The 57,671-nt window shown below is 57.4% G+C and carries 49 protein-coding genes and 1 pseudogene (1 of these 50 running past the window's edge); 16 read left to right on the top strand and 34 right to left on the bottom strand.

Annotated elements, in window-relative coordinates:
• On the bottom strand, positions 1-2,875 hold the 5' portion of the coding sequence (gene putA / locus O2N63_RS14615; protein WP_271055024.1) for a bifunctional proline dehydrogenase/L-glutamate gamma-semialdehyde dehydrogenase PutA. Its footprint begins 599 nt before the window's first position; 2,875 of the gene's 3,474 nt are visible here — the first part of the coding sequence; it begins with the start codon at positions 2,873-2,875; the stop codon falls past the left edge of the window.
• Positions 2,876-2,992: 117 nt separating this feature from the next.
• Between putA and O2N63_RS14610 the strand changes: the two genes are divergently transcribed.
• Entirely contained in the window at positions 2,993-3,466 is a 474-nt protein-coding gene (locus tag O2N63_RS14610) for an Lrp/AsnC family transcriptional regulator (RefSeq protein WP_271055023.1), read from the top strand.
• A gap of 9 nt (positions 3,467-3,475) precedes the next feature.
• On the opposite strand, the gene pdxR is transcribed toward O2N63_RS14610, so the two are convergent.
• Entirely contained in the window at positions 3,476-4,960 is a 1,485-nt protein-coding gene (gene pdxR / locus O2N63_RS14605; protein WP_271055022.1) for a MocR-like pyridoxine biosynthesis transcription factor PdxR, read from the bottom strand.
• A 150-nt stretch (positions 4,961-5,110) separates the two neighbouring features.
• On the opposite strand from pdxR, the gene O2N63_RS14600 reads away from it, so the two are divergent.
• Complete coding sequence (locus O2N63_RS14600; RefSeq protein WP_271055021.1) at positions 5,111-6,454, top strand: uroporphyrinogen decarboxylase family protein; 1,344 nt, start codon at positions 5,111-5,113, stop codon at positions 6,452-6,454.
• 112 nt (positions 6,455-6,566) lie between these two features.
• Here O2N63_RS14600 and O2N63_RS14595 read toward each other — a convergent pair whose 3' ends face one another.
• The 5 genes from O2N63_RS14595 to O2N63_RS14575 all read right to left on the bottom strand — a co-directional run bounded on the left by O2N63_RS14595 (position 6,567) and on the right by O2N63_RS14575 (position 11,021).
• On the bottom strand, positions 6,567-7,055 hold the full coding sequence (locus O2N63_RS14595) for a SixA phosphatase family protein (RefSeq protein ID WP_271055020.1): 489 nt from the start codon (positions 7,053-7,055) through the stop codon (positions 6,567-6,569).
• Positions 7,056-7,201: 146 nt separating this feature from the next.
• On the bottom strand, positions 7,202-8,122 hold the full coding sequence (locus O2N63_RS14590; RefSeq protein ID WP_271055019.1) for a LysR family transcriptional regulator: 921 nt from the start codon (positions 8,120-8,122) through the stop codon (positions 7,202-7,204).
• Positions 8,123-8,178: 56 nt separating this feature from the next.
• The gene (locus O2N63_RS14585) at positions 8,179-9,582 is read right to left on the bottom strand and encodes a Glu/Leu/Phe/Val family dehydrogenase (protein ID WP_271055018.1); all 1,404 of its coding nucleotides are present in this window, start codon (positions 9,580-9,582) and stop codon (positions 8,179-8,181) included.
• A gap of 223 nt (positions 9,583-9,805) precedes the next feature.
• Entirely contained in the window at positions 9,806-10,237 is a 432-nt protein-coding gene (locus tag O2N63_RS14580) for a hypothetical protein (protein WP_271055017.1), read from the bottom strand.
• 262 nt (positions 10,238-10,499) lie between these two features.
• Complete coding sequence (locus tag O2N63_RS14575; RefSeq protein ID WP_271055016.1) at positions 10,500-11,021, bottom strand: CBS domain-containing protein; 522 nt, start codon at positions 11,019-11,021, stop codon at positions 10,500-10,502.
• Between the two features lie 96 nt (positions 11,022-11,117).
• Here O2N63_RS14575 and O2N63_RS14570 point away from each other — a divergent pair, with 96 nt between their 5' ends.
• Positions 11,118-11,303 (top strand): hypothetical protein, encoded by a 186-nt coding sequence (locus tag O2N63_RS14570; protein ID WP_271055015.1) that lies wholly within the window; start codon positions 11,118-11,120, stop codon positions 11,301-11,303.
• A gap of 139 nt (positions 11,304-11,442) precedes the next feature.
• Here the strand turns inward: O2N63_RS14570 and nqrM are convergent, their stop codons facing one another.
• Complete coding sequence (gene nqrM, locus O2N63_RS14565; RefSeq protein ID WP_271055014.1) at positions 11,443-11,679, bottom strand: (Na+)-NQR maturation NqrM; 237 nt, start codon at positions 11,677-11,679, stop codon at positions 11,443-11,445.
• 21 nt (positions 11,680-11,700) lie between these two features.
• Entirely contained in the window at positions 11,701-12,738 is a 1,038-nt protein-coding gene (locus O2N63_RS14560; protein WP_271055013.1) for an FAD:protein FMN transferase, read from the bottom strand.
• 181 nt (positions 12,739-12,919) lie between these two features.
• Here O2N63_RS14560 and O2N63_RS14555 point away from each other — a divergent pair, with 181 nt between their 5' ends.
• Genes O2N63_RS14555 through nqrF form a run of 6 tightly spaced genes read left to right on the top strand, consistent with a single transcriptional unit; the run spans position 12,920 to position 18,763 of the window.
• The gene (locus O2N63_RS14555; protein WP_271055084.1) at positions 12,920-14,263 is read left to right on the top strand and encodes a Na(+)-translocating NADH-quinone reductase subunit A; all 1,344 of its coding nucleotides are present in this window, start codon (positions 12,920-12,922) and stop codon (positions 14,261-14,263) included.
• A 3-nt stretch (positions 14,264-14,266) separates the two neighbouring features.
• The gene (locus tag O2N63_RS14550) at positions 14,267-15,466 is read left to right on the top strand and encodes an NADH:ubiquinone reductase (Na(+)-transporting) subunit B (protein WP_271055012.1); all 1,200 of its coding nucleotides are present in this window, start codon (positions 14,267-14,269) and stop codon (positions 15,464-15,466) included.
• Positions 15,459-16,265, top strand: a complete 807-nt coding sequence (locus tag O2N63_RS14545) for a Na(+)-translocating NADH-quinone reductase subunit C (RefSeq protein WP_271055011.1) — start codon at positions 15,459-15,461, stop codon at positions 16,263-16,265. Before O2N63_RS14550 ends, O2N63_RS14545 begins: the two co-directional genes overlap by 8 nt.
• Positions 16,265-16,918 (top strand): NADH:ubiquinone reductase (Na(+)-transporting) subunit D, encoded by a 654-nt coding sequence (locus tag O2N63_RS14540; protein ID WP_271055010.1) that lies wholly within the window; start codon positions 16,265-16,267, stop codon positions 16,916-16,918. Before O2N63_RS14545 ends, O2N63_RS14540 begins: the two co-directional genes overlap by 1 nt.
• Positions 16,918-17,526, top strand: a complete 609-nt coding sequence (gene nqrE, locus O2N63_RS14535; RefSeq protein WP_271055009.1) for an NADH:ubiquinone reductase (Na(+)-transporting) subunit E — start codon at positions 16,918-16,920, stop codon at positions 17,524-17,526. The genes O2N63_RS14540 and nqrE overlap by 1 nt, the downstream gene beginning before the upstream one ends.
• A 13-nt stretch (positions 17,527-17,539) precedes the next feature.
• Positions 17,540-18,763: an NADH:ubiquinone reductase (Na(+)-transporting) subunit F gene (nqrF, locus tag O2N63_RS14530; RefSeq protein ID WP_271055008.1), complete on the top strand. Its 1,224-nt coding sequence runs from the start codon at positions 17,540-17,542 to the stop codon at positions 18,761-18,763.
• A 71-nt stretch (positions 18,764-18,834) separates the two neighbouring features.
• Here the strand turns inward: nqrF and O2N63_RS14525 are convergent, their stop codons facing one another.
• Genes O2N63_RS14525 through O2N63_RS14510 form a run of 4 tightly spaced genes read right to left on the bottom strand, consistent with a single transcriptional unit; the run spans position 18,835 to position 21,959 of the window.
• Positions 18,835-19,455: a class I SAM-dependent methyltransferase gene (locus O2N63_RS14525; RefSeq protein ID WP_271055007.1), complete on the bottom strand. Its 621-nt coding sequence runs from the start codon at positions 19,453-19,455 to the stop codon at positions 18,835-18,837.
• Positions 19,456-19,483: 28 nt separating this feature from the next.
• Positions 19,484-20,233, bottom strand: a complete 750-nt coding sequence (gene pssA / locus O2N63_RS14520) for a CDP-diacylglycerol--serine O-phosphatidyltransferase (protein WP_271055006.1) — start codon at positions 20,231-20,233, stop codon at positions 19,484-19,486.
• On the bottom strand, positions 20,230-20,973 hold the full coding sequence (locus tag O2N63_RS14515; RefSeq protein ID WP_271055083.1) for a phosphatidylserine decarboxylase: 744 nt from the start codon (positions 20,971-20,973) through the stop codon (positions 20,230-20,232). The genes pssA and O2N63_RS14515 overlap by 4 nt, the downstream gene beginning before the upstream one ends.
• Positions 20,974-21,026: 53 nt before the next feature.
• A complete protein-coding gene (locus tag O2N63_RS14510; protein WP_271055005.1) occupies positions 21,027-21,959 on the bottom strand; it encodes a hydrogen peroxide-inducible genes activator in 933 nt (310 codons plus the stop codon).
• A gap of 123 nt (positions 21,960-22,082) precedes the next feature.
• Here O2N63_RS14510 and katG point away from each other — a divergent pair, with 123 nt between their 5' ends.
• Positions 22,083-24,275 (top strand): catalase/peroxidase HPI, encoded by a 2,193-nt coding sequence (katG, locus tag O2N63_RS14505; protein WP_271055004.1) that lies wholly within the window; start codon positions 22,083-22,085, stop codon positions 24,273-24,275.
• An 85-nt stretch (positions 24,276-24,360) separates the two neighbouring features.
• On the opposite strand, the gene O2N63_RS14500 is transcribed toward katG, so the two are convergent.
• The 3 genes from O2N63_RS14500 to O2N63_RS14490 form a co-directional block, all read right to left on the bottom strand.
• A complete protein-coding gene (locus O2N63_RS14500) occupies positions 24,361-28,134 on the bottom strand; it encodes a translocation/assembly module TamB domain-containing protein (RefSeq protein WP_271055003.1) in 3,774 nt (1,257 codons plus the stop codon).
• 8 nt (positions 28,135-28,142) lie between these two features.
• Positions 28,143-29,882, bottom strand: coding sequence for an autotransporter assembly complex protein TamA (locus tag O2N63_RS14495; protein ID WP_271055002.1), 1,740 nt, complete (start codon positions 29,880-29,882; stop codon positions 28,143-28,145).
• A 192-nt stretch (positions 29,883-30,074) separates the two neighbouring features.
• A complete protein-coding gene (locus O2N63_RS14490; protein WP_271055001.1) occupies positions 30,075-30,524 on the bottom strand; it encodes a PACE efflux transporter in 450 nt (149 codons plus the stop codon).
• A gap of 98 nt (positions 30,525-30,622) precedes the next feature.
• On the opposite strand from O2N63_RS14490, the gene O2N63_RS14485 reads away from it, so the two are divergent.
• Entirely contained in the window at positions 30,623-31,498 is an 876-nt protein-coding gene (locus tag O2N63_RS14485; protein ID WP_271055000.1) for a LysR family transcriptional regulator, read from the top strand.
• Positions 31,499-31,525: 27 nt separating this feature from the next.
• Here the strand turns inward: O2N63_RS14485 and O2N63_RS14480 are convergent, their stop codons facing one another.
• Both O2N63_RS14480 and rocF read right to left on the bottom strand, forming a co-directional pair.
• Positions 31,526-32,569 carry an ornithine cyclodeaminase gene (locus O2N63_RS14480; RefSeq protein WP_271054999.1) on the bottom strand — a complete coding sequence of 348 codons (1,044 nt, stop codon included), beginning with the start codon at positions 32,567-32,569 and terminating at the stop codon, positions 31,526-31,528.
• An 11-nt stretch (positions 32,570-32,580) separates the two neighbouring features.
• The gene (gene rocF, locus O2N63_RS14475; RefSeq protein WP_271054998.1) at positions 32,581-33,501 is read right to left on the bottom strand and encodes an arginase; all 921 of its coding nucleotides are present in this window, start codon (positions 33,499-33,501) and stop codon (positions 32,581-32,583) included.
• An 86-nt stretch (positions 33,502-33,587) separates the two neighbouring features.
• Between rocF and O2N63_RS14470 the strand changes: the two genes are divergently transcribed.
• Both O2N63_RS14470 and O2N63_RS14465 read left to right on the top strand, forming a co-directional pair.
• Positions 33,588-34,013, top strand: coding sequence for an Lrp/AsnC family transcriptional regulator (locus O2N63_RS14470; protein ID WP_271054997.1), 426 nt, complete (start codon positions 33,588-33,590; stop codon positions 34,011-34,013).
• A 77-nt stretch (positions 34,014-34,090) separates the two neighbouring features.
• Positions 34,091-36,430: a Tex family protein gene (locus O2N63_RS14465; RefSeq protein WP_271054996.1), complete on the top strand. Its 2,340-nt coding sequence runs from the start codon at positions 34,091-34,093 to the stop codon at positions 36,428-36,430.
• A 34-nt stretch (positions 36,431-36,464) separates the two neighbouring features.
• Here the strand turns inward: O2N63_RS14465 and arsB are convergent, their stop codons facing one another.
• Genes arsB through O2N63_RS14445 form a run of 4 tightly spaced genes read right to left on the bottom strand, consistent with a single transcriptional unit; the run spans position 36,465 to position 40,544 of the window.
• Positions 36,465-37,475 carry an ACR3 family arsenite efflux transporter gene (gene arsB, locus O2N63_RS14460; protein WP_271054995.1) on the bottom strand — a complete coding sequence of 337 codons (1,011 nt, stop codon included), beginning with the start codon at positions 37,473-37,475 and terminating at the stop codon, positions 36,465-36,467.
• On the bottom strand, positions 37,462-38,709 hold the full coding sequence (arsJ, locus tag O2N63_RS14455; RefSeq protein ID WP_271055082.1) for an organoarsenical effux MFS transporter ArsJ: 1,248 nt from the start codon (positions 38,707-38,709) through the stop codon (positions 37,462-37,464). Before arsJ ends, arsB begins: the two co-directional genes overlap by 14 nt.
• A 26-nt stretch (positions 38,710-38,735) precedes the next feature.
• On the bottom strand, positions 38,736-39,734 hold the full coding sequence (locus tag O2N63_RS14450) for an ArsJ-associated glyceraldehyde-3-phosphate dehydrogenase (RefSeq protein WP_271054994.1): 999 nt from the start codon (positions 39,732-39,734) through the stop codon (positions 38,736-38,738).
• Positions 39,735-40,544 carry an arsenate reductase/protein-tyrosine-phosphatase family protein gene (locus O2N63_RS14445; RefSeq protein WP_271054993.1) on the bottom strand — a complete coding sequence of 270 codons (810 nt, stop codon included), beginning with the start codon at positions 40,542-40,544 and terminating at the stop codon, positions 39,735-39,737. It lies immediately after the preceding gene.
• Between the two features lie 245 nt (positions 40,545-40,789).
• Here O2N63_RS14445 and O2N63_RS14440 point away from each other — a divergent pair, with 245 nt between their 5' ends.
• On the top strand, positions 40,790-41,239 hold the full coding sequence (locus tag O2N63_RS14440) for a GNAT family N-acetyltransferase (RefSeq protein ID WP_271054992.1): 450 nt from the start codon (positions 40,790-40,792) through the stop codon (positions 41,237-41,239).
• A gap of 134 nt (positions 41,240-41,373) precedes the next feature.
• On the opposite strand, the gene O2N63_RS14435 is transcribed toward O2N63_RS14440, so the two are convergent.
• The 9 genes and pseudogenes from O2N63_RS14435 to O2N63_RS14395 form a co-directional block, all read right to left on the bottom strand.
• Positions 41,374-42,642, bottom strand: coding sequence for an ABC transporter permease (locus O2N63_RS14435; protein WP_271054991.1), 1,269 nt, complete (start codon positions 42,640-42,642; stop codon positions 41,374-41,376).
• On the bottom strand, positions 42,639-43,559 hold the full coding sequence (locus O2N63_RS14430; protein ID WP_271054990.1) for an ABC transporter permease: 921 nt from the start codon (positions 43,557-43,559) through the stop codon (positions 42,639-42,641). The genes O2N63_RS14435 and O2N63_RS14430 overlap by 4 nt, the downstream gene beginning before the upstream one ends.
• An 11-nt stretch (positions 43,560-43,570) precedes the next feature.
• On the bottom strand, positions 43,571-44,683 hold the full coding sequence (locus O2N63_RS14425; RefSeq protein WP_271054989.1) for an ABC transporter ATP-binding protein: 1,113 nt from the start codon (positions 44,681-44,683) through the stop codon (positions 43,571-43,573).
• A 122-nt stretch (positions 44,684-44,805) separates the two neighbouring features.
• Positions 44,806-45,939: an ABC transporter substrate-binding protein gene (locus O2N63_RS14420; protein WP_271054988.1), complete on the bottom strand. Its 1,134-nt coding sequence runs from the start codon at positions 45,937-45,939 to the stop codon at positions 44,806-44,808.
• Positions 45,940-46,242: 303 nt separating this feature from the next.
• Positions 46,243-47,388 carry an iron-containing alcohol dehydrogenase gene (locus O2N63_RS14415; RefSeq protein WP_271054987.1) on the bottom strand — a complete coding sequence of 382 codons (1,146 nt, stop codon included), beginning with the start codon at positions 47,386-47,388 and terminating at the stop codon, positions 46,243-46,245.
• A pseudogene (locus O2N63_RS14410) lies at positions 47,385-47,696 on the bottom strand (aldehyde dehydrogenase family protein); the annotation flags it as partial. The gene O2N63_RS14415 and the pseudogene O2N63_RS14410, both read right to left, overlap by 4 nt.
• 47 nt (positions 47,697-47,743) lie before the next feature.
• Positions 47,744-49,426, bottom strand: coding sequence for a Na/Pi cotransporter family protein (locus O2N63_RS14405; protein WP_271054986.1), 1,683 nt, complete (start codon positions 49,424-49,426; stop codon positions 47,744-47,746).
• Positions 49,426-50,199 (bottom strand): inositol monophosphatase family protein, encoded by a 774-nt coding sequence (locus O2N63_RS14400; protein WP_271054985.1) that lies wholly within the window; start codon positions 50,197-50,199, stop codon positions 49,426-49,428. The genes O2N63_RS14405 and O2N63_RS14400 overlap by 1 nt, the downstream gene beginning before the upstream one ends.
• Positions 50,192-51,001: a DeoR/GlpR family DNA-binding transcription regulator gene (locus O2N63_RS14395; protein ID WP_333780738.1), complete on the bottom strand. Its 810-nt coding sequence runs from the start codon at positions 50,999-51,001 to the stop codon at positions 50,192-50,194. The genes O2N63_RS14400 and O2N63_RS14395 overlap by 8 nt, the downstream gene beginning before the upstream one ends.
• Positions 51,002-51,179: 178 nt before the next feature.
• On the opposite strand from O2N63_RS14395, the gene O2N63_RS14390 reads away from it, so the two are divergent.
• Positions 51,180-52,718, top strand: a complete 1,539-nt coding sequence (locus O2N63_RS14390; protein ID WP_271054984.1) for a sulfatase-like hydrolase/transferase — start codon at positions 51,180-51,182, stop codon at positions 52,716-52,718.
• A 105-nt stretch (positions 52,719-52,823) separates the two neighbouring features.
• On the top strand, positions 52,824-53,837 hold the full coding sequence (locus O2N63_RS14385) for a 2-hydroxyacid dehydrogenase (protein WP_271054983.1): 1,014 nt from the start codon (positions 52,824-52,826) through the stop codon (positions 53,835-53,837).
• A gap of 5 nt (positions 53,838-53,842) precedes the next feature.
• Here O2N63_RS14385 and O2N63_RS14380 read toward each other — a convergent pair whose 3' ends face one another.
• Genes O2N63_RS14380 through pbfA form a run of 3 tightly spaced genes read right to left on the bottom strand, consistent with a single transcriptional unit; the run spans position 53,843 to position 57,554 of the window.
• Entirely contained in the window at positions 53,843-55,354 is a 1,512-nt protein-coding gene (locus tag O2N63_RS14380; RefSeq protein WP_271054982.1) for an FAD-dependent oxidoreductase, read from the bottom strand.
• Positions 55,355-55,365: 11 nt separating this feature from the next.
• On the bottom strand, positions 55,366-56,205 hold the full coding sequence (locus O2N63_RS14375) for a DMT family transporter (RefSeq protein ID WP_271054981.1): 840 nt from the start codon (positions 56,203-56,205) through the stop codon (positions 55,366-55,368).
• Positions 56,202-57,554, bottom strand: a complete 1,353-nt coding sequence (gene pbfA, locus O2N63_RS14370) for a (R)-1-hydroxy-2-aminoethylphosphonate ammonia-lyase (RefSeq protein ID WP_271054980.1) — start codon at positions 57,552-57,554, stop codon at positions 56,202-56,204. Before pbfA ends, O2N63_RS14375 begins: the two co-directional genes overlap by 4 nt.
• Between the last annotated feature and the right edge of the window lie 117 nt (positions 57,555-57,671).

The raw sequence follows: 57,671 nt of genomic DNA, 5'->3' as shown, positions 1-57,671 counted from the left end.
AGCCCACAATGGCGCCGATCTGGTTGCGATTGATATACATGTTGCCGACAGAGAGCTGCGAGGTGACCTGTTCGATCCGGTCATCGATACGCGAATGCATTCCGAAGGTCAGTCCAAATCCGGTGGCGTTGATGGCGGCCACTACGTCGTCGAGTTCAGTCGATTTAAAGGTGGCGACATGCATGACCGGGCCGAAAACCTCTTTCTCAAGATCTGCGATGCCATCCACTGACAGAACGGTGGGGGCGATGAAGGTGCCGCCCTCAGGCGTGGCGAGTTCCTTCAGCAGGCGGCCTTCGGCACGCGCAGCTTTGATATAGTCGCCGATTTCTTTGTGGGCGCCAGCGTTGATTACCGGGCCGGTGTCGGTGGTCAGGCTCCAAGGATTGCCGACCACCAGTTCGTCCATTGCGCCATAAAGCATGGTAAGGAAGGTATCGGCCACGTCCTCTTGAACATAGAGCATGCGCAGCGCGGAACAGCGTTGGCCAGCGGATTGGAAGGAGGAGGCGACGATGTCCTTGATGGCCTGCTCGGGCAGGGCGGTACTGTCGACGATCATCGCGTTCAGCCCGCCGGTTTCCGCGATCAGCGGTGCGCCGGGCGCAATCTCTTCGCTCATGGCCCGGTTGATGGTCTGGGCGGTGGCGGTGGAGCCGGTGAAACAGACGCCTTTGATGCGCGGATCCGAGGTGATCTTGGCGCCGACAATCGAACCGCGACCGGGCAGGAGTTGCAGGGCGGTGGCGGGCACGCCGGCTTCAAGCATCAGCCGCACGCCGATCGACGCGGTGATTGCGGTGGGTTCAGCGGGTTTCGCCACCACGCCGTTGCCCGCCGCCAGGGCCGCCGCAATCTGGCCGGAGAAAATGGCCAGCGGGAAGTTCCACGGCGAGATACAGGCCATGATGCCACGGGCGGGCTGTTTCTGCTCTAAACCACGGGCGGCATAGTAGCGCAGGAAATCCACTGCCTCTCGCAGCTCGGCAATGGCGTCCATCGGGGTCTTTCCCGCCTCGCGGGTGAGGGCGGCGAAAATCTCGCCGAAATGTTCCTCGTACAGGTCAGCGGCGCGGTTCAGCGCTTCGGCGCGGGTGGCCGCATCGGCTTGCCATGGGCGGGCCGCCGAAAGCGCGGTTTCCACGTCATTTGCCGAGACTTGTGTCACATGGCCTACTTCGTCCGAATGGTCAGCGGGGTTGATCACCGCATGGCCTTCGTCGCCTTCGATGTCCCCGGCGATCATCGGGCCGACCTTCCAGTGATGGGCCTTGAACGGGCTGCGGGCGGCGTGGATCTCGGCAAGGTCATCTGCGTCATGCAGATCCCAGCCCTTCGAATTCACACGTTCCGCCCCATACAGGTCCGCCGGGCGTTTCACAGCCGCGTTGATGCCGCCATTGCCATAGGCCTCAAACGGGTCGGCGGCGACGATCTCGGCGGGGACGTTTTCATCTACGATCTGGTTCACGAAAGACGAGTTCGCACCGTTTTCGAGCAGGCGACGCACGAGGTATGCGAGCAGGTCACGGTGTGCGCCAACGGGGGCATAGATCCTGCAGCGCGTGCCGTTCTGTTTCAGCACGATGTCGTGCAGGCTTTCGCCCATCCCATGCAGGCGCTGAAATTCAAACGCGGTTTTGTCATCCGCCAATTCCAGAATGGCCGCCACGGTGTGTGCGTTATGGGTGGCAAATTGCGGATAGATCCGGTCGGTCTTTTCCAAAAGCTTGCGGGCGTTGCAGATATAGGAAATATCGGTCGCCACCTTGCGGGTATAAACTGGGAAGCCATTGAGCCCCTCGACCTGCGCGCGCTTTACTTCGGTGTCCCAATAGGCGCCTTTCACAAGGCGGACCATGATCTTACGGTCAAGCTCTTCAGCCAGCGTATAAAGCCAGTCGATCACCTGTGCGGCGCGTTTGCCATAGGCCTGCACCACCACGCCGAATCCGTCCCAACCGGCCAGCGACGGGTCGCGCAGCACGGCTTCGATTACATCCATCGAGATTTCCAGCCGGTCGGCCTCTTCCGCATCAATGTTGAAACCCATGCCGGCGGCTTTGGCCTGTTGGGCAAGCTTCAGCGTCACCGGCACCAGTTCCGCCATCACGCGGTCGCGTTGGCCGACTTCGTAGCGCGGGTGCAAGGCGGACAGTTTGATTGAGATGCCGGGATTTTCGCGAATGTCATGCGAGCGGCATTCGCCCGCCAGATTGGCAATCGCCTCGGAATAGGCGGTCAGAAAGCCCGCGGCATCCTCGGCTGTCAGCGCAGCTTCCCCCAGCATGTCATAGGAATAGGTATAGCCCTTTTCCTCCATGCCTTTCCCGCGTTTCACGGCCTCTTCGATGGTCTGGCCCAGCACAAATTGCGCGCCCATTTCCTTCATCGCGCGCCCGACGGCGACGCGGATCACCGGCTCGCCCAGACGTTTCACGGCACCTTTCAGCGTGGCAATCACCCCTTCGCCTTCCTGCAGCACCTTGCCTGTCAGCATCAGCGCCCAGGTTGAAGCGTTCACCAGCGACGAGGAGGATTGGCCGAGGTGCTGCCCCCAAGATGAGGGCGCGATCTTGTCTTCGATCAGCGCGTCAATCGTGTCGGCATCCGGCACACGCAAAAGCGCTTCGGCCAGACACATCAGTGCCACACCTTCGCTGGTCGACAGGCCGTATTCGGCCAGGAACACTTCCATCAGGCCGGGGTCGCTGTGACCACGGATATCCTCGACCAGCCGCGTCGCGGAATTGCGGGCCACGGCGCGTTCGGATGCGGTAAAGGGGTGGGCGGCGGTCAGGTCGTTCAGGACCTCACGTTCGTCACGCAGGTGGTTAAGGCGCAGGGTGGTGCGGATGTCGGTCAGGCTGGGCATGAATTCCTCCCGGAAAAGTCGATTTTCCCAAGGATATGCGAAAATGAAAAGTCAGGTTGACTTATTGATCTAGATATTAGGGCATGATGCCCTATTATCAAAGAAAATACACTCTGGATGGATCGCGATATGGCTGAAATCGGGCAACTGGACCGGTATGACCGGGAAATCATGAAGATTCTCAGCGGCGACGGGCGCTTGCCAGTCACCGAACTGGCAATCCGCGTGGGCCTGTCAAAGACCCCCTGTCAGGTGCGGCTGAAACGCCTGATTGCGGAGGGGTACATTCAGGGGTTCAAGGCGATGCTGGACCCGGAAAAGCTCGGGCTTGATCAGGTGGTGTTTGTCGAGGTCGAGCTAACCGACACGACCGAGGCGGCGCTCACGGATTTCAACGCTGCGGTGCAGGCGGTGCCGGAGATCGAGCAATGCCACATGATCGCGGGTGCATTTGATTACCTGTTGAAACTGCGCACTCGCGACATGCACAGCTATCGCGAGGTGCTGGGCCGGGTGATTTCGGCGCTGCCCCATGTGGGAAGCACCTCGACCCATGTGTCGATGCAATCGGTCAAGGATGATGCGTTCTGAGATCGGGCGTCAGCGGGGCAGGGTGCGGAGCACCTCTCCCACGCGTCTGACCAATCGCGATATGTCGGCCTCGTCCACGCCGGAAAAGCCGAGAACCAGCGCCTGTCGTGCAAAGGGCGTTTGGCAGTAGACCGAGAGGGGCAGGCTGTCGATGCCCGCCTCAAGAAGGGCGCGATGGGCGATCTCATCATCAACACCGTCCCGCAGCCAGGCCACCAGATGCATCCCCGCGTCAGTTGTTTCGGGCGTCAGCACATCAGGGCAATGGGTGGCGAGGGCTTGCATCAACACATCCCGGCGCGCGCGATAGAGTTTGCGCATCTTGCGGATATGTTCCACGAACCGCCCGTCTTTCATGAAACGCGCCATGGCCTCTTCGACCACGGTGGAAGAGTTCTGCCCCAGCAGGTTCCGGGCTTGCGCAAAGCTATCGGCCAAGGCCGTAGGCACCACCACATAGCCCAGACGCATCGCGGCAAACATCGATTTTGAAAATGTCCCAGTATAAAGGACCCGTTCCGCTCCATCGAGGGCGGCCAGCGCGGGCAGGGGGCGGCCACGAAAACGAAACTCGCTGTCATAATCATCTTCGATGATCCAGGCACTGGCATCCTGGGCGTGGTTCAACAGGGCAAGCCGTCGTCCCAGGCTCATCGTTGTGCCAAGGGGCTGTTGATGGGAAGGGGTGGTGAAAATCAGGGAAGGTCTCGGTTGGGTGCGGATCGCGTGATCCAGATCCAACCCTTCGTCGTCAATCGGCACAGGGGCGACATTTGCCCCCATGAACTGCATCACATCGCGGCCCGCAACGTGACCGGGATCTTCGTACCAGACGGTGTCACCCCGTTCAAGCAAGACAAAGGCGATCAGGACAAAAGCCTGTTGTGCGCCAGAGGTGATGATGATCCGGTCCGCCTCGACTTTCATTCCGCGGGCGTCCCGAAGGTGGCGGGCAATTTCGTGGCGCAGGGCAAGACTGCCCTTGAACTCGCCGTAACTCATGCCGTGCCGGTCTTCCTGAGTGATCGCCTCGGACAGATATTTGCCCCAGAGCTTTGCCGGAAAGTGATCCAGCGCCGGGACGCCGGGGCGAAACGGGTCGATCTTGCCATAACGGGCGGCAGCTTTGGTGCCGGTCAGGGCGCGGGCGCGATCTGAAATCTCAACGTCTGCTGTGCGGCTTTGATGTTTTGGAGTGCGAATACGCGGAAAGGCCTCAGTATCGAGCCCATCTGCCACAAAAGTGCCTGACCCGGTGCGGGCCGTGGCATAACCTTCGGCGATGATCTGATCATAGACATTGGTGACGGTGATCCGGGAAATCCCTAGATCCTGCGCTAGCTCGCGTGTGGACGGGAGTTTCTGTCCCGCCGCAAGGGACCCATCCAGAATGAGCCGCCTCAGCGAGGCCTCCAACTGCCGGTAAATGGGCACATCACTATCGCGATCAATGGTGACACTGTGCAGCAACGCACCGCCTGCTAATTTTGACATGGCCACTCTCCACGCCACTCTCTGTCGATTTTGACAAATGGGCTTATTGATTGTGCAATAATGGGTATAGGTAATAAAGCCACTTCTGAATAGCCTCGCTGTGAAATCGCCAAAAATGGCGCCAATGCGCTCGCATCAGACAGGTGTGCCATGACCAAGATCGAAGAGTATGCTTTCCCGAAAGGCCTGGACCTATTGCGCCGCTGGCAGGCAGAGGAGCCGGGGGCAAAGGAAGAAATGCGGCAGGTGTTCGACGCGGCCATCGCGGGCGAGTTTGACGCAAATTTCGCGGTCAAGGCGGATCCGAACCGGGTCAATTCGGTGGCCTCGGTTCATATGCTGGCACTGGCGGTTCTCAATGATCTTTATGGGATCGAGACGCGGGAGTATTACCACGAAGACCCCTATCGTTATGTGCGGGCCAATCTGGCGGTCAGCCGTTTGATGGGGGTGAACAAGTTTTACATCACATGGGCGCTATATGCCTGGACCTGTGAGCCATTGGGGCAGGTGATGATGTACCCCGATAAATTTCCGCCCGGTGCCGACCCAGATCAGATGCTGATCAACAAAGAGAACTGGCGTGAGCTGACCACGCCCGATTTCACCACGGGTGTGCCCCAGACGATCTCCAATATCCTGCGGGTGCATGAGGAACTGACCGGCTTGCCGCCGCTCCTGCAAATCTCGGCACCCTATTCGCTGGCGGCTGATATTTACGGGCAGGAACCGCTTTTGGCGGATGTGGTGCATGACCCGGATGAGGTGAATGCGCTGCTGGATCATTTGGGTGATGTGGTGCTGGGCCCGTGGATGGATCATCATATCGAGACGTTTCCCAATGGCTGGATTGAACTGTCTGACGCTTCGGGTTCGCCGTTTTTCATCGGGCCAGAGAATTGCAAGGCCATGTCGATCCGCTCGATCCGCCATATGCTGGAGGACAAGCCCTATGCCGACCGCGTGTTTGACAATAATTATCGCGGCGACCATGTGGCACTGGCCAAACCGAAAACCCGCGGCTCGCGGCGGCGGGGCAGGAGGGCTGCGGTGGCCGAAGAGGCTCAGGTGCCCGTGAATGAAAACCCGGCGCTCTTGTCACTAACTGACGCCAAGGTCAGCGTGAACCCTGTCTTTATAATGCGGTTGGACGCCGATTTGGTGGACATCTCGTTTTATGAAGAGCAGGCCAAGGCGCGGAACCTGCCGCTGACCTCCGGCATTGGGTCGCCGCAGATTGATCGAAATTCGATTGAGGATCTGGACGCAACCAAAGCGGCGACGCGCGCGCAGGCCCGCGAACATGTGGCGGCGATAAGACGGGTGTGTGAGGCGGTGGATCTGCCCTCTGACAATCACGTGGGCATGCCCTGGCCCAGCCATATCTATTTCGAGGATGTGAACCTTCATTCGCAGTTTGATCTGGTCGAGATCATTCTGGAAGAGGTCTATAACTCAGCCCCCTACAGGCTGACCGCGCAGGCCGCTGAATAGCGCAATCGCTATTTCTCCGACTGGAGGGGAGCCGTGCCCCTCTCTTTTTTGTGGGTGAGACTGCAGACCGGATTGGTCCGGTTCGAGCCCATCGCAGACATGGGCCAAGCCGTTACGGCATCAGCAAATGGACGAACACAGGGGCTTCCGACGAGGGTCCAAGAACAGCAAACAGGTTGGCGAATTCGCTTTGATCGATGGTGACGTCTTCCAGCACCCCAAGGCTTTCCAGAATTCGTGGAATGGTCTCGGCATGTGCGACAATCAGCACGGTGTCTTCTTCATGATCGAATTCGAGAACGTCCACCAAACCGGCAGTGTCGGCTCTGGGTAATGCGTCGGCTTGAAGACTGAGTGCGTCTGCGATTATTCCTCCGGTTTCCTGGGTCCGCAGGGTATCCGAAGTGATAATGGCATCAAGGCCAACGTGCTGCAGCATCTCGGCCCAATCCGCTGCGCGTTGCCGTCCTTCAGGTGTCAGTGCAGGATCGGCCCCTGATAGCTCTTTCTCACAATGCCTGATCAAATACACCGCGTCCTGCGCAGCCGCAGAAAAGCTGGTTGCAACAAACAGCAGTAGACCAATACTGAATATTCGCATGGACTAGCCCCTTTGCCGTTGGAATGCGGACATTCTTCCAGCACCGCCGCTTAAAATCAAGAAAGGTCGGTGCCGTTGCGAATGGCGGCTTGGTCCGCAAAGCGGACAAATACAGATTGCGAGCACACATTTTTTCCTTGGCTTTTTTAAAACCCGTCGGGCACTGCTCGTCTTTTGAGTGACGCCCAGATCGCTTCGATGCTGGGGGTCGAGGGTTTCGGCGGGTGGAACGCGCAGATATCCACTTCAAGCGCCCATTCCGGGCCTCCAATCGGGGCGATCTGCGCATCTGCCGTGTCATCCACCGCGCTTTCAGGCAGCCAGCCGATGCCATAACCGGCCGCGATCACCTCTTTCAGCACATCCGACATGTCACATTGCACCGAGATTTTGTGTGGAAGGGCGGCCCCTCCGGCGCGGGCGCGTTCCTGTACATGCTCGTAAAGCCGTGCGAAATACGCTTTCTGCGAATAAGACACCATCGGGAAGGGCGCACGCGGTGTACCGGGAAACCCAAATGCCTCGCGCTTCGCCTCATCGCGTGTGGCGTAGGGCTGGAACAGATCGCGCCGGATCACCAGCCGTTCATGCTGATCGAGCGTATCGTGGGTCGGGATGGCCGGGCAATCATGGGCAAAAAGGATATCCGCATCCCCGGCCAGATACCGCGCCACCACATCATTGGTGGTACCGACAATCACCGAAAACGAACTGTTGTGCTTGCGTTCGATGATCGACAAAACCCGTCGAAACTCAGACCGCGCCAGCACATTGGGCATGGCAATGCGTACCTGGCTCATCACGTCAAACTGGCTGGTGCGGATCGAGGCGCGGGCATCGAGCAGGCGATCCACGGCGATGCGCGCACTGTCCAGAAACTGCTCTCCCGCTTCGGTCAGGCGGACAGGCACGGCGCCTTTGACAACCAGTGGCGTGCCCAGCCAATGTTCCAATGACTGGATGCGCCGGGAAAAGGCGGCTTGGGATACATTGCGAAACTCGGCCGCACGGGTGAAGTTCTTGAGCTCCGCCAGAGCCAGAAAATCCTCAAGCCACCGAACGTCCATCTGCCAGGTCCCGATCCCAAGTGTCGAAGTCGAAGACCTAGCAGATGCAGGATTTATTACAATCCGATTGCCCGGTAATATTCTGCGATCCGGGCGATGGTCACCACATAGCCCGCAGTGCGCAGAGTTGTGTTCGCGGGCAAGGTTCTCTTGCGTTCCATGATGTCGTCGAACGCCTGCACCATGATCTCTTCCAAGCCAGAACGCACCACATCAATCTCACGTGCATCGCGCGAGATTTGCGTGCGCTGCGGTTCCTGAAGGGGGCGGCCGGCAATTTCTTCCAGCGCGTTCACAACGGCGGTGCCGGCGCGGATGTTCTGGCGGCGGTCCATCAGGCCGAAAGGCAGGTGGGTGATGTTCTTGACCCATTCGAAATAGCTGACGACCACACCACCTGCATTTACATAGAGGTCAGGCAGGACAACGATGCCGCGCTTGGTCAGGCACTCTTCTGCGTCTGCTGTCACCGGACCGTTGGCCGCTTCGACGATCAGCGAGTAATTCACGTCATTGCAGTTTTCGAGCGTGATCGCGTTTTCCTTGGCTGCCGGGATCAGGATGTCAGCGGCCATATAGGTGAGGCCCTGTTCGCTGGGCACAGTTTCGGCACCGGGGAAGTTGGCCACCGATCCGCTTTCAGTGCGATGTGCGGCCACGGCTTCCACATCCAGCCCGTCTGTGTTGAAGATTGCGCAGTCATGCTCGACGATGCCGACAATCTTGGCGCCATCCTGTTCAAGGAACTTCGCAGCGTGGTAGCCCACATTGCCGAACCCCTGTACAACAACGGTCAAGCCCTTTGGCGTTTTCTGGCCAGCCACGGGTGCGGTGTCGGGATGTGAAAGATAAGATTGAAGGGCATATTGCAGACCGCGACCGGTGGCCTCGACCCGGCCAGCGATACCGCCGCGCGCCACGGGCTTGCCGGTGACACAGGCGTTCTGGTTCATTGCGTCCGAGGAGCCGATGCGACGGTATTCGTCGGCCATCCAAGCCATTTCACGTTCACCGGTACCCATGTCGGGGGCGGGGACGTTGCGGCCCGGATTGATCAGATCACGGCGGGCAAGTTCCTGGGTGAAGCGGCGGGTGATTTTTTCCAGCTCATCTTCGGTCCAGGCGTTGGGGTCGATGGCAAGACCGCCTTTGGAACCCCCGAAAGGCACGTTCACCAGCGCACATTTCAAGCTCATCAGCGAGGCCAGTGCCTCAACTTCTTCCTGATCCGAATCTGGTGCATAGCGGATGCCACCTTTCACGGGCTCAATGTGTTCGCTGTGCACCGAACGCCAGCCCTGAAAGCTGTGAATACGCCCGCGTAGTTTCACGCCGAAGCGGACTGAATAGGTCGAGTTGCATTGCGCAATCCGTTCGGCCAACCCGTCGGGCAGGTCGAGATGCGAGGTGGCGGTTTCGATGAAGTGCTGAACGCTGTTGAGGAATTCTTGCTGGCTCATGATGCTTTCCGAAGGTCTTCCGTTATGTCTCGCCCCAAATCACTGGAGCATTGGCGTTACGGAAACGGCAAAGTGGTTCTCATGTCCAATGCAAGTCTTGCATCGCTTATGCAGGATTTGTGGGAGTGGTAGGTTTGTGGACGAGATGAGCCGCCAATATTTGGCGTTACCAGCTTTGTAACCACATAGAAATGTCGGTGGTTTTGAAAAGCGCTGGGGGCCATCATTGTGCCAAAGATTGCCAGAGGATGCCGTCGACAAAAGTGCAGTCGCCAGTTTCCGGTTTGGAGGCGCAACGGATTTTGGTCGCGTCGGCAGCTAGCACCTCGTTGCCATTGCGGACAATCGTAAACTCATCATCTTCGGAGCCATCTTGGTGGAAGCGCACTCGGAACAACCAATGGATGTCACCCGCGTCATAGTCCTGCGATGCATAGTGAATATTGCCGCAACTCCGCATGAGAAGCGCATCTTCGCAAGCGTCTTCCACACAAAGTACGGTTGCCCGTGATGAGTTTGTAAATGCAGGGCTTCCGGTGTCATAGCAGGCGGCACTCGCTTGCGTCGTGAAGGCAAGCGTGCCGCACAATACACCGAAGCAGATGCCTTCTAATGAAGCCTTCAAATATTTGCTCCTCTCAATTGGCGTGAACACGGATAAATCCTATGCCTGAGGCAAGGCAGAGTGCAACTGTTCAGCGGCGAGAGGTTAATACCGCGCGCGCCTCTACATAACAGAGATTCACATAATGCGTCTTATGTTAAAAAATGAGGCAGGGCCGGTGTCCGTTTAGGTCGCAACTTGTGCGGTCTCTGCACGACAGCTGACGGTAAAGATCAACAAAAGCTCCGGCCAAAACGCGGCCAGAGCAAATTGCATGGCCTGTTTCAGGTCATCTCATTGATCTTGGGATTGGTTAGCCGACAATCATCTGTTTGAGTTGTAATGCTTCATGTTCCAGCTCACGCAGTCGGTAGCTGACCAGGTCACCGATGGAAATCATGCCGCAAAGCACCCCATCTTCGAGGACTGGCATGTGTCGGAAACGGCCTTCGTTCATGCGCTTGATCACGGTCACAAGCGGATCATCCAGCGCGCAGGTCTGCACGTCTGACGTCATATTCTCTGCCACGCTTTGCGGCAGGGTCTGGCCGGGTGTGTCCGCCAATTTGCGCACGATGTCACGTTCCGACAGGATGCCTTGAAGTGCTCCGGTCGCATCTGTCACCATCAATGCCCCGATCCGTTTGTCCCGTAGGATTGTCACAGCCGTTTTGATGGTGTCCTGCGGTCGAATGGAGAAGAGATCTTTCCCCTTTTGATCCAACAGCTTGCGAACGGTTGCGGCTTCGTGTGGGACAATCATATCGGTGGATTGACTGTGCGAATGTGGCTTGTTCTTATCGCCCCGCTTTGGTGCTTGGTAGGATGTTGGCATTGGCGTAACCCTCCGCATATTGCCCGTATTGATCGTCCGCGTTGATCCTATATAAGCAAGCGTAAACCAGAATTGGCCCAAGGGGAAAGCCCGCAATTGGAATTTGAATCGCTTACTCTTACCCCATTCACGGCGACCATCGTGTTTGTCCTGGCGGTTCTGGCGGGCCATCGCTATCGGGCGGTGTGGAAAGCCGAGGGCCCGCGCTGGCAATTATGGCTTTATGGGATCGTGGCGGCATTGGGACTGATGCTGCTTGGGTTCTTGCCACTGGACGTGTAATCCCAGGCGGTCTGACAATGACGGGCAAATGCGCGAGAATCATTCTTTTTTAAAGCCGCTTTATTTACGAACCGGCATGAAAAAACCGGCCGTTGCGGGCCGGTTTATGTGTTTCAGAGCGAATCACTGATGGATTGAATCAGCCTTTGGCGGCAGCTTCTTCCATCATTTTCTGCTTGCGCGGGCATTGCAGTCGTTCGCGCAGCGGGCTGTCCGGGTCAATTTCCTTGTTGCAAACGAGGCAATGATCCGCATCGCTGATCGCGTTCAAACCGCCACAACTTCCCTTGATCCGCTTGTCCATGAAAATCACGCCCAGCGACATGCCGAGCATGACCAAAAGCAGTCCCCCGAAGGCAAAAAGGAAGGTTGCCATGGCGATTGCTCCTTTCCCGGATCAGGCCTGAAGGGCGCTGTAGCGCGCGTTTGGCGTGGCGATGAATTTCAGCTCAGAAGCGCTGGGGTCACGTTCAACAAACAGAACGGCCAAATTCAGGTCTTCGGCGATTTCCATGCCGCGCTCGCGGCCCAGAATGAGCATCGCAGTGGCCCAGGCATCTGCCATCATTGCGTTCTCGGTCAGCACGGTGGCCGAGGCGGTGGTGTGGGTCACGGGACGGCCAGTTTTGGCGTCCAGCAGGTGGGAATAGCGCACCCCGTCCTGCTCGAAATAATTGCGGTAGTCACCCGAGGTGGCGAGGCCCATATTCGACAGGCCAACAACCGATTGTAGGCCTTCGGTGGTGGCGTCCGGCACTTCGATGCCGATCTGCCATGGACGACCCGCCGGGTTCATGCCCGCAGTGCGCAAATCGCCCCCGATTTCAACGAGGTAATCGGTGATGCCAAGACGCTCCAGCGCCTCACCCACGCGGTCCACACCGTGGCCCTTGCCGATCGCTGAGAGGTAAACTTCGGTGCCGTCGCGCCCTTTGGTCAGGCTGCTCGATCCGACCGAGATATTGCGGCTTTGACCCGATGCCATGAGGGCGGTGGTGATCGCGTCTTCTGACGGCATCTGAGCACCCGGATTTTTCGCACCAAAACCCCAGAGATCAATGAGCGGCCCGAGGGTCACGTCAAACTGGCCATCGCTGGCTTCGTGGACGTCCTGCGCGGCTTTCATCACATGGGCGAGTTCCGGCGACACGGATATGGTTTCGCCTGCGCCTGCGGCGTTGAACCGTGAGATTTCCGAAGCTGCATCCCAGTTCGACATCTGGGTGTTGACCTCAGCCAGTACCGTGTCGACAGCATCCTGAAGTTCCGACGTGCTGTGTGCGCCGTCACGGTCAATGGCGGTGATGGAATATGTCGTCCCCATCGTCGCGCCAGTCAGCTCGTGCACGACTTCGCCGCGCTTGCAGGCCAGAAGGCCCAACGGAAGGAAAAGGACGGTGCGTCGGGTAAACGCCAAAGGATTAGTCACGGTCATGGCCTCTATGTGCAGGAGGGATCAGCTTTGCGCGGAATTTAAGGATATTGGCGGGAACCTCAAGCAGGTTTGGAGAGATTTGGTTAGGTTTTGCGCTATCAGTGTCCGAATAGGGGTGGAGCTTTACCGTCAAGGAATGGTAACCCCTTCCGAAACCGCAAAGCAGAAATACGATACCACTGTGCAGACCTTCAATTTGAAAAAAGGGCTCGACCTTCCGCTGAGTGGCGCGCCCGACCAGACCGTTCATGACGGCCCGAACGTTGGCACTGTTGCCGTGCTCGGCGCTGACTACATCGACCTGAAACCACGTCTGGCCGTTCAGGAAGGGGATGAGGTCGCCTGTGGCGCGCCGATCTTCGCCTTCAAGGACAGTCCCGAAGTGCAAGTGACCGCTCCGGTCTCGGGCCGCGTGAAATCCATCAACCGCGGCGCGCGCCGGGTTCTGATCTCGGTCGAGATTGAGCCAGCCGAGATCGACGCCGCTCCGGTCGACTTTTCGTCGGTCGGGGATGTGGCGACCGTTGACGGGCTTGTCGAGCGCCTGTGTGCTTCCGGTCTCTGGACCTCGTTCCGCACACGCCCCTATTCGAAAGTGCCCACGCCGGACACACGTCCTGCCGCGCTTTACGTGACCGCGATGGACAGCGAGCCGTTGACGGCAGACGCCGCCAAGATCATTGGCGCCGAGGCGGAAGCTTTCCGTGCGGGTCTGAAAGCGATTGCTGCCCTGAGCGAGGGTAAGACTTATCTGTGTCAGGCCGCTGGCGCTGACATTCCGGGTGCCGACCTGCCCGAGATTGAGGCCGCTGCTTTTGCAGGCCCCCACCCGGCTGGTCTGCCAGGCACACATGTGCATTTCCTAGAACCGCCCACGGCCGCAAAAACGGTCTGGACCATCTGGTATCAGGATGTGATCGCCATTGGGCACCTGCTTTTGAATGGCTCGCTGAATTCCGAACGTGTGATTGCGCTGTCCGGTCCGCTTTGCACCAATCCGCGTCTTGTGAAGACCGTGATGGGTGCTTCGATGGTGGATCTGACCGCAGGCGAGCTTGAGGCGAACACCCCTGCCCGCCTGATCTCGGGCTCGATCCTCAGCGGTCGACTTGGCGAAGGGCCAAGCGCCTATCTGGGGCGTTATGACCGCCAGATCACCGTGATCGAGGAAGATGACAAGCAGATCCCGATGGGCTGGATCCGTCCGATGTTCAGCAAATACGCTGTGCAGCCGGTACTGGGCTCGGCGCTGTCGTCAAAGCTTTACGCGCTGACCTCGAATCTCAATGGCGGTCGCCGTGCGATGGTGCCGACCGGCACGTTTGAAGAGCTGATGCCACAGGATTTCCTGCCGACCCAGCTTCTGCGTGCGATGTTGGTGATGGATACCGATCAGGCACAGGCGCTTGGCGCGCTGGAACTGGCCGAAGAAGACCTTGGTCTGGTCGGTTTTGCCTGCCCGGCAAAATATGAATACGGTTCGGCGCTGCGCGATTGTCTCGCCAAGATCGAGAAGGAGGGCTAACTCATGGGGCTCAGAAACTTTTTCGATCGCATTGAACCGAATTTCACCAAAGGTGGCAGGTGGGAGAAGTATTTCCCGATCTATGAAATGGTCGAGAGCTTCCTTTACACCCCAAAGACCGTAACCACCGGCGCGCCGCATGCGCGTTCCTACGTCGATATGAAGCGGATCATGACCTATGTGGTGATCGCGACCATTCCGGCCATTCTGGTTGGTCTTTATAATATCGGCTTTCAGGTGAACACGGCGTTTGAAACGCTTGGCCCGTCAGGTTGGCGCGCCACGATCCTTGATGCTCTGGGGATCGGCTTTAACGCTGCGAATCCCGTTTTGAACATGCTTCACGGGCTGCTTTACTTCCTGCCGATCTATATCACCACGCTGGTGGTTGGCGGTATCTGGGAAGTGATCTTTGCCACGATCCGCCGTCACGAAGTGAACGAGGGTTTCCTTGTGACTTCGATGCTTTACACCCTGATCATGCCGCCGGATGTGCCGTTGTGGCAGGTTGGTCTGGGCATTTCCTTTGGTGTTGTGATCGGTAAAGAAGTCTTTGGCGGGACTGGCAAGAACTTCCTCAACCCTGCCCTTGTGGGCCGCGCGTTCCTGTATTTCGCCTATCCGGCAGATATGTCGGGCGACACGATCTGGACACCGGTTGACGGGTTTTCGGGCGCAACGAACCTCGCTGTGGCCGCATCGCGTGGCTATCAGGAGATCGTGGTTGGCGGCACCACCTGGATGGACAGCTTTATCGGGATCGAACAAGGCTCGATTGGTGAGACTTCGGTTCTCGCCTGTCTGATCGGCCTTGGCTTCCTGCTCTTCACCAAGATCGCCAACTGGCGCCTGATTGTTGGCTGCCTTGGCGGGATGATCCTGTTCTCGTCGCTCTTGAACCTGGTCGGATCGGACACCAACCCGATGTTCGCCATGCCGTGGTACTGGCATCTGGTGCTGGGCGGCTATGCCTTCGGTCTGGTCTTTATGGTGACCGAACCTGTCTCGGCGTCGCACACCAACATGGGCCGCTTTATCTACGGAGCGCTCATTGGCTTCATGGTGGTGATGATCCGCGTGGTGAACCCGGCTTTCCCGGAAGGCATGATGCTCGCCATTCTCTTTGGCAACGTCTTTGCCCCGCTGATCGACTATTTCGTGGTGCAGTCCAATATTCGTCGGAGGGCCCGTCGCAATGTCTGACGCAAATGCAAACAAAGGGATGATCCGCCGTTTTCTGGATCTGCCGACGGACTCGGTCGCCAAAACCATTTTCATCGCCACCACGCTTTGCCTTGTGGCCTCGATGATTGTGTCCGCTGCGGCTGTGGCTCTGCGCCCAATCCAGGAGGTCAATAAGCTCAAGGACAAGCAGGTCAACATTCTGCAGGTTGCCGGTCTTTTTGATCCGAGCGAGGATGTAGTTGAGGCGTTTGGTGCGTTTGAACCCCATGTGCTGGAAATTGCCACCGGGCAATTCACCGAAGAATTTGACGCAACCACGTTTGATGATCGCGCAGCAGCTGGTGATCCGGAGCTGTCGATTGCGCTGGCAGATGACCCGGCCTCAATCGGTCGGCAAGCGAAATTTGTCACTGTATACCTTTTGCGCAATGCAGATGGGTCGCTTGATAAAGTGGTGTTGCCGATCCACGGCTATGGCCTGTGGTCGACGCTTTATGGCTTCATTGCCATCGAAGAGAACGGCAACGACATTTTTGGTCTGCAATTCTATCAGCATGGTGAAACGCCGGGTTTGGGCGCTGAGGTGGACAACCCGCGCTGGAAATCACTCTGGTCGGGCAAGAAGCTGGCAGATGACGCTGGCGCGCTGCAAATCAGTGTGACCAAGACCGCACCTGCCGCTGGAGCTGACCACCACATCGATGCGCTGGCCGGGGCCACTCTGACCACGGTTGGTGTGCATAATCTGGTGCGGTTCTGGATGGGTGAGGCCGGTTACGGCCCGTTCCTGACCAATCTTAAAGCGGGAGAGTTCTGATGTCGCAAACCCGGAAAGAGATGCTGGTCGACCCGTTGGTCGACAACAACCCGATCACCCTTCAGGTGCTGGGCATCTGTTCGGCGCTGGCGGTGACATCCTCGCTGCAGGTGGCCTTTGTGATGTCGATTGCCGTGACCCTGGTGACGGCGTTCTCATCGATGTTCATCTCGATGCTCAGAAACCACATTCCCAGCTCGATCCGGATCATTGTGCAGATGGTGATCATCGCCTCGCTGGTGATCCTGGTGGATCAGGTGCTGAAGGCCTATGCGTTTGAGATCTCAAAAACGCTCTCGGTTTTCGTGGGGCTGATCATCACCAACTGTATCGTTATGGGCCGCGCCGAAGCGTTTGCCATGAAGAACCCCCCGGTGGCGTCCTTCATCGACGGGATCGGCAATGGTTTGGGCTATGGGCTTATCCTGATGATGGTCGGCGTGATCCGCGAGCTTTTCGGATCGGGCAGCCTGTTTGGCGTGACCGTCTTTGAGACCGTGAACAATGGTGGCTGGTATGTGCCGAATGGCCTTTTGCTGCTGCCGCCGTCGGCGTTCTTTATCATCGGCCTGATCATCTGGGCGTTCCGCACATGGAAGCCTGATCAGGTGGAAGAGCGTGAATACAAGATCCAGGTTGTGGGGGACCACTGATGGAAGCTCTTATTTCACTGGCCGTAAAGGCCATCTTCGTTGAAAACCTCGCGCTCAGCTTCTTCCTTGGCATGTGTACCTTCATCGCCGTGTCGAAAAAGATCTCGACCGCGATTGGGCTGGGCATCTCGGTGATGATCGTGCAGGCGATCACCGTGCCTGCCAACAACCTGATCCTGACCTATCTGCTGGCGCCGGGTGCGCTTGGCTGGGCGGGCTTCCCCGAGGTGGATCTGACCTTCCTGGGCCTGATCTCCTATATCGGTGTGATCGCCGCACTGGTGCAGATCCTTGAGATGGTGCTCGATAAATACTTCCCGCCGCTTTACAACGCGCTGGGGGTCTTCCTGCCGCTCATTACCGTGAACTGTGCCATCCTTGGTGGGTCGCTCTTCATGGTGGAACGGGATTACAATTTCGCCGAAAGCGTCACCTATGGCCTGTCGTCGGGCTTTGGCTGGGCGCTTGCGATCACCGCAATGGCCGGTGTGCGCGAAAAGCTGAAATATTCAGACATCCCCGAGGGCCTGCAGGGGCTTGGCATTACCTTTATTACGGCGGGCCTGATGGCCCTGGCCTTCATGTCCTTCTCGGGCGTGAAACTCTGAGGCGGAGCGGAACATGACCACATTTGCATTAGGTATCGTTCTTTTCACGCTGATCGTGCTGGCGCTTGTCTCGATCATCATCGCGGCGCGCTCGAAACTGGTGTCGACCGGGAACGTGAACATCACCATCAATGGTGAGAAAACCGTATCGGTTCCGGCGGGCGGGAAACTGCTGCAAACGCTGGCTGAACAGAAACTCTTTGTCCCCTCTGCCTGTGGCGGCGGTGGCACCTGCGCACAATGTCGCGTGAGAGTGCATTCGGGCGGCGGGTCGATCCTGCCCACCGAGGAAAGCCATATCACCAAGCGTGAAGCCGCATGTGGCGACCGTCTGTCCTGTCAGGTGGCCGTGAAACAGGACATGGAAATCGAAGTCCCGGAAGAGGTGTTCGGCGTCAAGAAATGGGAATGCACCGTGCGTTCCAATGAAAACGTCGCCACCTTCATCAAGGCGCTGGTTCTGGACCTGCCAGAAGGCGAAGATGTGAATTTCCGCGCGGGTGGCTACATCCAGATCGAAGCCCCGGCGCACCAGCTGAAATACACTGATTTCGATATTCAGGACGAATATCGCGAAGATTGGGACAAGTTCAATCTGTGGCAATATGAGAGCACCGTCTCTGAACCGGTTGAACGTGCCTATTCAATGGCGAACTATCCGGATGAAAAGGGCATGATCATGCTCAACGTTCGTGTCGCCAGCCCGCCCCCGGGCACTGAAGGTATCCCGCCGGGTCAGATGTCGTCCTTCATCTTCAACCTGAAACCGGGTGACAAGGTGACGATTTCCGGCCCGTTTGGCGAGTTCTTCGCCCGCGAGACCGAAAAGGAAATGGTGTTCATCGGCGGTGGTGCAGGTATGGCACCGATGCGTTCACATATCTTTGACCAGTTGAAGCGCCTGAAGAACAAGGATCGCAAGATCACCTTCTGGTACGGTGCGCGCTCGAAGAAAGAGATGTTCTTTGTCGAGGATTTCGATGAGCTGGCCAAGGAGTTCCCGAACTTCACCTGGCACGTGGCCCTGTCGGATGCGATGCCCGAGGATGAGTGGACCGGCTATACCGGCTTCATCCACAACGTGTTGTATGACGAATACCTCAAGGATCACTCAGCGCCAGAAGACTGTGAATACTACATGTGTGGCCCGCCCATCATGAACCAATCCGTGATCAACATGCTGCTTGAGCTTGGTGTGGATCGCGAAGACATCATGCTGGATGATTTCGGCGGATAAAAAATAAACCCCGGTTGGAAACAACCGGGGTTTTTCTTAAGATATGCGGCGTCAAAGCTTCGGCCGTGGAACTAGGTAGACTTCTTTTCCAGTACCAGAAACGTCATCATGCCCACAGGCGGCAGGGACCTTTGGTCTGCCAGAACAAGACGTGGATCCTGCAGCACCGTTTGCAATTCGAAATCAGAATGCCAGCCGATCATGTTGGCCAACGGGGCAGAGAGCTTCGCAATCAACCCGATCATCCCCGTGTCGTGCTTGAAATGATTGGTGATCACGACCTTGCCACCCGGTTTGCAGACGCGGGCAATTTCTTCCATGACCCGCTCTGGTTCAGGTACAACTGACAGCACATGCATGGCGGCGACATTGTCGAAACTGTTGTCGGGGAAGTCCAGATCACGGGCATCCATCTGGCGCAGGTCCGAGACATGGCTCAGCCCATGCTCGGCCACCTTGCCCTGCGCCTTGGCGAGCATCTCGTGGCTGTAATCGATGCCGGTCACCTGCATTTCGGCAGCATAATGCGGAAGGGCAAGACCTGTGCCCACCCCAACCTCCAACACGGAACCGGGATGTGCATTGAGATAGCTTACTGCGGCGTGGCGTCCAGCTCTGGTCGCCGCGCCAAAAGTTTGGTCGTAGATCGGGGCCCATCGGGCATAGGACGCCCGGACGGATTTGAGGTCCATAGTGTTACTCTATTGGCTGGTCTGGGTGTTAAGGTTTGGCTTTTTGCTTCAGCGTGCTGAGCCAACCCAGAATGACCAGCACAGTGTAAAATGCGCAAGACAGAAGAAGTGTGATCCAGACATGGGTCACAATGCCCGCACCAAAAATGCCAACCCCAACCAGAACGAATTTCACATGTTCGCGGTTGATACGGGTGGATTTGAATGATGGCGTGGGAATATGGCTGATCATCAAATAAGCGATCAGCAGAAGGTAAACGACAATCGCCCCGACCGGCAGCGGGTCCAGGGCAGGAAAGGCGCGGGTCAGATAGATAGGGACCAGCGCAAGAATGGCGCCTGCGGGCGCCGGAACACCTGTGAAGTGCGACGTAACATCATCGCCCCCTTCGGATTTGTTGCCCACGTTAAACCGCGCCAATCGGACGAGGCAACAAACCGCGTAGACCAGCACCGCAAGCCAGCCGAGCGAGCTCGTATCCTGCATCCCCCAGAAATAAAGCACCAGGGCCGGGGCCACGCCAAAATTCAGCATATCGGCCAGACTGTCGAGTTCGGCCCCCATTTCAGATTGCCCATTGACCAGTCGGGCCATGCGCCCGTCGAGCCCATCCAGGATGGCCGCAAGCATAATGAAACCGACGGCCCAGGAAATGTGCCCCTGCACCGCGTATCGAATGGCGGTCATCCCCGCACAGACCGCCGCAACGGTCATCACATTCGGCACAAGCTGGATCAGCGCCACCTTACGCGCGGGTTTGGGGCGCATCTCATTCATGCAGCGTCCTCGGGTGCATCTGCGGTGCCCAGTTCGGCAATCAGTGTCTCACCCGCAACCATGGTCTGACCAAGACGAACCATCGGTTCAACGCCTTCCGGCAGATAGACATCCAGGCGCGAGCCAAAACGGATCAGTCCGAACCGTTCACCCAGACCAAGGCGCTGCCCTTCACCGGTGAAACACACGATGCGACGTGCCACGAGGCCGGCGATCTGCACCACGGCAATGTCGCGCCCATCCGGCATTTCGATCCGCAGGCTGTTGCGTTCATTGTCTTTGCTGGCTTTGTCGAGCGAGGCGTTGAAGAACTTGCCGGGGCGATAGGCAATCGCTGTGATCTTGCCACCGACGGGCATCCGGTTCACATGGCAGTTGAAGACCGACATGAACACGCTGACGCGGGTCAACGGCTTGTCTTCCATCCCCAGTTCTGCCGGAGGAACAGCCGGTTCGATCAGGGACACAACCCCATCTGCTGGGCTGATAATCACGTCATCGCGCAGCGGCGACATGCGCTCAGGATCGCGGAAGAAATAATAGCACCAGACCGTCAGGCCAACGCCGACCCAGCCAAGCGGTGCCCAGATCAGAAAGAAAACCAATGTAATGGCGGCGAAAATTGCGACAAACCGGCGCCCTTCGGGGTGCATCGGTTTGACAAAGGTAGACATCATGTTCACGGGGAAATTATCCGTTTGGGAAAGTTGGCGCCAATCTACGCTGGAATTGGCGGAAATCAAGCTTGAACCGACCTTTCTGCCCTGCACAATGAATGTGGCTTATCCATTTGTCAGCGTCTGCCCCGATCCGAGAGACCCTCACCCCCTGCCCCTGCACAGTTTCGCACAATCTCGGACATCTCCTGAAAGACTGGTCCCATCGGGCTGGATCGGCGCCAGATCATGCCAATGGTACGTTTGGGCTCGGGGTCGCTGAAGCGGGAAACAGAGACGGGGGCCGATCCGGTTTCAACGCCAACTGCCATTTCCGGGATTAAGGTTACGCCAATCCCGGCCCCGACCATCTGCACCAGGGTGGCAAGAGAGCTGCCATCAAGCATCTCTCGCAACTCGCCCCGAGGATTTGATGAAATATCGCAGAACGACAGGGCCTGATCTCGAAAGCAATGCCCTTCCTCCAAGAGCAACAGCCGCATCTCGCGCAGTCGATCGCGGCTTGGCACTGGTTTATTTGCGTCGCCCTCAGGACGTACCAGAACAAAGCGTTCCTCAAACAACGCAATTTCGGCAAACCGTGGATCCGATATTGGAAGCGCGAGGATGGCGGTATCGATCCGCCCCTCGGCAAGTTCGGACAACAGTGTCGAGGTCTGGGTTTCCCGTATGTGGATCTCGGTTTCATCATATTGTGCGCTTAGCGCATGGATGATGCGCGGCAACAGATACGGCGCGATGGTGGGAATCACCCCGATGCGCAGTGATCCCACAAGACGCCCTTTTGCGGTGCGCGCCAGCTGTTCAAGATCATCAACCGAGCGTAGGATCTCGCGGGACCGGCTCAGGAAGGCCTGACCAAAGCGGGTCAGGCGCAGATGACGTTGGCTACGCTCGATAAGCGGTGTGCCCAATATTTCTTCCAATTCTTTGATTTGTACCGACAAGGCGGGTTGCGATATGGCACAGGCTTCGGCCGCACGCCCAAAGTGGCCGGTGCGCGCCAAGGCATCAAAATATCGAAGCTTTCTCAGAGTAATGTCTATCATAACCTTAGGTTATCATGACGATTTGAAAAGGCAATTTCACTTTATGAAACCTCCCCCATAGGCTGAAGCTATATAGGTGCGTTCCGCGCCCGACTTCACACACATTTCAAATGGAGAAAATTCATGGACGGAAATCCCGCAGGCAAATGCCCCGTGGCCCATGGGGCGACTTCTACCGGCACGCGGTCAAACAGCGATTGGTGGCCAGAACAGCTTAACCTTCGCATCCTGCACCAGCATGATACGAAGTCAGATCCGATGGGGGCAGGCTTTGATTACGCCGAGGCCTTCAAGTCGTTGGATTTGAAGGCTTTGAAGCAGGATCTCTACGAGCTGATGACCGACAGTCAGGACTGGTGGCCGGCCGATTACGGCCATTACGGTGGGTTCTTCATCCGCATGGCCTGGCACTCGGCTGGCACCTATCGCAATGCAGATGGGCGCGGTGGCGGTTCCACAGGGAACCAACGTTTTGCTCCGCTCAATTCATGGCCGGACAATGGCAACCTCGACAAGGCACGGCGGCTTCTCTGGCCGATCAAACAGAAATACGGCAACAAGATTTCCTGGGCCGACCTGATGATCCTTGCGGGCAATTGTGCCATTGAAAGCATGGGCGGCAAGACATTCGGTTTTGGCGGCGGACGGGCTGATATCTGGGCCCCCGAAGAGGATATCTACTGGGGCACCGAGGGTGAATGGCTGGGCGAAACGCGCTACTCTGGGGATCGTGATCTGGAAAACCCGCTGGCGGCTGTGCAGATGGGTCTGATCTATGTGAACCCCGAAGGTCCAAACGGTGAGCCCGACATCCTTGCCTCTGGTCGCGATATTCGTGACACCTTTGGCCGGATGTCGATGAATGACGAGGAAACCGTGGCACTGGTCGCCGGGGGCCACACGTTTGGCAAAGCCCATGGTGCAGGCGACCCGGATCTGGTTGGACCGGAGCCGGAGGGCGCGCCGATTGAGGAAATGGGATTTGGTTGGATCAATGCGCTTGGGACGGGCCATGGGGATGACACCACCACCAGCGGCATCGAAGGCGCGTGGACCGCAAACCCAACCAAATGGGACAATGGATATTTCGACCTGCTCTTTGGCTATGACTGGAACCTGACCAAATCGCCGTCCGGTGCATGGATCTGGGAACCCGTTGGTGTAACGGATGAGGACATGGCGCCGCAGGCACATGATCCATCGAAGAAGGTCAAAACCATGATGACCACCGCCGATATGTCAATGCGGATGGATCCGATCTATGGCCCGATTTCCAAGCGGTTCCATGAAAACCCGGAAGAATTCGCAGATGCGTTCGCGCGTGCCTGGTTCAAACTGACCCACCGGGATATGGGGCCAAAAGCGCTCTATCTCGGCGACGAGGTTCCGGGTGAAGATCTAATCTGGCAAGATCCGGTGCCTGCTGCTGATCATGCTCTGGTGGATGATGCCGACGTGGCCGCGATCAAGGATCAGATCAAGGACCAAGGGCTTTCGGTGCGTGATCTGGTCAGCACCGCCTGGGCGTCGGCCTCGACGTTCCGGGGATCCGACAAGCGCGGCGGCGCCAATGGGGCGCGTATCCGCCTTTCTCCGCAAAAGGATTGGGCGGTGAATGAACCCACGGAACTGGCACGTGTGCTGGGAGAGTTGGAAACCCTCCGCGACGGTTTCAATGCGAAAGCGAGCGGCGGCAAACAGATCTCATTGGCGGATATGATTGTTCTGGGCGGCTCTGCCGGTGTCGAAATGGCTGCGAAGGCCGCTGGACATGACATCACTGTTCCTTTTGCACCTGGCCGAATGGACGCCAGCGAAGAGCAGACCGATGCTGACAGCTTTGACGTGCTCGAGCCGGTCTCGGACGGGTTCCGCAACTATCAGAAGACCCTGTTCACTGTATCGGCAGAAGAGCTTTTGCTTGATCGTGCGCAACTTCTCACGCTGACCGCACCCGAAATGACGGTGCTTGTCGGTGGCTTGCGTGCAATGGGCGCAAACCACGAAAACGCGGCGCATGGTGTGCTCACGGATCGCCCCGGACAGCTCACCAATGACTTCTTTGTCAACCTTCTGGACATGAGCACCGCATGGTCGCCAAGCGATGCGGATGCCACCGAGTTCGAGGGGCGCGACCGGGCCAGTGGGGATGTTAAATGGACCGCCACGCGGGTGGATCTTGTCTTCGGCTCAAACTCGCAATTGCGCGCCCTCGCCGAGGTCTACGCGCAGGGCGATGCGGGTGAAAAATTCATGTCGGACTTTGTCGCGGCATGGGTGAAAGTAATGAATGCGGATCGGTTTGACCTGAACTGATCTGAAAGTACGATTGCAAAAGGCGGCGCATATCATCTGCGCCGCCTTTTTGTTTGTTCAGGTGACATACGCGCCTGAAACGTGACTAATAATCCCGCTCAAAAAAGATCCCAAGCTTGCTTTCCCCTTCTGAGGTGACACTGCCCCGTGCTTTGAGTGACGAGTTGATATTGAGGTTCAGGTTCACCTCGCTGGTGCCATCAGATCCGACGGTCACATCCGTATAGAGATTTTCCGAGATATATTTTCCGGCCCGCACATTGGTCACACCTTCTGAATCGGTCGTGACATCCAGATCATCCAATCCAAAATTGCCCCGCAGGTTGCCAATGATCCCTTCGCCGCCCTTACCCGCAAGGGTTCGAACCGCCGCCGCCATACGCAGGGCCTGAAGCGGAGAGATTTGGGTGATGCTGCGACCAAAGAGAAGGAGTGACAGCACCTCATCCTGTGGGCGTTCCGGGGATGATGTGAAATTCACATCAGGCTCCGAGGCGGACCCTTCAACAATGATTCGCACATCAACATCCTCTGTTTGGCTTGTCGCCACAAACCTCAATAGTGGGTCAAAATCCCCCTGTATGCTCACCAAGCCCTCGGTCAGATCCAGCCGTTTGCCCAGAATATCCAAACGGCCACGGATCAGATTGAACTGGCCTTGCGGTACCACGTCATGACTGGTGCCCATCAGGTGCAGCTCGCCTCCTAATTCCGCATCCAATCCACGGCCGCGGACAAAAACTCGAGAGGGGGCTGATACGCGAATGTCCAGCGGATAAGGCGCGCCCGCAGCTTCGGCATCGGTGCTTTCGATCAACCCGGCATAGTCTCGCGTCCGGCGCACGGCAGCGGGTTCGTTGATATGCGTCAGCTCTGCGATGATCGGAACCGCACTTGGCCCCGCTTCTGGCACGCGGATCTCGGTTGGGCCAAGCGCCAGCTCGGCCTGAAGCACAGCACCACCGGACAGGGGACCGGACAGGCGGGCCCGGCCATCAACTGTGGTGTCGTAAAGTTGACCATCACTCAGATGCACGGAAGTTGCCCGCATCAGCATTTCAGAGACAAAAGGCGCGGTCAATCCGACGCTGCCTTCTGCGGTGATCTGCCCCCCAGCTTTCACATTGGCGATGGCATTGATTTGGGCGCGTTCCTGCGCCAGTCGCACTGAAACCTCTTGCAGGTCCAAGACAATCTGCTGCGCTGGCAGGATCAGCTGCCCGTCGACCACACGGATATCGCCGCTAATAGAAGACACTGCGAGCGGGCCGTTCACAGCCAGATCAAACGCGGCCTGACCCGACAGAAGCCGTGGACGGATCAACGGGTTCAACATGGCAAGATGCGTGGAACCGTCCAGTTTCAGATCAGCCCGCGACGCATCTTGGGCGACCTGACCGCTCACGTTCAGATTGGCCTGATTTGGTCCGGTTCCGGACAGATCAATCTGCCAATTCTGATCCCGAAGAGCGGCCGTGCCGGTCATGGTGGCAGGCCCGGATATACCGGTGGTCACGCGTGCCAGATCCCTGAGGGTTGCGTCAAATTGCAGAGATTGCCCCTCGGCGGTGCCCTCTCCTGTCGCGGATATACGCAACTCTGGTGTGGTGAGATCCAGCGCGTCGAGTAAAATTGGGGCTGCCTCTTCATCGGTTCGATGCAGTTTGGCGGTCACGCTGCTGGATCCACCAATCAAGGGATCAAGCATCGGATTTCCTATTGCCAGATCCCGGCCAGCACCGGATAGCGCAAGCGTGAATGCCCCGCTTTGCACCTGCATATCACCTTCGACGGTGAATTCGATCGCCCCTGAAACAGGCTGACCTACCAGCCCGCGATAGGGGGACAATGCGCCAAGTTTGCCAGAGATCTTGCCACTGGCTGTCTCCAGCTGACCGGAATTCATCCGAAGCTCAGCATCGCCTCTCAACTCAGCTTCGCCCGGCCCGGTGCCAGAGAACTGAACGTCCCAAACATCCCCGGACTGAACGGCGGCACCTTCCAGTTTTGCCGGACCTGACAATGTTGGTTCGACACGCGACAGGTCATTGAGGGTCAGGGCAAACTGCCCGGAACTGGCATCTGTTTTCAGATCTGCGGTCAAAGAGGTCCCGGCATGTTCAGATGTGATTTCAAACCGGTTGATCCGCGTCCCCGCGCCATCGCGCTGCACATCAAGGTAAAGATCGGTATCCCCTGAAACCAGCGGATCAAACTGGGGTTGGCCAATCGCAATGTCCAGCCCGGTCCCGGCCAGTTGAAGATCAAATGCGCCACCAAGCAGGTTGACCTCTCCTTCAAGGATCAAATCAGCGGCACCAGAGAGATCGACACCCGACAGACCCGCAAAGCGCGAAAGATCCTGAGCGGACAGCGCGAGGCGTGGCAGAGGTGAAAGAACCCCGCCCTCAGCAAAATCACGCAGGCGAAGATCTCCGGTCAACTGGTAATCCTCTCCATTAAGAGCCAATTCCGTTAGATCAAGAGGTGCGTCTTCCTGCCATTTCAGGCTCAGTTGACCAGTTACACGCGGGCCAATGGCTCGGGCTAAAGTGGGGTCGGATGGTGTAATTCCTTCCAGTGTCATGGCGATGTCGCCCAACACTTGTCCAATTGCGGCCCCATCGCCGCGCACCAGCTGCCCACCGGCAGAGAGGTTCGCAATGTTCAGAGAGAGATCCGGGCGCCGTAAACCAGCCACTTGCATATCAGCGCGCCAATCTTCCCCACGTGCGCTGTCATAAGCAACATTGAGATCCATCCCTTGAACGGTGGTTTCTGGACCCGACATTGGCAGCCGTACAGTTGACCCATCCGCATGTGACACCCGCCCGGTGAGTGCAAAATGTTCCGGCCAGCCCTCAGCCGAAATCGACAGGTTCCCCTGAATTGCCAGGGCTTCCGTCTGCAGGTTCATCTCATCCAGCTGCATTGCGCCGTCTGCGCCACGTTTGCCACGGGCAACCAAAGCGATTTGGTCGCCAAAAAAGTCACGGAATTCTGGGAGAAACACCGGAGCGATATCGCCGGACAGATTGGTGCTAAAAAACTGGTCCTCGCCGCCTTCTTCGCCGGATCCGGACAGTGTCACCTGACCAGCCAACCGCTCTTCGCCATCTGTTGCCAGACGAAGATCGGCGGTGAAATCATTCAGTGGCCCCTGTCCTTTGATCGACATGTCCACAGTCGGTTTTCCTGGCAAGTCGATCAGATTGGCAGCGATCCCGTCTTTCCCTTCTACCAGGGCAAGGGAGAGGTTGAGTTGGCGGGTGCTGTTCTCAAATTGCCCCTCGATCCCGAAACGCCCTTGAGCACCATCTGTGCGGTCAAGTTCAAACCTTGCCCTCCCCTCACCTTCAGACAGCTGCATGTCGCCATCAAGCCGCAAAACCGCCGCCTGCCCGACCACCGGTTCTCCGATCACGATACGGGGCGACGAGATGCCGGCAACCTCCACCGATATGGGCAATTCGGGGAGAGAGAAGCCTGTGGATTCGGGGGATGGCGGGGTGTCGACTGCGGTTGGCAGCCGCTCCAGAATGATCTCTTCTGCGGACAGCTCCGAAATATCCAGCGCACCGATCAAAAGTGAAGACCTGCTCCACCCCAACCCAACTTGGTTCAGGGTCAGCCAGATCCCATCATCATCGGCTATGGTGATCTGCTCAATCGTGGCCCGCGAAGACAAAGCACCGGCAAACCCGATGATACGAATGTCGCGCCCCACATCAGACAGGCCATCCTCGAGAAAGCCTTGAATATAGCCGCGGTCGTTCAATTCATCCTGCGACCGGTCATCCTGTGCCGCGACAAAACCCGACCACAGAAGCAGCACTGCCCCGAAGAGCCATATGGACATCACCCGGATCAAAACGCCTGTCCTATACCGATATAAACCTGAACCCCGTCTCCGGTTGCGCCCGAAACGGGATACCCCACATCCAACCGCAACGGGCCAATTGGTGTCTGGTATCTGAGCCCAAGCCCGGCACCGGAATGCCAGTCACTGTCATCGCCAAAAAAGCCACTTTCACCAATGTGGCCAGCATCAAAAAAGCCGACCACGCCAATTGTATCTGTGATCTGGCCGCGCAGCTCTAGCGACAGGGCAAGATAGCCCTGCCCGCCGGTCAGGTCGTCCCCTTTGATCACGCCGAGTGATTGGTAGGGTTGCCCCCGAACGGAATTGCCGCCGCCAGAATAAAACAGATAATCTGGTGGGATATCATTGACCTGCCCAGCCAACGCCGCTCCGATCTGAGCACGCCCAGCAAGCACAAAGCGGTTCTCGTCGCCAAAGCCTCGGTACGCCCGCCCATCTGCATAGAGGCGCGCGCCGACCCCATCACTGTTCAGGGATAAAAACGGCGTGGCCTCAGCCCTGAGATAAAACCCGTTTGCCGGATTGAGGATATCGTCTCGCCGGTCCCATGTCAGAGTGGCGGGTAAGGTCAGCAAGAAAAAATCTCGGTCCCCCAAAAAATCGGTTGTCTCGGAATACCGCAGACCAATCCCAAGTTCAGCTTCCAGCGTGTCGGACAGGATCCAGTTCACCCCGCCACCCAGCTCTCCTTTGCGGGAAATGAACCCGGGCTCATCTTCATAGGCAAGGTTTGCAAAGAGAAAACCGCCGGTATCCGGGCCAAATGTGGCGGGTTGATCAAGTCGCGCCCCAAGCTCGTAGTCGATCCCACCACTTTGCCCTCCGATGCCTGACACCTCGCCATCCACACGAAAGCGCTCTGCCCCACCCAGAAAGTTGCGGTGCATCCAGAACCCGGTGAGGGTCAGGCCCTCCAACGAAGAAAGCTCGGCCCCCGCGCCAAAACGGCGCGGTTTTTCATCCACCAGCGCCAGCCCGATATCCATGGTGTCACCCGTCCCCAGCTCATCCATTTCAGTGAGAGAAACCGAGGCAAAAGCCCCGGTACGGCGCAGACGTTTGGCAACGGTTCTGAGTTTTTCAGGCGAAAACACCTCGCCACTTGGGAAACCGGCAATGCGTTGAATGCGGTCCGCCCGCACATTGCTCTGCGAGGATTGTAACAACTGCCCAAGGCGCACCTTTGGACCGGGGTTCAGAATCATCCGGGCGGATATTGTGTTACGAGCGTGATCTGCGGTCAGGGACTGATCAGACAATGACACTTTGGCATGGCCCGCGTCTCGCCACGCCTCAGCAGCCCCATCAAGCGCCGCTTGAATAGCGGTACTTTCGGCTGCCGCACCGGGGCGGAACTCCTCCGGCAGGGCATAGCCGGGAACCAGGGGGGTAACATCTGCGGTGGAAAACTGAAACGCGGGGCCGGGGGTGACAGAAATCGAAATCCGGTTGATCTGGCTCGGCACCTCAAACGGAGGAATATTCGCGGCCTCGCGGCCATCCAGCCTGATGTTTATGACACCGCTATAATACCCGTTGGCATAAAGCGTTTCGGTCAGTCTTCCGTAATCGGCAAGCGCCACCGCCATGAGCTCGCGCGGATTGCTCACATCTCGCGATTGAGCATCTTTGATCAAAGACGCGGCTTTTAGTGTATCGGAAAGGTCGTTATCTCCCGACACTTCAAACACAACATCGTCAAGCGCGGTAGCAGGAGCAGGCAATGCCGCGAATGAAAAGCAGGCAAGAAAGGCCAAACACGCCATACGAGACCGTGATCGGACCGCAGATAAGGTCACAGCATTTCCCCCCGAGCACAAAATCGACAAACAAAATCTGTTTATAGCCTATCCGCCCAAAAGCAAACCTGCCACCGCTTTCATCCCCTCTCGCGATTTCTTGCTTCCAATAGCGGACTATGCCTCTGCTGCACCACGCGCAGCCCGATGCTGAAGCCAGCGATCCCGCAGGACATCAAATGACCAATTGAATATCACCGCATAGATCAGGAAATAGATCACCGCCGCGATATCAAACATTAATGCAGCCCAGAATCCCAGATCCAGAAGCACCATCAACAGCGGCAGCGAGACCGTGACCAGCCCCACTTCAAATAACAGGCTATGCACCAGCCTGAGCGTGAGCCCACGCGACAGGCGATCAAAGCCGAACGCATGATCAAAACCCCAGTTGTAAGCAAGGTTCCACAGCATCGCGATCACACTCATTGTGACGCTGAGGCCCAGCATCAGATGCGGCTGATGGCCCGTTATCCAGACCGAAAGCGGCACAAAAGTTGCCAAGGCGATAGCCTCAAACAGCGTTGTGTGCAGCAGGCGTTCCTTAAATGTCATCTTGATGGGCATGGGGTACTCTTCGTCGAATTCACTTGCTCCTGACTAAGGTGGTTCCTTGATGGAACAAAGTTAGATACCATCTGTTTTGCTTATGAAAGGTGAGTGCGATGTATACGCTGGAACAGTTGCGCATGTTGGTGGATGTGGCGGACACCGGTTCGTTTTCGGCCTGTGCGCGCAAACTGGGCAAAGCGCAATCTGCGGTCAGTCAGGGCATCGCAAATCTGGAAGTTGATCTCGATCTACAACTGTTTGACCGCTCGACCCGCATTCCGACACTGACGCCCGACGGGCATCGTATTCTGGATATGGCGCGTGCAGTTCTGGTGCAGGCGACTCAGCTGGATATTGGCGCGCGTTCCATTCACAAGGGGGATGAGGCGCATATCCGATTGGTCGTGGATGACGCGCTGCTCCTGCCACAGCTGGGTAACACCTTGGACCGCTTCGGGAAGGCATATCCCGCAACCCGGCTTGAACTTGTCACAAGCGCAAGCCCGGATGTGGCAGAGATGATTGCGAAAGGTCAGGCGGATCTGGGCATCTTCTTCACCCCAATTGCCTTTGATGACAGCACGGATGTCTGCTTTATCGGCAACCTGCCTTTTGTAGCGGTCTGCCACCCTTCCCACCCATTAGCCAAACGAACTGAAATTGCCGCGCATGACCTATTTCAGCACCGGCAATTGCTGATCCGCGGGCTTCAGGGGCAGGCAGTAGAGATGCTCAACCTCGTGTCGGCACAAGCCTGGTGGACCAACAGTTTTCAGGGACTTCTGCACATGTGCCAGCAAGGGTTGGGCTGGACCTATCTTCCCGACCACATGGCTGCCCCACTGATTGCAGCAGGACAGCTTCACCAGATGCAGGTGAGTTTCGATCACAAACCTTGGAGCCCCCCCGTTGAACTGGTCTACCGCAAGCACAAGGTGATGGGGCCAGCCCTGAGCTGGCTCAAGGAAGAATTGAAAACCTTATTGTAAATTCGGGGTCAAACTGACCCCGAACTCTCATTTGGCACGTTGAACCATTCCGAACAGATCACGCGGATCGTCGGGGTCTGCGAGCATGTCTAACGGTTCGAAATAGTCAGTCCCTTCGATCGCCAGCTTGACGTAACGCAGAGCCGAGAAGTCCTCGATCGCAAAGCCAACACTGTCAAACAAGGTGATCTGGCGGTCGTCCTTGCGGCCTTCGACCTGTCCGGTCATCACCTGCCACATCTCGATCACCGGATGATCGTCATCCAGCGCTTGAATTTCACCTTCGATGCGCGTCTGCTCGGGGTATTCCACAAAGATTTCCGAGCGCAAAAGGATATCGCGGTGCAGTTCCGTCTTACCCGGGCAGTCGCCGCCAATGGCGTTGATATGCACGCCCGGTCCGACCATGTTGTCGGTCAGGATGGTTGCGTATTTCTTGTCTGCGGTGCACGTGGTGATGATCTGCGCGCCCTCAATGGCATCTTCACCGGTCTTGCAGGACACGACGGTCAGCCCCTTGCCCGCAAGGTTCGCCGCACATTTCGCGGTGGCTGCCGGGTCGGTGTCATAAAGGCGCACGGTGTCGATGCCGCAAAGCGCCTTGAACGCCAGACACTGGAATTCCGACTGCGCACCATTGCCGATCATCGCCATGGTGGTCGTGCCTTTGGGCGCAAGGTATTTGCCCACCAAGGCCGAGGTCGCCGCCGTCCGCAGCGCGGTCAGGATCGTCATCTCGGTCAGAAGTGTCGGATAACCGGTATAAACATCAGCCAGAAGGCCGAAGGCGGTCACGGTCTGCAGACCCTCGGACGTGTTCTTCGGGTGCCCGTTTACATATTTGAAGCCATACGCCTCGCCATCCGAAGTTGGCATCAGTTCAATCACCCCATGAGGTGAATGGGCGGGCACGCGCGGGGTCTTGTCAAAGCTTTCCCAGCGTTTGAAATCGCGCTCGATCTCGGCAGCGATACCGACGATCATCTCTTCCAGGCCCACATGGTGAATGAGCTTCATCATGTGATCGACGGAAACAAAAGGCACCAGGGCCTTGTCAGACGGTTGCAACATCTGAAACTCCTTTAGAAAGAACGGGTTGGGCGATCAAAGATACGACGCCCCATAAGAGAAGCGGTGAGGTCCACCATCAGTTTGGCAGTGCGGCCGCGCTCATCCAGAAACGGGTTCAACTCAACCAGATCCAACGAGGTCACCAGCCCGCTGTCACACAGCAATTCCATCACCAAATGCCCTTCGCGTTCCGTTGCACCACCCGGAACGGTGGTACCAACCGCAGGGGCCACGGAGGGGTCAAGAAAATCCACATCCAACGAGACATGCAGCATCCCATTGGCCGCACGGACCTTTTCAAGGAAAGCCACCAAAGGCGCCTTGATTCCATGTTCATCAATCGCGCGCATATCCACCAGCATGGCATGCTGATCTGCAAGCGCGGCATGTTCCGCAGGGTCCACAGACCGCAGCCCCATCATGCCCACATGTTCAATTTCAACCAGCGCTGAAGGGGCCGGGAAATCGTCAAACCCATCTTGCCCAGTGAAATAGGCCACCGGCGTGCCGTGCAAATTGCCGCTGGCGGTGCTTTGCGGAGTGTGAAAGTCGCTATGGGCATCCAGCCACAGCACGAAAAGCGGACGGCCCTGTGCCTTGGCATGGGCCGCCATCCCGGCCACCGATCCCATCGACAGCGCATGATCGCCGCCCATGAAAATCGGCATCCCTTTCCCTGCGGCCTCTTGCGCCACTCGAGTCAGCGCATGGGTCCATCCCACACAGTCCGGCAACGAGACAAGGTGCTCATGTTCCGGCAAATCTACCACATCCGGGGCCACATCGCCCAAGTCATGCACCTCATGTCCCAGCTCGGTCAGCGCCTCAGCCAGACCCGCCACACGATAAGCATCTGGCCCCATCCGGCAGCCCTGACGCTTCTTGCCCGAATCCATGGGCGCTCCAACAAGGAAGATGTTTGTCATGTTCATGACCCATCTTTTGGCCAAGAACCGGCTTGTCGGAAGGGGATAAATTGCCCAATATGGGCCAACATTGCTCATACTGGATAGTCATCATGGACAATTTGGATAGGCGCCTTCTTACTCTGCTGCATCGGGACGGCCGCGCATCAGTGTCAGAGCTTGCCGACCTGCTCGGAGTCACCCGCACCACTGTGCGTGCCCGCATGGATGCGCTGAAAAAGCGCGGCGAGGTTGTCGGGTTTACCATCGTCACCCGGCAGGACGTGGCCCCCAACCCGGTGCGCGGGTTGATGATGCTGGGCATCGAGGGGCGCGGCACCGAACGACTGATGTCCCGCGTCGCAGCGCTTCCACAGGTGATGGCGGTGCATTCCACCAATGGCACCTGGGATCTGATCGCAGAGATCGGCACCGAGACGCTGGAAGAACTGGATCAGGTGCTGTTTTCCATTCGCCGTATGGAGGGGATCACCCGATCCGAGACCAATCTGCTGCTTTCCACCAAACGCGGGCGATAATCTGCCAAAGCTCAAATTCGCCCCCCTTCCCCTTGCCTTGCACCAAGGCTAAACAGGTCATCCGAACAGGAGAGATCATGGACACCAACACCCGCATTTCCCAAACCATTGCCACCGATATTTCCGCGTCCGCCCAACAGGTTAACGCCGCGGTTGGGCTGCTTGACGGTGGCGCTACCGTGCCCTTCGTCGCGCGTTACCGCAAAGAGGTCACCGGAGGGCTGGACGACACGCAGCTCAGGAAACTTGCCGACCGGCTGACCTATCTGCGCGAGATGGAAGCGCGGCGCGAGGTGATCCTGACCAGTATCAAGGATCAGGGAAAACTGACCGACGATCTGGCAAAATCCATCGCGGCAGCCGATACAAAATCCACGCTCGAAGACCTCTACCTGCCCTACAAACCCAAGCGCCGCACCAAGGCGATGATCGCGCGGGAAAACGGGCTGGAGCCGCTCTTGGAAAAGATCCGCAATACCCGCTCCACGGCCCCCGAGGTCCACGCCGAGGCGTTTGTCACCGAGGCCGTTCCGACGGTGAAAGACGCGCTCAATGGCGCGCGGGATATTCTGGTTGAGGAACTGGCAGAAAACGCCGAACTGGTTGGTGCGCTGCGGACGTTCATGCAGCGCGAGGCATTGCTGACCGCCAAAGTGGTGGCCGGACAGGAACAGGCCGGAGCGAAGTTTTCCGATTATTTTGACCATCAGGAGCTTTGGTCCAAAACCCCCTCACACCGCGCGCTGGCTATGCTGCGGGCGTCAAAAGAGGGGGTGATCACACTAGACATTGCACCGGACGAAGACGGATCCGCCCGCGCCGTGGATATGGTTGCCGCCCGACTGGAATGCGCAGGTTCTACCCCCGGCGATACCTGGCTGCGCACCGTTGCCCGATGGGCCTGGCGGGTGAAGCTGGCGTTGTCGATGACGCTGGACCTGATGGCCGATCTGCGCGCCCGGTCCCATGACGAAGCGATTGACGTGTTTGCCCGCAACCTCAAGGATCTGCTGCTTGCGGCCCCCGCCGGGTCGCGCGCCACCCTCGGGTTGGATCCGGGCATTCGCACCGGGGTAAAGGCTGCTGTGGTGGATGCGACTGGCAAATTGCTCGACACGGCAACGCTCTACCCGTTCCAGCCGAGAATGGATATGCAGGGGTCTGAAGCGGCAATCCTTGCGCTGATTGCCAAGCATGATGTGGAACTGATTGCAATCGGCAATGGCACGGCCAGCCGCGAGACCGAACGGCTGGTGGGTGACACGCTCAAGCGCCTGCCCAAAGGCGTGAAAGCGCCCACCAAGGTTGTGGTCAGCGAGGCGGGCGCCTCTGTCTATTCCGCGTCTGAACTGGCCGCGCGCGAGTTTCCCGATCTCGACGTGAGCTTGCGCGGCGCGGTGTCAATTGCCCGCCGCTTGCAGGATCCGCTGGCGGAACTGGTGAAGATCGAGCCACAATCCATCGGGGTTGGGCAATATCAGCACGACGTGGACCAGCGCCGCCTGTCGAAATCCCTGGAAGCGGTGGTTGAGGATGCGGTGAACGCGGTTGGCGTCGATCTTAACATGGCTTCCGCTCCGCTGCTCGCTCATGTTTCTGGCCTCTCGGCCTCGCTTGCGCAATCCATTGTGACTCATCGTGACATCAACGGCGCGTTCCCCTCGCGCAAATCACTCATGAAGGTCTCGGGCCTTGGGCCGCGCGCCTTTGAACAATGCGCGGGGTTCCTGCGCATCCGCGAAGGCGACGAACCGCTCGACGCCTCTGCTGTTCACCCTGAAGCCTATGACGTGGCCCGCAAGATCGTGTCGGCCTGCGGGCGGGATCTGCGCGATCTGATGGGCAACGAAGGGGCCTTGAGGTCGCTGAAAGCTGCCGATTTCGTAAGCGGCGATTTCGGCCTGCCCACCGTACGCGACATTTTCTCGGAGCTGGAAAAGCCGGGCCGCGACCCGCGCCCGAGCTTCAAAACCGCAAGCTTTACCGATGGTGTCGAAGAGATGTCGGACCTGAAATCCGGGATGGTTCTGGAAGGCACCGTGACCAATGTCGCCGCTTTTGGCGCCTTTGTGGATATCGGTGTGCATCAGGATGGGCTGGTACACATCAGCCAGCTTGCAGACCGGTTCGTCAAAGACCCGCATGAGGTGGTGAAAACCGGTGACGTGGTCAAAGTGACGGTGACCGAAGTGGACATCCCGCGCAAACGCATTGGGCTGACGATGCGCAAGGATGGCGGGGCGTCGGCCAAGGAAGATCGCAAATCCCGTGGTCCGGGCAAACAGCAGGATCACCGTCCGCAACGCGGTGGCCCAAAAGGGGGCGGACGCAACATGTCCTCTGGTCCGAAAAAGGCTGGTGGGCAGCAAGTGGGCGGGCTCGGCTCAGCGCTGCTGGATGCGATGAAGAAGAAATGATGTGCATGGGGAGGGATTAACCCTCCCCTACCCGTCAAACCGGGAACCGCTCGCGGGTCCGGTTGGCAAAGGCGACCAGAGACAGCATCACCGGAACCTCGACCAGCACACCCACCACTGTGGCAAGGGCCGCCCCTGATGACAGGCCAAAGAGGCTGATCGCTACGGCCACTGCAAGTTCAAAGAAGTTCGACGTGCCAATGAGCGCACAAGGCGCGGCGATCCGATGTGGCACGCCCATGCGATGGGCCGTGAAATAAGCCAGGCCAAAGATCCCATAACTCTGGATCAGGATCGGGATGGCGATGAGCAGGATGATCATTGGGCGCGACAGGATTTCTTGCCCTTGAAGTGCAAACAGGATCACCACGGTGGCGATCAACCCGATAATGGAAAAAGGCTTCACCCGTGCCTGAAACGATTCGATCCTCGCCGGGTTGGCCAGCAAACGGCGGGTGAGAACCCCGGCGATCAGCGGCAGCACCACAAAAAGACCCACTGACAATAGCAGCGTCTCCCACGGGACGACGATGTCAGTCACGCCAAGCAGCAGCGCCACGATCGGGGCAAAGGCCACCACCATGATCAGGTCGTTCACTGAGACCTGCACCAGCGTATAGGTCGCGTCCCCGCGCGTGAGCTGCGACCAGACAAATACCATCGCCGTGCAGGGGGCAGCACCCAGAAGGATCAGCCCCGCAATATAGGATTGTGCATCGGCGGGTGAAATCCACGGAGCAAAGAGGAACTCGAAAAACAGCACGCCAAGGAAGGCCATGGTGAAGGGCTTGATCAGCCAGTTGACCGACAGGGTGATCATCAACCCTTTGGGCTGGCGAGCTACGTCACCCACCGCGCGGAAATCCACGCCGACCATCATCGGATAGACCATCGCCCAGATTAGCACCGCCACCACCAAGTTGACCTGCGCATATTCCGCCCCGGCAATAGCCTGCACCAGACCGGGGGCCATCGCCCCAAGCGCGACCCCGGCCAACATCCCAGCGGCAATCCACAGGGAAAGATAACGTTCAAACAGCCCCATGAGGCACCTCGTGTTGTGTTAGTTTCGTAGCACCAAGGGCGGAAAGGCCCAGCATGACAGCGGCCACGGCAAGACAGGCGGTCAGACCGCCGAACTGATAGCTCGCGCCCGACAAGACCGTGCCAATCAGCCGCCCGGCGGCATTGGCCATATAGTAGAACCCCACGTCCATCGTCACCCGTTTGGTGTCGGTGAAGGCAAGGATCAGGTAGGAATGCAGAGACGAGTTCACCGCAAAAAGCGCGCCAAACACCAGAAGGCCGATGACCAGCGTGACTGTCAGCCACATGTCCGGCGCCCCTGCCCCATAGACAATGATCGCAAGGATCGCTGGAACAATGGCGAGCATCGCAGCAAAGCGCGTGGCCATGCCAATCAACTCTCCTGCCTCGCGCGATTTTGCCCGAAGCAGCCGTGGCGCGTTGGCCTGCACCACGCCGTAAAGGATGATCCAGACCGCCATGAAAGAGCCTACGAGGAAAAACGCGCTGCGCCCGCTCGCGTGGCTGCCATCTGACAGGACCGAGTGGAAATAGATCGGGATACCCACCACAAACCACACATCCCGCGCGCCAAACAGAAAGACGCGGGCGAAGCTCAGCCAATTGATATTGCGGTTCTTGGAAAACACCTCGCGGAACTTGGCGTCCTTTCGCCCGGTCGGAAGCCCCGAGGGCATGCGCGCGATGACAGCAACAAGGATCACGGCAAGCACTGCGGCCATGCCCAGAACCGCCACGTCGAACCCCGCCAATGCCAGAAGGGCCGCGCCCAACAGGAAACCCAGCCCTTTCACTGCGTTTTTCGACCCGGTTAGTACGGCAACCCAGCGAAAGAGCCCATCGCCCTCGGTCGGGGCCAAAAGCTTGACCGCCGATTTCGAGGACATCTTGGCGAGGTCCTTCGCCACACCGGATACGCCCTGCACCAGCATCACGTACACCACTGACAGGCCAACCGCCCAAGTGGGGTCAAGCTGCACGAGCGCCAGAAGGGCCACGATCTGCAGGCCAAGCCCGGCATACAGCGTTGAGGTCAGGCCAAACCGCGCGGCGATCCACCCAGCTGACAGGTTCGTCACCATGCCGGCGATTTCGTAAAGCACAAAGAGATAGGCCAGCTCGACTGGCGAAAATCCGAGGGTGTGAAAGTGCAAAAGCACCAACATCCTCAGCGCCCCGTCGGTCAGCATAAAGGCCCAATAGGCAGCGGTGACGGCCATATAGGCCGCCATGCCAGATCTTGGGCCATTTGGTTTCGTCACAGTGATTTCCCCACCATCAGGGCCACATCCACCAGACGATGCGCGTAACCCCATTCATTGTCATACCAGGCGTAGATCTTCAGCTGCGTGCCATTGATGACCATGGTCGACAGCGCGTCGATGATAGAGCTGCGCTCGTCATTGGTGTAATCGGTTGAGACCAGCGGCTTTTCTTCATAGCCAAGGATCCCCTTGAGCGGACCATCGGCGGCGGCCTTGAAGGCAGCGTTCACCTCTTCAGCGGTGGTTTCCTTCTCCAACTCGAACACGATATCTGTCAGTGACGCGTTCAAAAGCGGAACCCGCACTGCATGGCCATTTAACTTGCCGGTCAGTTCGGGGAAAATCTGGGTGATTGCCTTGGCCGACCCGGTGGTGGTCGGGATGAGCGAGTTCAGCGCAGAACGTGCACGGCGCAGATCCTTGGCGGGGCGATCCACGATGGTCTGCGTGTTGGTCACGTCATGGATTGTGGTCATGGATCCATGCTTGATGCCGAATTCCTCCAACACCACTTTCACCACGGGCGCAAGACAGTTGGTGGTGCAGCTTGCGGCGGTGACGATGCGGTGGGTGTCGGCGTCATAAATGTCATCGTTCACGCCAAAGACGATGTTCGCCGCCTCGTCTTCCTTGACCGGGGCTGAGACCACCACCTTTTTCACACCAGAATCAAAATATGGCGCGAGTTTCTCGGCGGTTTTGAACGCACCCGTGCAGTCGATCACCACATCCACGCCATCCAGCGGCAGTTCCGTCAGGTTGCGGGTGCAGGTCACGGGGATCCGGGTGCCGTCGATGCTGATGCTGTCCGCATCATGCGAGAATTCAGCGGACCAGCGACCATGCACCGTGTCGAACTCCAACAGATGAGCGTGCATTTCCGGGTCACCCACGGCGTCATTGAGAAAGGCAATCTTGGCGCCGCGTTCCAGAAGCGGGCGCAGGGCAAGCTTGCCCATACGTCCCAAGCCATTGATGGCATAGGTGGTCATTTACTTCTCTCCAGTCATGGGAATTTCGTCGATTTGGTTTTGCAGGGAAAACCGGTCGAGCAGTTTGGTATCCAGTGCCGCAAACAGGGTCAGACGGCGGTGCATCTCGCCATAAAGCGTTTGAAATGCGAGCCCCTTCTCGGCGTCGGACCCAGTTGCATGGGCAGGGTCAGGCACACCCCAATGGGCGGTGACGGGTTGGCCGGGCCAAACCGGGCAATCTTCGTTGGCAGCCATGTCGCAGACGGTAAAAACAAAGTCGAACGCCTCGCCTTCCAGATCGGACATGTGTTTGGGCTGTAACCCGGACACGTCATGGCCCTTGTCTTCCAGCAATTGCAGGGTTGCGGGGTGGAGCACCACGGCGGGGCGCGTTCCAGCCGAAAAGACTTCGAACTGGTCCCCGGCGAGGTCTCGCAGGATCACTTCGGCCATGATGGAACGGGCCGAATTGCCGGTGCAGAGAAACAGCACTTTCTGCTTTTCATGCGCCTCGGCAAAGGCCCGCGGTGTCGCACAGGCGGCGGGACGGCCCCGGCAGCAATCGTCATAAAGATAGGACACCAGACTGTCCGCCCCATCGGGATCAAACCGGTACAGCAGGCTGCGCCCATCCCGTTTCTGGGTGATCAGCCCGGCGCGCGACAAGGCGCCAAGATAGACCGACATCGTATTGGGGCGCACCTCAAGCACGTCAGCCAACTCGCCCGAGGCAACGAAGTCCGGATAGCGGCGCACCAGAAGACGATAGAGCGCCATACGCCCGGCATGTCCCAGAGTGGTGAGTCGGTCGATCTGTTGCTGATCCATGGGGCGAATCCCTCTTCATTTCATAATTTCATGAATAATGGATTTGTGTAACGGATGTAAGACAGATATGGCGCGTCGCGTTCCTTTGATACCAAGAGCGAGATTTCCTGAAACAGATCAGTGCGTCCCGTTATGCAGTTCCAACCCTAGGTCGGCTGTGCGGGACGAAGCTGACCTTGGCGGAGTTGACAGAAAGTACCGGTTTCCATCAGAGTGGCGTTCATTCTGAATCTGTGAAGGCTCAAATGAAAGATCTTGTCATTCGCCCTTTAGCGGCAAGCGATAGCAAAGAGTGGCGTCGCTTATGGACAGCATACTTGGAATATTATGAAACCTCCGTACCTGTTGAGGTTTACGATGTGTCGTTTCAACGGTTGTTGTCGGATGAAGCAGGCGAATACCAATGCCTCATCGCTGAAATTGAAGGCAAACCAGTTGGGTTAGCACACTTTCTCTATCACCGGTTTATGTGGACTATTGAAGATACCTGCTACTTGATGGACTTGTTCGCCGATCCTGAAGTGAGGGGAAAAGGCGTCGGGCGAGCTCTTATTGAAGCTGTCCACAGCGCCGCCAAGCAAGATGGCGTCCCCAGTACCTATTGGGCCACTCAAGAGTTCAACTACAAAGGACGTATGTTGTACGATCAAGTGGCATCCAGAACTCCATTTATTATTTATGAGAAGGGCGACTAAGGGCTCGAACCGACCATTTGTGTCACTCGTCAACCTCGAAATCAAAGCCATGTGACGTTCGACAACAGAACGTAACCCACGCAAGACAAAACGGCCCGCGCGAGGCGGGCCGTTTCATAATTGTTCAACCGTGATCAGTTGTCGTCGTTTTGCAAGGCATTCGGATCAAACACATTACCGAACCCGGAATTGTTGCCACCACTATCTGTGGGGGCCGCATCACCGGCGTCGCTGTCGGAACCTTCAAGCGTGCCCGGAGCGAAGACGCTGCCAAATCCCGAGTTGTTCGACGGTTTTGGCGTGGATTGCGTTTCCGCCCCACCTTCTTGCTGGGACTTCTCCGCCGCATCTTTCGCACGCTGATCGCGCAGCTCTTGAATGCGACGTTCGGTTTCCAGACGCTTCTGCTCCTGCACACCCGCGATACATTGATCCGGGCTATAGGCCATGGCAGACCCCACAACAGTGGCCGTTCCGATCAACAGAACGATCAGTGCAATGGCAGCCGGGTTGCGGCTGAGGAAACCGGGCACCTCGACCTTACCGGCCAATTCACCAACTGTGGCATCCTTGCGCGCTTCGGCAATTAACGCCTTGCGCTTGATATTTGCCTCGTTGACCAGTGCAAAGAACACGGTCAGCGCCACAATCATGAAGGCCAGAGCCGAGATCGCCGGGGTGATCCCGTAACGCACTTTCTGCGCCAGTTCGATGGTCAGCGTCGGGTATTCACCGAAGGTGAACGTGGTGGTGTTGTAGTTCTCGAACGAGGCCAAGAACGCCAGCACACCCGCCGAGGCAATGGCCGGGAACATGAACGGCATGAGCACTTTACGGAACGCCTGTGCATGGGTGGCACCCAAGTCCAGCGCAGCCTCTGTCAGCGTCATGTCATAACGCTGCAGACGGGCCACCAGTACCAGCATGCAGTAGCTGGCAATGAAGGTCGACTGACCGATGATGGTCAGAAACAACCCGTTTGACAGGAAGCTGTCCGCCCCCAGCCCCAGCATCCGGTTGATACGATCCCAGAACACGAGGGTTGAGATACCCAAAACCACGCCCGGAATAAGGATCGGGGCAATGATGATCGTGTAATAGGTCGCCCGAAGCTTGGGCCAGATCTGGGTGAGCATCAGCGCGCCCGCCAGACCCATCGATACCGACATGATTACTGTACCGATTCCAACCAGAACCGAGTTCCAGATCCCGTTGAGGATACGTTCATCCCGGAACAATGCGCCGAACCAGTCGAAGGTCAGACACTCCCACGGAGTCATACGCGGGAACCCCGGCGAGTTGAACGCGGTGGCCGACATGATGATCAGCGGACCTAATAGATAGGCAAAGAAGATCGCCAGATAGATCCAGATCGAATAGCGAATGATTTTATCAGGGTTCATTTGCCGATATCCCCCATGTTCACTTTGAACAGGCGCATCACAGCCAGAACCAGCAGGATACAGGTGACAAGCAGCACGATCGCGTAGGCCGCGCCTTGTGGCCAATCGGAGTTGTCATTGAACTGCTGATAAATAAGCTGGGTAAACCAGAGCGACGATGGTCCGCCAAGGATCTGCGGCGCCGCCAGCGCACCGGCCGACAGCATGAACACCATCGTACAGCCCGAGCTGATGCCCGGTTTGGCATAAGGGATCACCACCCGCCAATGAATCCGCCACCACGGGGCACCAAGGTCACGGGCCGCCTCGATCTGGTTGTGATCAAGACTTTCGATCACGTTGTAGATCGGGAAGATCATCAACAGGATATAGGCATAACCCAGACCCGCATAAAGCGCGACATCGTTGCGGATGAAGTCAAATGGCGTATCAAAGATACCGCTGCCCACGAGAAGCGTATTGAACACCCCGGTCTCGCCAAAGATGATCCGCAGCGCAAAGGCGCGCAGGATCTCATTGATCCAGTAGGGGATGATCAGCATCAGAGCAAAGATGCGGATGTGATTGCCCTTGGTTTGACCCAAGTAGTAGGCAATCGGATAGCAGAAAGCCAAGTTGAACAGTGTCACCAGAACCGCCGCCACCAGGGTGCGGTAGAACACGGCAAGGTCAACTGCGTTATAATCCTGCGACCCGCCTTCCGGGCCATAGATCAGGTATTTGTAGTTCTCCAGCGTATAGACATCCTTTGGCCCGCCGATTTCGGGGGGCGGCAGGTTTGGCCGGAACGAGAAATCAAGCATCGACAGCTGGGGCAGAATGATCAGGCCAATGACCCAGAAGAGGACAAGCCCCAACATGATCGACCCCATCAGCGTGCCGTTGCGATTAAAAAACTCCTTGAGGAAGCCAGGCATGATACTCCCCCTTACTCGCTTGCCAGTTCGCCGGCAGGCACCACCACAGCGTTGGACACGTCATATTCCAAGGTGATGGGCTGACCGGTGTGGTCGTCAAAGCTTTGGCCAAGGTTCGGGATTGAGATTTTGATCTCTTTACCCCCGTCACCTTCGGTGAAGATGTTATAGGTGTTGCCCTCAAACTCCTCATGATTCACCTGCGCAGTCACATAATGGTCACCCTGCGTGCCCGTGGGGGCAAGAGACAGAGCTTCGGGACGGATGAACATCATTGCATCATCGCCAACCTGCAACTTGCCTTGGTTTGCGGTCGAAATGCGCGCATGTAATTCACCTGACCGGTTGGTCGAGATCAGGGCTTCGTTGCCGATGATCTTGCTCACCTTGCCGCGGAACACATTGTTTTCGCCGACAAAGCTCGCCGCAAAAGCGGTCGATGGATCGTTATAGATGGTTTTACCATCACCGATCTGATCAATTACGCCTGCGCGCATCACCGCAATGTCATCCGACATGGTCAAGGCTTCGCCCTGGTCGTGGGTGATGTAGATGAAGGTAATGCCAACGCGCTGCTGGATTTCACGCAGCTCGGTGCGCATGTGCTGGCGCAGCTTGAGGTCAAGTGCGGAAAGCGGTTCGTCAAGCAGCAGCACATCAGGCTCGGCACAAAGGGCCCGCGCGATGGCCACACGTTGCTTCTGACCACCCGACAATTCCGAAGGCAGCTTGTCCCCCTGCCCCGGCAAAGCGATCATATCGAGAAGCTCATCCGCACGTTTGCGCCGTTCACGGGCGCTGGCGCCCTGAATTTCCATCGAAAAGGTGATGTTTTCCCAGACCTTCATCAGCGGGAAAAGCGCGAGATTTTGAAAGATCAAGGCGGTGGGGCGTTTGTTCGGCCCGATGCCCTGCATGTTGTTCCCACCGATCAGCACATTGCCTTCGCTGGGGTCCAGAAACCCTGACACGGCCCGCAGGATGGTGGTCTTGCCACAGCCCGACGGCCCAAGGAACGAAAAGAAATCGCCCCCTTTGATGTTCACATTGGCGTCGCGCACGGCGACGAAATCTCCAAAGCGGATCCATAGGTTTTCCAGATCGACGCCTACTCCGGCACTCATATGGCTTCTCCTTCAATGGCACGCACGTTCCCCGTCCCCTCACTAAAGAGGGCACCGTGAAATGCCTGCAGAAAACGGTTGGGTGGCCCTGCCCGTTGGGCAGGGCCACAGGAAAGCGCGAATTAGGCGCTTTTGAACTTGTTGACGAACTCCGTACGGATGTCCGCATACCACGGGGCCTCAGCAGGCCACGGGTTGAGGTTCGCCAGGCTATCACCCGGGTAGGCCTCGGCAAAGTTCTTCTTATAGGTGTCACCCGAATAGGTGTCTGCGCCCAGCACCGGCGAGTTATAGCCATGGCTATCAATCGCCTTACCGGCGGGCTCTTTACGATAGGCATATTCAACGAAGGCATAGACCTGCTCTTCGTTCTTGGCCCCGATTGGCATCGAGATGCCGTCGACCCAAGCCATCGCACCTTCGACAGGCGCCTGATAGTGCACCGGCTCACCTGCCGATTTCAGTGCCAGCGGCGGACCGTCCCAGGTCTGGCCAACCACAACACCTTCATTCAGAAGGCCGTTCTTCTGGGTGTCAGCATCGTTCCAGATCAGCTTGATGCGCGACTTACGTTCAATGGTCCAGTCAGCCACCTGACCCCACACTTTCCGCATGGTGTCTTCATCTTCGTAGGCGGCCCAGATCGAACCTGGTTCCATCTCGCCCGACGCTTCCATGTAAAGACCGGCGCCCAGCATCATTGAGTGGGCACGGCCCATGGTCTTACCGGCATTTTCTTCCGACCATACGTCACCGTAGCTTGGTGCGTCACCGGCCGGCAGCCATTTGTCAGTGCGATAGGCGATCCCTTCGGTGCCCCAGATATGCGGCAGCCAATGGGCGCCCTTGCCACCAAAGTCCCATGCATCGGTGCCGATTTTCGACATCGCCGGGTTCACGGCGTCAATGTTCACCTTCGACAGGTCAAACGGTTTCAAGAGTTCCAGCGGACCCCATTGCAGCGACCGGTTGTTGGTCGGCGACACAATGTCAAAGCCCTGACCCTTGGTGGCTTTCATCTTGTTGATGATCTCTTCGTTCGAACCAATACCGGTATAGTTCACCTTGATGCCGGTTTCCGCTTCGAAACCTGCAATGAACTCGGGCGGCAGATAGTCCGACCACATCAGGATATTGATCTCACCCGACGAGGCCAGGGCGCTTTTCACATAAAGCGGCGAAGCCAGTGCAGCGGCCCCTATCGTGGTTGCACCCTTGAGCACCGTACGACGCGTAAGGTTCTTGTTGGTTGTCATGATAAACTCCCGTTGGTTTTGTTTTTTATATTGTGGCAATAGTCTTGGTTATTTCCGGCGCTACGGATAGCGCCAATTACAAACCGTTTTTCGGTCCAATTGGTCCTAGATACTCCCACTTCAACCATCTCAACATTGGGTCAAAAAGCAAGGAATTCATGTTTCAGCGCAAGGACATCAACAAATTTCACTCCACGAATTGGTGGAAGTGACGTTGCAGAGTCGCCAATTTAGTCGATTCGCCACCCAGCGAAATCGACATCATCCCAGACTGAGAGCGCAACAAACCCGACTCGCATTCCCTCAAATTACCGCGTCGAAGAGAGCTCTTAGATTCCCCTGCGTCAGTTTCACGGGATTTCCGCCGCATGAGGGGTCTTTGATGGCGCCTTCGACGAGGGAGTTCATCTGGTCGGCGGAGACACCCATTTCCGAGAGTTTGCGCGGGATCTCGAATGTGTCGTTGAAGTTCTGCACAAATTTCTGGAACCCGGCAAAGCCACCATTGATGCCCAGATAATCTGCGGCGCGGTCAAAGCGGTCGGTGATCTCGCTGGCATTGAACTCCAGCACCGCCGGCATGCAGACCGCGTTGGTGGTGCCATGGTGCGTGTTGAAGATCGCGCCCACCGGATGAGACAGCGCATGGATCGCACCGAGCCCCTTCTGGAAGGCGGTCGCGCCCATTGCCGCGGCCGACATCATATGAGCCCGTGCCTCAAGGTCGGTGCCATCCGCATAAGCACGCGGCAGATAGTCGATCACCAGCCGCATACCCTCGAGCGCAATGCCTTGCGACATCGGGTGGTAATGCGGGCTGGAATAGGCCTCGACGCAATGGGCAAAGGCATCGAGCCCGGTGCCCGCCGTGATGAACTTCGGCATTCCCACCGTCAGTTCCGGATCGGCAATCACCACTGACGGCAGCACTTTCGGGTGGAAGATGATCTTCTTCTCATGGGTGACCGAATTGGTGATAATGGATGCCCGCCCCACTTCCGACCCGGTGCCGGCCGTGGTCGGCACCGCGATGATCGGCGCAATCGCATCAGCGTCTGCCCGCGTCCACCAATCGCCAATGTCTTCAAAATCCCAGATCGGCCTATTCTGCCCCGCGTAAAACGCAACCATCTTGCCCAGATCCAACCCTGAGCCACCGCCAAAGGCAATCACCCCGTCATGGCCGCCTGCCTTATAGGCGTCGACACCGGCATGCAGGTTGATCTCGGACGGGTTTGGATCGACCTCGGCAAAGATCCCGCGGCCAAGTCCCGCGGCTTCCATGATATCAAGCGTCCCCTTGGTGATCGGCAGATCCGCAAGCCCTTTATCTGTGACCAGAAGCGGGCGTTTCATGCCGGCCTGCGCACAGGCGTCCGGCAATTCCTTGATCCGGCCCGCCCCAAATTTCATCGCGGTCGGATAGGACCAGTTTCCTTGCAACATCATGATGTCACCTTTTTCATATGATAGCTTTTCGGGCGGGTCAGGTTGTGGAAGCCAATCACGGACAGCCCGCCACCGCGCCCGGTGTTTTTGCAGCCGGTCCAACAAAGACCCGGATCCAGATAGTCCGCCCGGTTCATAAAGACCGTCCCGGTTTCAACCTGATCTCCCACACGGGCGGCACGGTCGAGGTCCTTGGTCCAGAGGCTCGCGGTCAGGCCAAATTCACTGTCATTCATCAAGGCAATCGCCTCTTCGTCGGACGAGACCTTCATGATGCCCACCACAGGCCCAAAGCTTTCATCCCGCAACCCTCCTTGTTGCTTCTCGACAAACCAATTCTGGGGATCGCTGCCGGTTAGCTTTTGGCTTCCTGCATATCTTCTATCAACCGTGTCTCCAGAAGCTGACCATGCTTGTAGAGAAGAGGGTATGCGATAGCGGCAATATGGCTGTTGAACTCCCGTAGGGCCCTCAATGTTTCCAGATGAATGTCCGATGTCTCGAAACTTTCTGCCATACCGTCTTGCAAACGCTTAAGGTGGCGCTTTCGGCTCTTTCGCTCCGCTTGTTTCAACTCGGTCTTTTCAAGGCTCAGAATACGCGCACTTTCGAGATCGTCCGACACGAGAACATTGGAGGCGAGTTTCAAGTTGGCCGCAATGCATTCATGCATACGGATCAACTCGTTCCAGCCTTCTTTGGAAAACCGGGAGTGTTTTTCGTGCATCTCACCCGCCAGAACACATAGCCGCTTTGCCACCACATCCCCTGCCGTTTCCAGACGTATCGCATACTCCATCAGATCACGCGCGGTTTTCGCATTTTCCTTCCCAAATTCGTTTTTCCCGGGAAGCGAAGCAACGAAATCGCGGATGCCCGCCAGACACTCATTCACGTCGTGATCTATATCCTGAATGGCCCGGATCTTGACCGGGTCCCCATCGCGGTAGAGATCCAACGATGGGCGGAACATCACTTCGACCAGTTCCGACATGCGCAACAACTCTTTTTTCAGACTGGCGATTGCCTGTGCCGGAAGCCCGATATCGTTTGGATCCAGTGCAGATGAAGGGCGAATATCAATCCCGTTTTTCAAGGACAGATCACTGCGTTCCGGCATGAATCGCACGATGCTGGAGGCAATGAGCGAGCCAAAAGGCATGGCAATCACCACCAATACAGCATTGAACAAGATATGCGCCACCACCAGCATCTGACCGGTTTCAGGCACATTGATGGCCCCCGATCTCAGGAATACATTGCCGACGAACAACGCAGTCACGGCCCAGACACCACGCAAGAAAAAGTTGGCGAAGGGCACTCTTCGCGCAACGACATCCATACCTCTTGTCAACCAGATCGGGATCAGGGCGGACCCAAGGTTGGCACCCAGAACCAGAGAAATGCCTGCGGCAAAGGGGATGGCGTCGATTTGCACCAGCGTGACACACATCAGGATTGCAGCAACAGAAGAGTGCATCACAAAGGCGAGCGCCGCACCGACGATAAATGCAGTGAGATAATCCCGCGCCAGATACTCGGCAATTGCAGGCAGAAATACGCTGTCACGGATCGGATCCATTGCTTCGCGCAGGAACCGAAGCGAGATCAGGATAAAGGCCACCCCCATCAGGATCCGTCCAGCCTGTCGCCAGGAACGGCTTTCGACCTTGACGAACAGCCATCCGCCGACGGCCAGCAGCACCGGCACCAACCAATCAAGCTGGAAGGACAAAATCTGGATGATCAGGGCAGAACCAAGGTCTCCCCCCAGCACGATGGCCAGCGCCGCAGGAAATTGCAGGTACCCTCCCGCAACAAATCCTGTGGCCAGCAGTGCCACGGCGGCTGAACTTTGCAGCACCATCGCAAGCATCACACCAAGGGCCGAATTGTAGAGCGGCCCACCTTTGGCGGTCATCATCCGTTGAAACGACGCCCCAAAGCTGCGTTCAATCCCGGTGCGCACCATTCTCACGGCAAAAAGCAATAGCATGGTTGCCCCGGCAAGACTTATCAGGAAACTCAGGATGGCCATCAGTTCTTCACCATATTCAGCATTTGTTCGTGCAATTCGGGGGTTGCGGCGGAGATGACCCGCCCGTCGCTCTCCATTGTCAGTGGGTCACCTGACCAGTCGGTCATCACCCCACCTGCGGCTTCGATCACCACCGATACAGCGAGAAAATCATAAGGCTGCAAGTCATAGTCAATCACCGCATCCACATGCCCCATCGCCAAAAGCGCATGGGGGTAGCAATCATAGGCCATGCGGCGGGTCTGACCTGACTGCATCAGGCGGTCAAAAACTCCCGGGTGGTCGCTATAGAGCTTTTCGCCCTCATTGATATAAAGAACTGCCTGATCCAGATTGGTTTGATCTGAGGCCCGGATCGGAGCCCCATTCAACTGTGCACCATGTCCACGTACACCGATCATAATCTCACCCAGCGCCGGCATGCCAATCACCCCGATCTCTGGCTTCCCATCAATCAGATGCGCAAGCAAAAATCCAAAAAGCGGGTGCCCTGACAGGAAGGAACGTGTGCCGTCAATCGGATCGATTACCCACAGATGGGGACTGTCCTTGTCGTCCATTCCTTCTTCTTCACCAAAGATCCCATGCTCGGGAAACATGGCCTCGAGATAGGCGCGCAGCTCGGCTTCAACTGCCTTGTCTGCCTGCGTGACCGGGCTTTCATCTGCTTTAATCTCAATGCCAAGCGCACCCCTGAAATAGGACATCGCCGTTCGTGCCGCGATTTCCGCCATGGCTTCAGCGTGTTTGATAAGGTGGGGCAGTTCAGTCATGAGATATCTTCTTCTTGCCCGCTGGAGCCAGAACAACATCGACCCCCCAGCTTTCTAACGCTTGGGTCATCGCCGCATCAGGCGCTTCATCAGCAACCAGCAAATCCACTCGGTTAGGGGCCAACCCGCAGTGCGGTGCTTTCGCACCATATTTGTGATGATCCAGACCGACCACCACCTTGTCAGCACAGTCCGCCACAACTTCGGACAAAGAGGCTTCAACAGGATTAGCAAACAGGAACCCGCGTGTATTGGTCAGCCCATCTGCACTCAGCACGGCCATATCAAACGCGAAGCGACGTGCCTGCCGTTCCGTCACCGATCCAAAGGTTCCGCGCTCATCGCTTTTCATTTCGCCACCCAGGAAATGCACCCGGTTGTCACTGGTGCCAACCATAGTCTGCGCTACACCCACCGAGTTGGTTACAACCGTCAGCCCAGAAAGTTTGCGCAATCGCTCTGCGACAAACGCCGTGGTTGTTCCCACATCCAGAAAAATGGTCATGCCTTCATATACCTGCTTGGCGATCGCCTTTGCGATCTGGCGTTTCCCATCCGGGTTGCGCGCCATGCGGGAAAAGAAACTTGGATCACCCATTTCGCCGACCAGGTAAGCCCCGCCATGCACCCGCTCGACCGTGCCGGATTTGGCAAGTGACTTGATCCCTCGGCGCACAGTCTCCTCTGAAACGTCGAGATATTTTGCAAGCTCGGAAGAACGTGCTGTTCCGCCCAGCCTCCGCAGAGCTGCGAGCAGTTCAAGTTCCCGATGCGAGTGGTTGGTGGCTTTGGGCATTGACATCTTTCTTTCGGTCAGTTCCCCACAATTAACCCACACCTACCCACACAATTGCAACCAAAAACACCATAAAGCACGAATTTTGCAGGATCGGGAGCAGTATTTCCGTCACAAACCCACAAATGCTCTGGACCGAAACCATTATATTTGCCTATGTGGGGGAAAGCCATGGGGGGGACCGATGCGCAACCGGAAAAACGTACTCTTCATCATTATCGACCAGCTGCGGGCCGATTGTCTGACCGGAGCATTGGCGGAACATGTGGAATTTCCCAATCTACGCGGCCTGATGCAAGACGCCGTGACGTTCGAGCGGCACTTCTCAGTCACCAACCCCTGCGGACCATCGCGCGCGTCTATCCTGACCGGGCAATATTCGATGAACCATCGGTCGGTGCGCAATGGAACCCCCTTGCGCCACGACACCCCCAACATCGCCAGCGAAATGCGTAAAGCAGGCTATCTGCCAATGCTTTTCGGCTATACCGACACGTCAGGTGATCCGCGGGCGCATCACCCCAATGATCCAGCGGTGCGCAGCTATGAATACCCGATGACCGGGTTCCATGAGATGGTCGAGATGCGGCTGGAGCAATCCCTGCCTTGGCAGTCTCATCTGATCCGCAATGGCTACAAATTTGAAAACTACCTCGATGTTTACAAACCCGTCTCTCCATCCGGGGGCACCCCCAAGCTGAATGACCCAGCCCTTTACCGCGCAGAACACAGCGACACGGCATTTCTGACCGGTCGCTTTCTGGACACAATGGACGCCTATGCCCGGGATGGCTGGTTTGCCCATCTGACCTATATCCGACCACATCCGCCATTGGTGGCCCCTGCTCCCTACAATGACATGTATGACCCAGTGGACCTTCCGCTTCCCACACGCAAGGACACCGCAGGCCAAGACGCGACATTGCACCCGTTTTTGCCCCCGGCGCAGAGCGCCACAACGCCCGCAGATTTTGTCGAAGGCTTTCCAGACCTCGACGCAACAGATGGCAACATTCAGACTTTACGCGCTGTTTATTTGGGGCTGGCCACAGAAGTGGATCATCACATTGGCCGGGTTATCTCGTTTCTGAAAGACAGCGGGCAATATGATGACACGCTTCTGATTGTCACGGCGGACCATGGCGAAATGCTTGGAGATCATCATTTGTGGGGCAAGATGACGTTCCATGATGCCGCCTATCACACTCCGCTGATTATTCGTCTGCCAGACAATAAAGAGCGCGCGGGCATTCGGGTTTCGGCGCCCACTGAATCCATTGACGTCGTTCCAACGATCCTTGAATGGGTTGGACAGGATGTTCCCAATTCGATGGATGGGAAGTCGCTTTTGCCCCTTCTGACTGGTCCCGCTCCTGACACTTGGCGTCGTTACTCATTCTCGGAATTGGATTTTGCAGATCCCGCCTCACCAACGACATGGCAGACCGCTCTGGGCTGTTCGGTCAGCAGTTCCAACCTCGCGATATTGCGCGATGGGCGATTTACACTGGTTGAGTTTGCCTCCGACCATTTGGACCCGGTTTTGTTTGATCACCATGGCGCGGGTGAGATGGAGAATGTGGCGGAGAACCCGGATTATGTCAGCGATCTTGCTCGATTGTCACGACAGATGCTGCGCCACCGAATGCAAAATATGGATCACACATTATCGATGGACATGATCACCAAATCTGGTCCGCAAAAATTCTCCCGGACCCGGTAGGGACAAAGCCCATAGGCCAATCTTATAGATCAATTGCGAAAACAGATTTGTATCCGCCACCTACCTTCCCGCACTGTCAAATGAACAGGTCGGCGGGGGAGCAGCATGAAAATTTTAAGAACGGACCAAGAGTTGCAGACACCATTAGTGGACGCAGCCCTGCTCGAAGCGGGCCACGAACTTGTCCTGCTGCCAGACGGAGTGGATGAAGAGCGGCTTATTTCCGAGATCCGTGACACGGATCTTTTGCTCATGTGCTACACACCCATCACACGCCGGGTCATTGAGGCAGCCCCCAAGCTGCGCGGGATTGTGAAATATGGTGTCGGCATCGATGCCATCGACATCCCGGCCGCAGTGGAGCACGGCGTCACCGTCGTCAATATCCCGGAATATGCCGAAGAGACTGTGGCAGAAGGTGCTTTCGCTCTGCTGATTGCGCTGACCAAGAAACTCCCCGCCCTTAACAACCAAATGCACCGAGAGGGCTGGGCCTGGCCCGAACCACAATGGCTGGGGTCGGATATCGCCGGAAAGACGCTCGGCATCATCGGTTTGGGCAAAATCGGGCGATCCATGGCGCGCATGGCCGGACAGGGATTTCGCGCCCGCGTCATCGCCTATAGCCCCCACACGCCGGAAGAGGAGATGCGCGCGATTGGTGTCGAGAAATGCGACACGCTCGATGCGCTGCTGACCGAAAGCGATTTCGTCAGCGTGCATAGCGTTCTGAATAATGAGACCCACCGGATGATCGGGGAACGCGAGCTCAAGCTCATGAAATCCTCCGCCATCCTGATCAACGCTGCCCGTGGGGCGATCATTGATGAAGAAGCAATGGTGTGCGCCATGCGTGAAGGATGGATTGCCGGGTTGGGGCTGGATGTGTTTAGCCAAGAACCATTGTCACTGACAGGTCATCCGATGAGTGAGCTTTTTGACCTCCCGAATGTAATCCTCTCGCCGCATCTGACCTTCTATACCCATGACGCCATGGAGCGGCTGGAACAGGAGACCCTGGAGCGCTGTCAGGAGCTTCTGGACGGACGTGATGTGCTGGTAAAATCAGCAGACCCACGCCTTCGCGTCCAGACAAAGGGGGTGGTTTTCGACGAGTGATCCGGTCACTCGATTGAAGGCTTTCTCCGGTCCCGTTGAAGATGAACCTGATACGCATGTAATTCGTTTTCTATGTCTTTGTCGGACCAACCCATATGAGGGGCCGCCACCTGTGCGACTTGCTCTGCAGCGGCCAGCCCCTGATCCGCCTCCCAACCAAGCCCTAGTCGGCGCATCATCAGATCGGCGAGGCTTTCAGGGTTTTCAGTTCGTGCGCTGTCTGCGATCGCCTCAGATGAAACTGCACCTTTAGAATTGGTGATCTCAGCGGATGTATAGCGGATCTCTTTGGGTGCGAGCGACGGGGGCAGGATGGGCCGAATTCGGTCCACAAACCGATGAGCCACACGGCGATGGGTCACAACCGGACCGCCAGTTAGGGTGAACATGCCTTTCATTCCATCCGAGGCGAGATCATGGATTTTGATCTCGCGGCTGCCCAGATCCTGCTCTTTATCAAAAGTCAGCGGATTCACCCCGGCCCAGCTGTAAAGTACGTCTTTCCGCGTGAGGCTCAGGGACGGAAGGCATCGGTTTGTTTCCCCCAACATCCAGTCAATTTCCTGATCGGTCGCGTGAACACCTGTTGCATCCCCGAAAAATTTCGTGCGCGTCAAACCGACATAGTGATACCCACGCCAAGGCAGGCAGTAGAGTGGCTCGCCAAGGCTGTTATAGGTGAACACCCCCCAATCCCGAAACTCGGGGGGTAATTGCACTGCAATATGAATGCCCTTGATCCCCTGGCACTTTCGAGGCGCGCTATTCCCGGTTTGGGCGTTCACCAGATCGACCCAGGCACCAGCAAGATTGAGCACCATCCGGGCGCTGACCCAAAAGGGCTGACCCTCTCGGCGGGTAGGATTGAGGCGCAGATCCCAGCCATCATCCTCATTTGATGTCAGCTCTTCGACCTTCATATAATTGTGCACCTCCGCCCCCATCCGACGCGCATCAAACAGGGCATCAAGTGCAATCCGCTCAGGCCAGTCGAAAATGAACTCTCGAAACACGGCCACAGCTTGCAGTTTGTCGGGATCCCGAAGCCGTGGGGCAATTGGCACTTGGTCAAACTGATCCGGTTTGTAGCGGCGATAGTCGAGGCTTTCACCTTTGGGGCTGGTCATGCGCAGGAGCGCAAAGGCTGCATCAAGCTGCCATGGGGCATAGGGATCGTCTTTATAGATCGGCAATGCAAAGTTGATCGGGTTCACCCGTTCGGGGATCGTCCGCGCGATTTCATCACGGGCGATCATGTCAGCCCGAACTGTACCCATTGATCGCACAAACCTGTCTGGTCGCAACAGCATCTTTCCGACACTTGTGCCATCGGCAAGGTGACGCAAACCGCAATGCAGGAGGCGGCTTGAACGGCTGCTGGCCCCGTTTGAAAAATCATCCTGATCAACCACCAGAACACTGTATCCGGCGGCAGTCAGGTGCTGAGCTGTAGAAGCTCCGTTGATCCCCGCGCCAATAATGGCGACGTCAAACTTCTGCCCGTCCAAAGGTTTCATTTGCCTCTCCTCTACCGGGTCACTGCAATCGCTGCGATCCCTGCCCCGACCACAACCGCTGACAACAATCTCTGTGTCTTGGGACCTTCGCCGAACCAGACCACACCAATCAATGCGGCAAAGATAACCGAGGTTTCCCGGAGGGCCGAAACCATTCCCAGCGGTGCGATGGATTTGGCGTAAAGCACAAGCGCATAGGCCGCGCCAGAAATCAGCCCTCCGCACATACCCATGACCAGCAGCCGGGTCGGCATGGCGCGCACCCTCTCCCACCGTGTCGGGAACACGTAAAAGACGATCACCAGCTTGGCGGTGAAGAGCCAGCCGATATAGCTCATTGCATGGCCCGACAGACGAACGCCCATCCCATCAATCAGGGTATAACTCGCCACGATCACACCAATCCCCAGTGCCGCCAGCAAGGCGTTGGCGGGCAATGCACCAGTAAAGGCGGAACGGGATAAAATCATGATCCCGGCAGATACGCAGAAGATGCCGAACCAAGCAAACACTGGAAGGCTCTCGCCCACCCAAAACTGCGCACCAAACGCCACCAGAACAGGGGCGAGCCCGCGCGAGATTGGGTAAATGAGGCTGAGATCTCCCAACCGGTAGGCCGTGTTGAGCAGGTAGAAATAAACCCAATGCACCATGATCGAAGCGATCATGAACGGCACGGACGCGAGATCCGGCAAGGGCGACAGCCCCGCCATCACCAGCCCTGGAAAGACATGCCCCAGCGCGATGCAGCCCAACATAACTGTCTTGTCACCGGACCCTTTCACCAATGCATTCCACAGCGCGTGCAAAAGGGCGGCGGTCAGGACAATAAGGCCGATGGCGGGGGTCATGCCACCTCGTTTATCGCGGTCACCACGATATCAAGCGCCCGGTCCAGATCCTCGCGTGAAATGGTCAGGGGTGGGGACAGGGTCAGCACACACCCTTGCGAGATTTTAAAGCTCAGACCCGCCTCAAGGCAGAGGTAATAGACCTGTTCGGCCAGCGCGTTGCCCGGGGTTTTGTCGGTACGGTCCTGAACAATCTCGACCCCAAACATCAAACCGCGTCCGCGAATGTCGCCCACGATGGGGACATCCCCCAAACGGTCCTGAAGCCGCGCTTTGGCATAATCGCCCAGTTCCGCCGAACGATCTACCAGACCCTCTTCTTCGATGATCTCGATTGTGGTCAGGGCTGCGCGAGCGGTAACGGGGTTCTTTTCATGGGTGTAATGACCGATGGCGAAGTCTCCGCACACATCCAGGTCACGCCGCGCAACGCATGCGGCAATCGGCAGCACGCCGCCACCGAGGTTTTTGCCCATGGTGACAATGTCGGGGATGATGTCGTCATGTTCAAAAGCGAACATCTTGCCGGTCTTGCCCAGCCCGGTTGGAATTTCATCCATGATCAGAAGGGCACCGCGCGCATTGCAGGCCTCGCGCACCGCTTTCCAGAACCCGGCAGGTGGCACGTAAGGCACGGCGCGCATCGGTTCGGCAATCACAGCGGCCACGTCCCCTTCTCGTTCCAGCACAAAGTCCACCATCTTTGCGCAAGCCAGTCCACAGACATCGGGACCCGCGTGATTGTAGGGACAACGGTAGCAGGCAAAGGGCGCCACATGTTCGGCCCCTGCCAAGAGCGGCCCGGCGATATGGCTGCGAAACGTTGCTTCGCCCCCTACACTTGCAGCCCCAAAACCCGCCCCGTGGAACGCGTCCCAGAAGCTTACAGTTTTGAACCGACCTGTCGCCGCACGGGCAATTTTCAGCGCCACTTCGTTGGCGTCCGATCCACCTGTGGTGAAAAGTGTCTTCCCCAGATCACCGGGGGCAATTTCAGCGAGCTTCTCGGCCAGTTCAACCGCCGGATCATTGGTAAAGCGGCGCGGCGCAAATGGCAGATCATCCAACTGCGCCTTGATCGCGGCGATCAGTTTGGGATGACCCCAACCAATGTGATGCACCGAGTTGCCGTGGAAATCCATATAGCGCCGCCCATCCAGATCTTCGACCCAGATCCCTTCAGCCTTGGCAATGGTGCTGACGCAGGGGCTGGACAGGCTTTGATGCAGAAAGACTTCGGCATCACGATCCAGAAGAGGCTTCGATTTTGGTCCGATGGATTTCTTGAGCCACGCCTTGCGGGCTTCTGACGTATTGGATTCACCTTCTGTATGTACAATCGTCGCCATGTCGGACCTCTGCGTTTCTTTTTAAGAAAAAAGTGAGACCCGATGATCAGGCCTCACCAGTTACGGGAACAATCGGGAGGAGCACCCCCCCCAATTGGGGGGAACTGGTTTCCCCAG

It is taken from the genome of Aliiroseovarius salicola, assembly GCF_027891095.1.
GTDB classification, from domain to species: Bacteria; Pseudomonadota; Alphaproteobacteria; order Rhodobacterales; family Rhodobacteraceae; genus Aliiroseovarius; species Aliiroseovarius salicola.
The sequence above is the reverse complement of the archived record's forward strand: the minus strand, read 5'-3'. Positions and strand labels throughout refer to the sequence as shown.

What these genes read in the sequence shown, in the direction of transcription:
- O2N63_RS14610 (WP_271055023.1), top strand. Translation starts at nt 2,993, where the DNA reads ATGGATCGCGATATGGCTGAAATCGGGCAACTGGACCGGTATGACCGG.
- pdxR (WP_271055022.1), bottom strand. Translation starts at nt 4,960, where the DNA reads ATGTCAAAATTAGCAGGCGGTGCGTTGCTGCACAGTGTCACCATTGAT.
- O2N63_RS14600 (WP_271055021.1), top strand. Translation starts at nt 5,111, where the DNA reads ATGACCAAGATCGAAGAGTATGCTTTCCCGAAAGGCCTGGACCTATTG.
- O2N63_RS14595 (WP_271055020.1), bottom strand. Translation starts at nt 7,055, where the DNA reads ATGCGAATATTCAGTATTGGTCTACTGCTGTTTGTTGCAACCAGCTTT.
- O2N63_RS14590 (WP_271055019.1), bottom strand. Translation starts at nt 8,122, where the DNA reads ATGGACGTTCGGTGGCTTGAGGATTTTCTGGCTCTGGCGGAGCTCAAG.
- O2N63_RS14585 (WP_271055018.1), bottom strand. Translation starts at nt 9,582, where the DNA reads ATGAGCCAGCAAGAATTCCTCAACAGCGTTCAGCACTTCATCGAAACC.
- O2N63_RS14575 (WP_271055016.1), bottom strand. Translation starts at nt 11,021, where the DNA reads ATGCCAACATCCTACCAAGCACCAAAGCGGGGCGATAAGAACAAGCCA.
- nqrM (WP_271055014.1), bottom strand. Translation starts at nt 11,679, where the DNA reads ATGGCAACCTTCCTTTTTGCCTTCGGGGGACTGCTTTTGGTCATGCTC.
- O2N63_RS14560 (WP_271055013.1), bottom strand. Translation starts at nt 12,738, where the DNA reads ATGACCGTGACTAATCCTTTGGCGTTTACCCGACGCACCGTCCTTTTC.
- O2N63_RS14550 (WP_271055012.1), top strand. Translation starts at nt 14,267, where the DNA reads ATGGGGCTCAGAAACTTTTTCGATCGCATTGAACCGAATTTCACCAAA.
- O2N63_RS14545 (WP_271055011.1), top strand. Translation starts at nt 15,459, where the DNA reads ATGTCTGACGCAAATGCAAACAAAGGGATGATCCGCCGTTTTCTGGAT.
- O2N63_RS14540 (WP_271055010.1), top strand. Translation starts at nt 16,265, where the DNA reads ATGTCGCAAACCCGGAAAGAGATGCTGGTCGACCCGTTGGTCGACAAC.
- nqrE (WP_271055009.1), top strand. Translation starts at nt 16,918, where the DNA reads ATGGAAGCTCTTATTTCACTGGCCGTAAAGGCCATCTTCGTTGAAAAC.
- nqrF (WP_271055008.1), top strand. Translation starts at nt 17,540, where the DNA reads ATGACCACATTTGCATTAGGTATCGTTCTTTTCACGCTGATCGTGCTG.
- O2N63_RS14525 (WP_271055007.1), bottom strand. Translation starts at nt 19,455, where the DNA reads ATGGACCTCAAATCCGTCCGGGCGTCCTATGCCCGATGGGCCCCGATC.
- pssA (WP_271055006.1), bottom strand. Translation starts at nt 20,233, where the DNA reads ATGAATGAGATGCGCCCCAAACCCGCGCGTAAGGTGGCGCTGATCCAG.
- O2N63_RS14510 (WP_271055005.1), bottom strand. Translation starts at nt 21,959, where the DNA reads ATGATAGACATTACTCTGAGAAAGCTTCGATATTTTGATGCCTTGGCG.
- katG (WP_271055004.1), top strand. Translation starts at nt 22,083, where the DNA reads ATGGACGGAAATCCCGCAGGCAAATGCCCCGTGGCCCATGGGGCGACT.
- O2N63_RS14500 (WP_271055003.1), bottom strand. Translation starts at nt 28,134, where the DNA reads ATGTCCATATGGCTCTTCGGGGCAGTGCTGCTTCTGTGGTCGGGTTTT.
- O2N63_RS14490 (WP_271055001.1), bottom strand. Translation starts at nt 30,524, where the DNA reads ATGCCCATCAAGATGACATTTAAGGAACGCCTGCTGCACACAACGCTG.
- O2N63_RS14485 (WP_271055000.1), top strand. Translation starts at nt 30,623, where the DNA reads ATGTATACGCTGGAACAGTTGCGCATGTTGGTGGATGTGGCGGACACC.
- O2N63_RS14480 (WP_271054999.1), bottom strand. Translation starts at nt 32,569, where the DNA reads ATGTTGCAACCGTCTGACAAGGCCCTGGTGCCTTTTGTTTCCGTCGAT.
- rocF (WP_271054998.1), bottom strand. Translation starts at nt 33,501, where the DNA reads ATGAACATGACAAACATCTTCCTTGTTGGAGCGCCCATGGATTCGGGC.
- O2N63_RS14470 (WP_271054997.1), top strand. Translation starts at nt 33,588, where the DNA reads ATGGACAATTTGGATAGGCGCCTTCTTACTCTGCTGCATCGGGACGGC.
- O2N63_RS14465 (WP_271054996.1), top strand. Translation starts at nt 34,091, where the DNA reads ATGGACACCAACACCCGCATTTCCCAAACCATTGCCACCGATATTTCC.
- arsB (WP_271054995.1), bottom strand. Translation starts at nt 37,475, where the DNA reads ATGGGGCTGTTTGAACGTTATCTTTCCCTGTGGATTGCCGCTGGGATG.
- arsJ (WP_271055082.1), bottom strand. Translation starts at nt 38,709, where the DNA reads ATGGCGGCCTATATGGCCGTCACCGCTGCCTATTGGGCCTTTATGCTG.
- O2N63_RS14450 (WP_271054994.1), bottom strand. Translation starts at nt 39,734, where the DNA reads ATGACCACCTATGCCATCAATGGCTTGGGACGTATGGGCAAGCTTGCC.
- O2N63_RS14445 (WP_271054993.1), bottom strand. Translation starts at nt 40,544, where the DNA reads ATGGATCAGCAACAGATCGACCGACTCACCACTCTGGGACATGCCGGG.
- O2N63_RS14440 (WP_271054992.1), top strand. Translation starts at nt 40,790, where the DNA reads ATGAAAGATCTTGTCATTCGCCCTTTAGCGGCAAGCGATAGCAAAGAG.
- O2N63_RS14435 (WP_271054991.1), bottom strand. Translation starts at nt 42,642, where the DNA reads ATGAACCCTGATAAAATCATTCGCTATTCGATCTGGATCTATCTGGCG.
- O2N63_RS14430 (WP_271054990.1), bottom strand. Translation starts at nt 43,559, where the DNA reads ATGCCTGGCTTCCTCAAGGAGTTTTTTAATCGCAACGGCACGCTGATG.
- O2N63_RS14425 (WP_271054989.1), bottom strand. Translation starts at nt 44,683, where the DNA reads ATGAGTGCCGGAGTAGGCGTCGATCTGGAAAACCTATGGATCCGCTTT.
- O2N63_RS14420 (WP_271054988.1), bottom strand. Translation starts at nt 45,939, where the DNA reads ATGACAACCAACAAGAACCTTACGCGTCGTACGGTGCTCAAGGGTGCA.
- O2N63_RS14415 (WP_271054987.1), bottom strand. Translation starts at nt 47,388, where the DNA reads ATGATGTTGCAAGGAAACTGGTCCTATCCGACCGCGATGAAATTTGGG.
- O2N63_RS14405 (WP_271054986.1), bottom strand. Translation starts at nt 49,426, where the DNA reads ATGGCCATCCTGAGTTTCCTGATAAGTCTTGCCGGGGCAACCATGCTA.
- O2N63_RS14400 (WP_271054985.1), bottom strand. Translation starts at nt 50,199, where the DNA reads ATGACTGAACTGCCCCACCTTATCAAACACGCTGAAGCCATGGCGGAA.
- O2N63_RS14395 (WP_333780738.1), bottom strand. Translation starts at nt 51,001, where the DNA reads ATGTCAATGCCCAAAGCCACCAACCACTCGCATCGGGAACTTGAACTG.
- O2N63_RS14390 (WP_271054984.1), top strand. Translation starts at nt 51,180, where the DNA reads ATGCGCAACCGGAAAAACGTACTCTTCATCATTATCGACCAGCTGCGG.
- O2N63_RS14385 (WP_271054983.1), top strand. Translation starts at nt 52,824, where the DNA reads ATGAAAATTTTAAGAACGGACCAAGAGTTGCAGACACCATTAGTGGAC.
- O2N63_RS14380 (WP_271054982.1), bottom strand. Translation starts at nt 55,354, where the DNA reads ATGAAACCTTTGGACGGGCAGAAGTTTGACGTCGCCATTATTGGCGCG.
- O2N63_RS14375 (WP_271054981.1), bottom strand. Translation starts at nt 56,205, where the DNA reads ATGACCCCCGCCATCGGCCTTATTGTCCTGACCGCCGCCCTTTTGCAC.
- pbfA (WP_271054980.1), bottom strand. Translation starts at nt 57,554, where the DNA reads ATGGCGACGATTGTACATACAGAAGGTGAATCCAATACGTCAGAAGCC.